The 43,523-nt window shown below is 72.2% G+C and carries 42 protein-coding genes; 17 read left to right on the plus strand and 25 right to left on the minus strand.

The genetic code is table 11. The features are described from left to right. On the minus strand, positions 1-2,999 hold a 2,999-nt coding region (locus tag ABZ215_RS29465), incomplete at its 3' end, for an Rne/Rng family ribonuclease (protein WP_354953226.1). A 524-nt stretch (positions 3,000-3,523) separates the two neighbouring features. Between ABZ215_RS29465 and ABZ215_RS29470 the strand changes: the two genes are divergently transcribed. After that, a complete protein-coding gene (locus tag ABZ215_RS29470) occupies positions 3,524-4,834 on the plus strand; it encodes a S8 family serine peptidase (protein WP_354953228.1) in 1,311 nt (436 codons plus the stop codon). Positions 4,835-5,542: 708 nt separating this feature from the next. Here ABZ215_RS29470 and ABZ215_RS29475 read toward each other — a convergent pair. From ABZ215_RS29475 to ABZ215_RS29515, 9 genes are all read right to left on the minus strand, one after another. Further along, positions 5,543-6,370 (minus strand): ABC transporter permease, encoded by an 828-nt coding sequence (locus ABZ215_RS29475; RefSeq protein WP_354953230.1) that lies wholly within the window; start codon positions 6,368-6,370, stop codon positions 5,543-5,545. 58 nt (positions 6,371-6,428) lie between these two features. Then, entirely contained in the window at positions 6,429-7,232 is an 804-nt protein-coding gene (locus tag ABZ215_RS29480; RefSeq protein ID WP_020420794.1) for an ABC transporter permease, read from the minus strand. Further along, entirely contained in the window at positions 7,232-8,143 is a 912-nt protein-coding gene (locus ABZ215_RS29485) for an ABC transporter ATP-binding protein (protein ID WP_051123608.1), read from the minus strand. Before ABZ215_RS29485 ends, ABZ215_RS29480 begins: the two co-directional genes overlap by 1 nt. 56 nt (positions 8,144-8,199) lie before the next feature. Then, on the minus strand, positions 8,200-8,955 hold the full coding sequence (locus tag ABZ215_RS29490; RefSeq protein ID WP_020420792.1) for an IclR family transcriptional regulator: 756 nt from the start codon (positions 8,953-8,955) through the stop codon (positions 8,200-8,202). Between the two features lie 69 nt (positions 8,956-9,024). Further along, entirely contained in the window at positions 9,025-9,435 is a 411-nt protein-coding gene (ndk, locus tag ABZ215_RS29495; RefSeq protein ID WP_017987723.1) for a nucleoside-diphosphate kinase, read from the minus strand. Positions 9,436-9,489: 54 nt separating this feature from the next. Further along, positions 9,490-11,031, minus strand: a complete 1,542-nt coding sequence (locus ABZ215_RS29500) for an alkaline phosphatase D family protein (RefSeq protein WP_020420791.1) — start codon at positions 11,029-11,031, stop codon at positions 9,490-9,492. 61 nt (positions 11,032-11,092) lie between these two features. Further along, a complete protein-coding gene (locus tag ABZ215_RS29505; protein ID WP_237337359.1) occupies positions 11,093-11,458 on the minus strand; it encodes a DUF4260 family protein in 366 nt (121 codons plus the stop codon). A gap of 113 nt (positions 11,459-11,571) precedes the next feature. Continuing rightward, the gene (locus tag ABZ215_RS29510; RefSeq protein ID WP_017987720.1) at positions 11,572-11,964 is read right to left on the minus strand and encodes a DUF4233 domain-containing protein; all 393 of its coding nucleotides are present in this window, start codon (positions 11,962-11,964) and stop codon (positions 11,572-11,574) included. Next, entirely contained in the window at positions 11,961-13,430 is a 1,470-nt protein-coding gene (locus tag ABZ215_RS29515; RefSeq protein WP_354953233.1) for a folylpolyglutamate synthase/dihydrofolate synthase family protein, read from the minus strand. Before ABZ215_RS29515 ends, ABZ215_RS29510 begins: the two co-directional genes overlap by 4 nt. A gap of 73 nt (positions 13,431-13,503) precedes the next feature. Between ABZ215_RS29515 and ABZ215_RS29520 the strand changes: the two genes are divergently transcribed. After that, positions 13,504-14,097: a class I SAM-dependent methyltransferase gene (locus ABZ215_RS29520; RefSeq protein ID WP_354953235.1), complete on the plus strand. Its 594-nt coding sequence runs from the start codon at positions 13,504-13,506 to the stop codon at positions 14,095-14,097. Here ABZ215_RS29520 and ABZ215_RS29525 read toward each other — a convergent pair. Continuing rightward, on the minus strand, positions 14,085-14,360 hold the full coding sequence (locus tag ABZ215_RS29525; RefSeq protein WP_017987717.1) for a DUF2277 domain-containing protein: 276 nt from the start codon (positions 14,358-14,360) through the stop codon (positions 14,085-14,087). The two genes, ABZ215_RS29520 and ABZ215_RS29525, sit on opposite strands and share 13 nt — an antisense overlap. A gap of 71 nt (positions 14,361-14,431) precedes the next feature. On the opposite strand from ABZ215_RS29525, the gene ABZ215_RS29530 reads away from it, so the two are divergent. Together ABZ215_RS29530 and ABZ215_RS29535 are read left to right on the plus strand one after the other, a co-directional pair. After that, complete coding sequence (locus ABZ215_RS29530; protein ID WP_354953237.1) at positions 14,432-15,652, plus strand: amidase; 1,221 nt, start codon at positions 14,432-14,434, stop codon at positions 15,650-15,652. Next, positions 15,649-16,815, plus strand: coding sequence for an acyl-CoA dehydrogenase family protein (locus ABZ215_RS29535; protein WP_354953239.1), 1,167 nt, complete (start codon positions 15,649-15,651; stop codon positions 16,813-16,815). The genes ABZ215_RS29530 and ABZ215_RS29535 overlap by 4 nt, the downstream gene beginning before the upstream one ends. A 300-nt stretch (positions 16,816-17,115) precedes the next feature. On the opposite strand, the gene ABZ215_RS29540 is transcribed toward ABZ215_RS29535, so the two are convergent. From ABZ215_RS29540 to ABZ215_RS29555, 4 genes are read right to left on the minus strand one after another with little or no spacing between them, the layout of a single operon-like run. Next, entirely contained in the window at positions 17,116-18,006 is an 891-nt protein-coding gene (locus tag ABZ215_RS29540) for a PfkB family carbohydrate kinase (RefSeq protein WP_354953241.1), read from the minus strand. Continuing rightward, positions 18,003-19,445 (minus strand): cytosine permease, encoded by a 1,443-nt coding sequence (locus tag ABZ215_RS29545; protein ID WP_020420783.1) that lies wholly within the window; start codon positions 19,443-19,445, stop codon positions 18,003-18,005. Before ABZ215_RS29545 ends, ABZ215_RS29540 begins: the two co-directional genes overlap by 4 nt. 1 nt (position 19,446) lies before the next feature. After that, positions 19,447-20,442: an ADP-ribosylglycohydrolase family protein gene (locus ABZ215_RS29550; RefSeq protein WP_354953243.1), complete on the minus strand. Its 996-nt coding sequence runs from the start codon at positions 20,440-20,442 to the stop codon at positions 19,447-19,449. After that, positions 20,439-21,155, minus strand: coding sequence for a GntR family transcriptional regulator (locus ABZ215_RS29555; protein ID WP_354953245.1), 717 nt, complete (start codon positions 21,153-21,155; stop codon positions 20,439-20,441). The genes ABZ215_RS29550 and ABZ215_RS29555 overlap by 4 nt, the downstream gene beginning before the upstream one ends. 88 nt (positions 21,156-21,243) lie before the next feature. Here ABZ215_RS29555 and ABZ215_RS29560 point away from each other — a divergent pair, with 88 nt between their 5' ends. After that, on the plus strand, positions 21,244-22,110 hold the full coding sequence (locus ABZ215_RS29560) for an SGNH/GDSL hydrolase family protein (protein ID WP_354953247.1): 867 nt from the start codon (positions 21,244-21,246) through the stop codon (positions 22,108-22,110). Here ABZ215_RS29560 and ABZ215_RS29565 read toward each other — a convergent pair. After that, positions 22,099-22,545 (minus strand): ATP-binding protein, encoded by a 447-nt coding sequence (locus tag ABZ215_RS29565; protein WP_020420779.1) that lies wholly within the window; start codon positions 22,543-22,545, stop codon positions 22,099-22,101. The two genes, ABZ215_RS29560 and ABZ215_RS29565, sit on opposite strands and share 12 nt — an antisense overlap. 188 nt (positions 22,546-22,733) lie before the next feature. On the opposite strand from ABZ215_RS29565, the gene ABZ215_RS29570 reads away from it, so the two are divergent. Continuing rightward, positions 22,734-24,023 (plus strand): hypothetical protein, encoded by a 1,290-nt coding sequence (locus ABZ215_RS29570; RefSeq protein ID WP_354953249.1) that lies wholly within the window; start codon positions 22,734-22,736, stop codon positions 24,021-24,023. A gap of 9 nt (positions 24,024-24,032) precedes the next feature. Continuing rightward, positions 24,033-24,524 (plus strand): DinB family protein, encoded by a 492-nt coding sequence (locus ABZ215_RS29575; RefSeq protein WP_354953251.1) that lies wholly within the window; start codon positions 24,033-24,035, stop codon positions 24,522-24,524. Between the two features lie 541 nt (positions 24,525-25,065). On the opposite strand, the gene ABZ215_RS29580 is transcribed toward ABZ215_RS29575, so the two are convergent. Beyond that, a complete protein-coding gene (locus tag ABZ215_RS29580; protein ID WP_354953253.1) occupies positions 25,066-27,690 on the minus strand; it encodes a valine--tRNA ligase in 2,625 nt (874 codons plus the stop codon). Positions 27,691-27,782: 92 nt separating this feature from the next. On the opposite strand from ABZ215_RS29580, the gene ABZ215_RS29585 reads away from it, so the two are divergent. From ABZ215_RS29585 to ABZ215_RS29605, 5 genes are all read left to right on the plus strand, one after another. After that, on the plus strand, positions 27,783-28,613 hold the full coding sequence (locus tag ABZ215_RS29585; protein WP_354953255.1) for a hypothetical protein: 831 nt from the start codon (positions 27,783-27,785) through the stop codon (positions 28,611-28,613). A gap of 56 nt (positions 28,614-28,669) precedes the next feature. Further along, positions 28,670-29,647, plus strand: a complete 978-nt coding sequence (locus tag ABZ215_RS29590) for a hypothetical protein (protein WP_237337371.1) — start codon at positions 28,670-28,672, stop codon at positions 29,645-29,647. A gap of 40 nt (positions 29,648-29,687) precedes the next feature. Beyond that, entirely contained in the window at positions 29,688-30,125 is a 438-nt protein-coding gene (locus tag ABZ215_RS29595; protein WP_020420772.1) for a MarR family transcriptional regulator, read from the plus strand. 61 nt (positions 30,126-30,186) lie between these two features. Further along, entirely contained in the window at positions 30,187-31,524 is a 1,338-nt protein-coding gene (locus tag ABZ215_RS29600) for an MFS transporter (RefSeq protein WP_354953272.1), read from the plus strand. Between the two features lie 5 nt (positions 31,525-31,529). Beyond that, a complete protein-coding gene (locus ABZ215_RS29605) occupies positions 31,530-33,836 on the plus strand; it encodes an FdhF/YdeP family oxidoreductase (protein ID WP_354953257.1) in 2,307 nt (768 codons plus the stop codon). A gap of 333 nt (positions 33,837-34,169) precedes the next feature. On the opposite strand, the gene ABZ215_RS29610 is transcribed toward ABZ215_RS29605, so the two are convergent. Together ABZ215_RS29610 and ABZ215_RS29615 are read right to left on the minus strand one after the other, a co-directional pair. Then, positions 34,170-34,667, minus strand: a complete 498-nt coding sequence (locus tag ABZ215_RS29610) for a VOC family protein (RefSeq protein ID WP_354953259.1) — start codon at positions 34,665-34,667, stop codon at positions 34,170-34,172. A gap of 70 nt (positions 34,668-34,737) precedes the next feature. Next, positions 34,738-35,295 (minus strand): YceI family protein, encoded by a 558-nt coding sequence (locus ABZ215_RS29615; RefSeq protein ID WP_020420768.1) that lies wholly within the window; start codon positions 35,293-35,295, stop codon positions 34,738-34,740. A 94-nt stretch (positions 35,296-35,389) separates the two neighbouring features. On the opposite strand from ABZ215_RS29615, the gene ABZ215_RS29620 reads away from it, so the two are divergent. After that, positions 35,390-35,863: a MarR family transcriptional regulator gene (locus tag ABZ215_RS29620; protein ID WP_020420767.1), complete on the plus strand. Its 474-nt coding sequence runs from the start codon at positions 35,390-35,392 to the stop codon at positions 35,861-35,863. Here ABZ215_RS29620 and ABZ215_RS29625 read toward each other — a convergent pair. Then, positions 35,848-36,603 (minus strand): SDR family oxidoreductase, encoded by a 756-nt coding sequence (locus tag ABZ215_RS29625; protein WP_354953262.1) that lies wholly within the window; start codon positions 36,601-36,603, stop codon positions 35,848-35,850. The genes ABZ215_RS29620 and ABZ215_RS29625 overlap by 16 nt on opposite strands. Further along, positions 36,600-37,019 carry a VOC family protein gene (locus ABZ215_RS29630; RefSeq protein WP_020420765.1) on the minus strand — a complete coding sequence of 140 codons (420 nt, stop codon included), beginning with the start codon at positions 37,017-37,019 and terminating at the stop codon, positions 36,600-36,602. Before ABZ215_RS29630 ends, ABZ215_RS29625 begins: the two co-directional genes overlap by 4 nt. 66 nt (positions 37,020-37,085) lie before the next feature. On the opposite strand from ABZ215_RS29630, the gene ABZ215_RS29635 reads away from it, so the two are divergent. Next, the gene (locus tag ABZ215_RS29635) at positions 37,086-37,754 is read left to right on the plus strand and encodes a GntR family transcriptional regulator (protein ID WP_354953264.1); all 669 of its coding nucleotides are present in this window, start codon (positions 37,086-37,088) and stop codon (positions 37,752-37,754) included. Between the two features lie 71 nt (positions 37,755-37,825). Here ABZ215_RS29635 and ABZ215_RS29640 read toward each other — a convergent pair whose 3' ends face one another. Beyond that, positions 37,826-38,242: a MarR family transcriptional regulator gene (locus ABZ215_RS29640; RefSeq protein WP_354953266.1), complete on the minus strand. Its 417-nt coding sequence runs from the start codon at positions 38,240-38,242 to the stop codon at positions 37,826-37,828. Positions 38,243-38,311: 69 nt separating this feature from the next. Between ABZ215_RS29640 and ABZ215_RS29645 the strand changes: the two genes are divergently transcribed. After that, the gene (locus ABZ215_RS29645; protein ID WP_354953268.1) at positions 38,312-39,046 is read left to right on the plus strand and encodes a glucose 1-dehydrogenase; all 735 of its coding nucleotides are present in this window, start codon (positions 38,312-38,314) and stop codon (positions 39,044-39,046) included. Here the strand turns inward: ABZ215_RS29645 and ABZ215_RS29650 are convergent. Beyond that, on the minus strand, positions 39,043-39,177 hold the full coding sequence (locus tag ABZ215_RS29650) for a hypothetical protein (protein ID WP_272884099.1): 135 nt from the start codon (positions 39,175-39,177) through the stop codon (positions 39,043-39,045). The genes ABZ215_RS29645 and ABZ215_RS29650 overlap by 4 nt on opposite strands. Next, complete coding sequence (locus ABZ215_RS29655; RefSeq protein WP_237340241.1) at positions 39,174-40,532, minus strand: OFA family MFS transporter; 1,359 nt, start codon at positions 40,530-40,532, stop codon at positions 39,174-39,176. Before ABZ215_RS29655 ends, ABZ215_RS29650 begins: the two co-directional genes overlap by 4 nt. Positions 40,533-40,631: 99 nt before the next feature. Between ABZ215_RS29655 and fdhD the strand changes: the two genes are divergently transcribed. Beyond that, positions 40,632-41,468 carry a formate dehydrogenase accessory sulfurtransferase FdhD gene (fdhD, locus tag ABZ215_RS29660; protein WP_237340242.1) on the plus strand — a complete coding sequence of 279 codons (837 nt, stop codon included), beginning with the start codon at positions 40,632-40,634 and terminating at the stop codon, positions 41,466-41,468. A gap of 3 nt (positions 41,469-41,471) precedes the next feature. Here the strand turns inward: fdhD and ABZ215_RS29665 are convergent, their stop codons facing one another. Next, a complete protein-coding gene (locus ABZ215_RS29665) occupies positions 41,472-42,374 on the minus strand; it encodes an LLM class flavin-dependent oxidoreductase (RefSeq protein WP_020420758.1) in 903 nt (300 codons plus the stop codon). Between the two features lie 73 nt (positions 42,375-42,447). On the opposite strand from ABZ215_RS29665, the gene ABZ215_RS29670 reads away from it, so the two are divergent. Then, the gene (locus ABZ215_RS29670) at positions 42,448-43,380 is read left to right on the plus strand and encodes an alpha/beta hydrolase-fold protein (RefSeq protein ID WP_237340244.1); all 933 of its coding nucleotides are present in this window, start codon (positions 42,448-42,450) and stop codon (positions 43,378-43,380) included. Positions 43,381-43,523 lie beyond the last annotated feature (143 nt).

Raw genomic sequence — 43,523 nt, forward strand, 5'->3', positions numbered from 1 at the left:
GCCTCGCCCCGGGCGAACCGCACTACTACCGGCTCACCGGACCGCGGCTGCTCGTCGAGTACGACAACACGCAGCGGCACGCCAACCACGGCACCGGACTGACCCACGGCACCGGACTGAGCCGTGGCACCGGACTGAGCCGTGGCAGCGGTCTGGGTCGCACCCGACTGGGCGGCACCCGACTTGTCAGCCGCGCTGGGCTGGGCCGCTACGTCAGCCTGGTTGGTCGCGCTGGGCTCGGCCTGCGCCTCGGCCGGAGCCGGGGGCTGGGGCGCCGCCTCGGGCTGGACCGTCGCGTTCGGCTGGGTCTGGGCTTCGGGCTGGGCCGTCTCGGCGCGGGCCTTCCCGCGGGAGCGGGACCGCCGGTCAGGGCGGTCGCTGCCGGCCTTCTCCGCGCCGGTGTGCGCCTCGGCGGGGGTCGCCTCGGCCGGGGCCGCGCCGTTCTCCGCCTTCTCGCCGCCCTCGGTCTTCGTCGAGGCGATCTTCGCGGCCTTGGCCATCGCCTCGACGGCCGAGATCGTGCTCTCCCGCTGCACCGGCGACGGCTCGGGCGTCTTCTCCGCCTGCGGCTCCTCGACCTTGGCGCGGCCGCGCGACCGGCGCGAACCGCCGCCGCCACCGCCGTGCTGGTGCCCGCCGCCGTTGCCGCCGTTGCCCGACTTCACCGGCTCGGTCGAGACGATGACCCCGCGGCCCTTGCAGTGCTCGCACGTCGTGGAGAACGCCTCGAGCAGGCCGGTGCCGATCTTCTTGCGGGTCATCTGCACCAGGCCCAGCGAGGTGACCTCGGCGACCTGGTGACGCGTGCGGTCCCGGCCGAGGCACTCGGTCAGCCGCTTGAGCACCAGCTCCCGGTTGGACTCCAGCACCATGTCGATGAAGTCGATCACGATGATGCCGCCGATGTCGCGCAGCCGCAGCTGGCGCACGATCTCCTCGGCCGACTCCAGGTTGTTGCGGGTGACCGTCTCCTCGAGGTTGCCGCCCGAACCGGTGAACTTGCCGGTGTTGACGTCGATCACCGTCATCGCCTCGGTGCGGTCGATGACCAGGTAACCGCCGGAGGGCAGCCACACCTTGCGGTCCAGCGCCTTGGTGAGCTGCTCGTCGATGCGGTGCTCGGCCAGCACGTCACCGGTGCCGACGTAGCGCTTGAGCCTGGGGGTGAGGTCCGGCGCGACGTGCTCGACGTAGGCGCGGATGGTCTCCCACGCCGTGTCGCCCTGGACCTCGAGCGAGACGAAGTCCTCGGTGAACAGGTCGCGGACCACCTTGACCAGCAGGTCCGGCTCCTCGTAGAGCATCACCGGGGCGGAGGACTTCTTGCCGGAGGTGGCCGCGTCGGCCTTCTCCTTGACGACCTCCCACTGCGCCTTCAGCCGCCGGACGTCGCGCTCCAGCTCCTCCTCGCTGATGCCCTCTGACGCGGTGCGGATGATCACACCGGCGTCCTCGGGGACGATCCGCTTGAGGATGTCCTTCAGCCGCCGCCGCTCGTTCTCCGGCAGCTTGCGCGAGATGCCGGTGGCGCCGCCCGAGGGCATGTAGACCAGGAAGCGGCCCGGCAGCGAGATCTGGGTGGTCAGCCGGGCGCCCTTGTGCCCGACCGGGTCCTTGGTGACCTGCACCAGCACGTTGTCGCCGGTGGACAGGGCCTGCTCGATCTTGCGGGACTTGCCCTCCAGGCCGGCGGCGTCCCAGTCGACCTCGCCGGCGTAGAGCACGGCGTTGCGGCCGCGGCCGATGTCGACGAACGCGGCCTCCATCGAGGGCAGCACGTTCTGCACGCGGCCCAGATAGACGTTGCCGACGATCGAGCCGCTGCCCTGCGAGGTCACGAAGTGCTCGACCAGGACACCGTCCTCGAGCACGCCGATCTGGGTGTGCTCGCCGCGCTCGGCGACCACCATCGTGCGCTCGACCGACTCGCGCCGGGCCAGGAACTCGGCCTCGGACAGGATCGGCGCGCGGCGGCGGCCCGCCTCGCGGCCGTCCCGGCGGCGCTGGCGCTTGGCCTCCAGCCGGGTGGAGCCGCGGACGCTGCGCACCCCGTCCGAGCTGCTGCCGCTCTTCTCCTCGGCCTTCGCCTCGCGGACGTGGACGACAGTGTTCGGCGGGTCGTCGGTGGTGGCGTCGGCGCTGTCGCCGTCCGAGCCCTTGCGGCGGCGACGGCGACGGCGGCGACGGCTCGAGCCTTCGGTCTCGTCGGTGTCCTCGGACGGCTCGCCCTCGTCGGCGGTGTCCTCGTCCTCGGCCTTGGCGGTCTCCTCGGCAGGCGCGGTCTCGTCGGCCTCGGTGGTCTCGGTGGCGTTCTCGTCGCCGCCCTTGCCCCGGCCACGGCCGCGACGGCCCCGGCGGCGGCGACGGCGGCCTGCGCCGTCCTCACCCTCGTCGGAGTCCTCGTCCACCGGCTTGACCTCGGCGGGCTGCTCCGCCTTGGGGGCGGGCTCCTCCTCGACGGCACCGGCCTCCGGCGGCAGGAACACCGGCGACGGGGCCGCGAAGACCGGCATGTGCGGCGGGCGCTGCGGCTGCCGCACCGGCTCGGGCTCGGGCTCGGCCACGGGTTCGGGCGCCGCGGCCGCCGGCGCGGTCTCGGGCTCCGGCGTCGCCTGGGTGGCGGGCTCGGGGGTGGTCTGGGCGGCCGGTGTCTCGACGACCGGCTCGGGCGTGCTCTCCGGGACGGCGTCCGGCGCGGGCGCCGCGTCCTCGGCCGGGGCGACCGCCTCGGGAGCGGCGGCCTCCTCGACGGCCTGCTCGTCGGCCGGGGCGAGCGCCTCGGCGACCTTCACCGCGACCTCCCGCGGCACGCTCGACTGGGCGCTGCGCGCCGTCTCACCCAGTTCGGTGAGCTTCGCCAGCACGACCCGGCTGTTGGAGCCGAGCAGCTTCGCCAGGGCGTGCACCCGGACGCGGGGCGGCAACTCGCCCAGCGGGCCGGTTGCGGGTAGGGCGGTGTTCCCGCCGGTGTTCTCGGCGGGTGTGTCCGCGTTCGACATACATCTCCTCCGCCCCCGGGCGCGTCCCAGCCGCTTGGGCTGGCGGACGCGGCCGCACAGGGGCCCTTCCTGTCTGTTCCGCCGGGGTGGTCACCGCCGGCGGGAATCCTGTGCCTCGTCTCGCCCCGACGGTGCCGGGGTCCGGCACCCGCCGATGGCAGGTCCGCTCGGTGACGGGCCGTCCGAGCCGGCGGTTCCCGCCCGCCTGCCGCTCGTCGAGCCACCCAGGTGGTTCCTGGCGGCGACGACCTGGCGCTCTTCCGGCCTGTCTCCGGACCGCAACCCCCGGACGGACCGCAGGTCGCGGACGTGTCGGCGGAAGCAGCCAAGCCGAGTATCCCACACGGTGCGTCCGGTGCGGCGTACTCGGTGCCAACAGGCACGTGACCACGGCCGGGCGAACTTGCCGCGTGCGCTTGTCGCCGCCGCGCGGGGTGGCTTAGCGTGCGGCAGGACGCCGACGGCCCCCCGGCCGCTGTTCGCCCTGTTGGAGGTCCCCGTTGCCCGGCTTCGGACGATCACTGGTGGCGGTGGCGTGCGCCGTCCTGGTGGTGGCGCCGGCCCACGTCGCGGCGGCGGAGCCGGAGCAGGCGTGCTCGGACAGCGGGCGCGACGTGCGGTACCTGGTCGTCTTCGACCGCGACACGCCCGAACCGGCGGCCCGCGACCAGGTGGGAGCCGCGTGCGGGCAGCTGACCGGGTATCACCCGCAGATCGGTGTGGGCGTCGCCACCTCCGGCGACCCGGACTTCGCGCCGCGGATGGGCCCCGGCCGCACGTACAGCGCGCAGAACGAGCGGCGGGCGGGGCAGCGGTCGGCGCGGCCCAGCCTGCGGGCGACCACGCCGTCGGAGGTGCCGTCCGCGGACCGCGCCGGCGAGCAGTGGAACCTCGCCGCGGTGGGCGGGCCCGGCACGGGCAGCCCGGACGTCGTGGTCGGTGTCCTGGACTCGGGCATCGACCCGGACCACCCCGACCTCGCGGACGCCCTCGACCGGGGCGACTCGGCCGGCTGTCTGAGCGGTGTGCCCGACCCGGCTGAGCGCGCGTGGCGGGCGACGACGTCGGCGCACGGCACGCACGTCGCGGGGATCATCGCGGCGGCCGACGACGGCCGCGGCACGACCGGGGTCGCGCCGGGCACGCGGGTGGCGTCGGTCAAGGTCATCGACGACCGTGGTCTGGTCACCCCGGAGGCCGTGGTGTGCGGGCTGATGTGGGCGGCCGAGCGCGGGATGGCGGTCACCAACAGCAGCTTCGCGATCAACACGTGGGCCTCGTCGTGCGCCTGGACACCGGAACGCGAGGTCGTGCGCGAGGTGGTCGGCCGGGCGCTGACCTACTCGGCTTCGCGGGGCACGGTGAACGTGGCCGCGGCGACGAACGACGCCGTCGACCTGACCCCGGCGTCCCGGGCGGGCGGGTGCGACGCGCTGCCGGCCGCGCTGCGGGACGTGGTGGCGGTGTCGGCGGTCGGGCCGGACGAGGTGAAAGCCGGGTACAGCTCGTACGGGCTCGGCGTGGTGGACCTGACCGCGCCGGGCGGCGACCGCGGCACGTGCGTGCTGTCCACCACGCCCGGCGGGTACGGCGAACTGTGCGGCACGTCGATGGCGGCGCCGCACGTGGCCGGCGCAGCGGCGGTGCTCGCGGCCGAGCGGCCCGGTTCGACGGCCCGGCAGCTGCGGCGCGCGCTGGAGGAACGCGCGCGGCCGGTGCCCTGCCCCGCCGACTACGACCTCACCGGCGACGGACGGCAGGACGCGTTCTGCGCCGGGTACACCGGCTACAACGGCTTCTACGGGCATGGGCTGGTGCGCGTCGGCGCCGGCTGACGGTGGGCCGCGCTCCGGGTGGCCAGGACGGCGCCACTGTGAGCGATGTGGTCGGGCATGCCGGGGTGCGAGGTGGTCCGGCGCTTCCACGCGACTGCGGGCGCGGGAGCAGCCCGCTGTGGCGTTGGGCCGTGCTCCAGATGCCCGGACGGCGCCATCGGGTAGACGATGTGGCCTCCCTGCCCGGGTGCAAAGGTGACCCCGCGCCTCCGCGAGACAGCGGGCACGAGCTGGCGCGGTCGGCGCCCCGCGCGCCCCGAACGGCCAGGACCCGGCCACGCATGAGGCGATGTGGCCCACCATGCCGGGCGACCCGAGGCGGTGGCAACGGGCGCGGCCGGTGCCCGGCGGGCCACCACCTCACCCGGCGCGGGTCAGCGCAGGAGCAGGCCGCTGAGGCGGCGGGCCGCGCCCGACGGGCACCGCGCCCCTATGAGGCGATGTGACCGACCATGCGGGGGTGCAGGGTGCCCCGAGGCGGTGGCAACGGGCGCGGCCGGGTGCCGCGCCGGCGGGCTGCCCCTCGCCCGGCACTGGCCAGCGCGGAAGCAGCCCGCTGACGCGGTAGGCCGCACTCCAGATGCCCAGGACGGCGCCACCGAGTAGGCGACGTGACCGACCATGCCGGCGCGCAGGGCGACCCGAGGCGGTGGCAACAGGTGCGGCCGGGTGCCGCGCCCGGCGGGCCACCACCTCACCGAGCACGGGTCAGCGCAGGAGCAGTCCGCTGAGGCGGCGGGCCGCGCCCCAGATGCCGAGCACCGCCAGCGCCACCAGGTACGCGACGTGGCCGATCATGCCCGGGTGCAGGGCGCCGACGGCGAACTCGCGCATCAGCTGGATCCCGTGGTAGAGCGGTGAGCACTGCACCAGCACCTGCAGCGGCCCCGGGTAGACCGACAGCGGGTAGAACGTCGTGGCGAACAGGAACATCGGGACGACGGCCAGCTGGATGTAGTCGAACTGGGACGTCGAGCGGAGGAAGGTCGCGCAGGCCATGCCAATCGCGGCGAAGGCCAGCGCGATCAGCAGCGCGACCGGGATCAGCAGCAGCGCCCACGGCGAGGTGACCAGGCCCATCGCGGCCATCACGGCGAAGAACGCGACCGAGTAGAGCCCGCCGCGCAGGACAGCCCACGAGATCTCGCCGATCGCGATGTCCAGCGGGCCGATCGGGGTGGCCAGCATCGCGTCGTAGGTCTTGGCGTAACGGAACTTGAAGAACACGTTGAACGTGCTGTCGAAGACGGCGCCGTTCATGGCGGACGAGGCGAGCAGGGCGGGCGCGACGAACGCGACGTAGCTCATCGGCTGCCCGTCCGCTCCGATGGCGTCACCGACGAGCCTGCCGAAGCCGATCTGGAACGCGACCAGGTAGAACAGCGGCTCCAGCACGCCGGACGCGAAGACCAGCCACATGCGTGAGTAGGCCAGGATCGAGCGCTCGACGAGCTTGCTGGCGCGGCCGGCGTACAGGCCGGGCGGCAGGACGCGGAGGAGGACGCCGCGGCGCGGGGTTTCGCTGAGTGTGGTCATCGGTGCCCTCGCGTGGTCGGCCGGAGTCGGGTGGTCCGCAGGGAGCAGGCGGGCATGGTCACACCACCAGACGGCGGTAGAAGTAGTGGCGCGCCAGCAGCGCCCCCACGGTGAACAGGGCCGCCAGGAACGCCAGGTGGCCGAGCGCGGGCAGCAGCTCCAGGCCGCCGAGGGTGACGCCCCGCGCGAGTTCGTTGCCGTGCCACAGCGGGGAGATCCAGGCGAGCCAGCGCAGCGCCACCGGGATCTGCTCGATCGGGAAGAACGTCCCCGCGAACAACGTCATCGGCATCACCACGAACCGGAACACGGCGTTGAACCGGACGCCCTCGTCGTACGTCGTCGCGGCGAGGGCCGTCACCGGCGCGGCGCACGCCAGGCCGGTCACGGCGCCGACCAGCACGACCAGCACCGCCCCGGCGTTCAGCCACGCCCCGAACGGCACCGCGATCAGGGCGTACACCGCGCCGGACAGCAACAGCCGCAACGTCACCCAGATCAGGTGCCCGCCGAGCACCTGCCCCGGCGTGACCGGCGTCGCCGTGACGGCCAGGTAGTCCTTCTGCCACTTGAACCCGGACAGCACCGGGTACGTCGACTCCCCCACCGCGTTCTGCATCGCTGCCGACACCAGCAGCGCGGGCGCGATGTAGTGCACATAGGACAGTCCGCCGGTGGCCGGCCCGGCCTGCACCTGCGAGCCGAAGCCGAGCCCCATCGCCAGCAGGAACAACAGCGGCTGCAGGCCGGTCGAGTACACATTGGACTTCCAGTACCGGCGGTACCACGCCCAGTACCCCTCGACGCGCAACCACGCGCCCTGCCACGCCGGGACGACCCGGCCCGTCGACGAAACGCTCATCAGTCCACCAGCGTCCGACCGGTCAGGCGCAGGAACACGTCCTCCAGCGTGCTCCGCCGCACCAGCGACGACAGCGGCCGCACCCCGCGCTGGTGCACCTGCTCCAGCGCCGACTCGCCCGCCGCGGTGTAGAGCAGCAGGCGGTCGGGCAGCACCTCGACCCGGTCGGCCAGGTCGGCCACCCGGTCCGCCGGTGCCTCCTCCCCCGGAGCGAACCGCAGCTCCACCACCTCGCGGGTGGAGTACCGCAGGATCAGCTCGGCGGGCGAGCCCTCGGCCACGATCCGCCCGCCGTCCATGACCACGAGCCGGTCGCACAGCTGCTCGGCCTCGTCCATGTAGTGCGTAGTGATGATCAGCGTGACGCCCTGCGCCTTCAGGCGGAACAGCCTGTCCCACAACAGGTGCCGCGCCTGCGGGTCCAGCCCGGTGGTCGGCTCGTCGAGCAGCAGCAGCTCGGGATCGTTGACCAGGGCACGGGCGATGGTCAGCCGCCGTTTCATGCCGCCGGACAACGGCTCCACCTCGTCCTCGGCCCGGTCGGACAGCTGCGCGAACTCCATCAGCTCGACCGCCTTGCGGCGCACGTGCGCCCTCGACAGTCCGAAGTAGCGGCCGTACACGTGCAGGTTCTGCCGCACCGTCAGCTCGTTGTCGAGGTTGTCCTGCTGCGGCACGACACCGAGCCGGGCGCGGATGCGGGGGCCCTCGACGTTCGGGTCCATGCCGAGGACCTTCAGGTCCCCGTCGGACCGCGGCGACACCGACGCGATCATCCGCATCGTCGACGACTTGCCGGCGCCGTTGGGCCCGAGGAAGCCGAACGCCTCCCCGCGCCGGACCTCGACGTCGATCCCCCGCACCGCTTCGAAGTCGCCGAAGCGCTTCACCAGCGCCTTGGCCTGCACCATGCTCGGTTCGTCCACACCCAGCACAGTACGACCGGGCACCGACAGTTTCGATCGGTTTACGGCGCGGCCAGCTCCCGCGTCAGCGCGGACGCCGCGGTCCGCACCGCGGGCGCCAGCCGTTCCACGTCGAGGCGCTCGGCGCTGCCGGTGATCGACACGGCCGCGATCAGCCTGCGCCGCCGGTCGTACACCGGCGCGGCCACCGCGGCGACCCCGACCTCGGCCTCCTCGTGGTTGACCCCGTACCCGCGCTCCACTGCCCGGTCGAGATCGCGGCGCAGCAACCCGGGCGCGACGATCGTGCGGGGCGTCTTGCGGGCCAGCCCGGCCTCGGTGACGCGCCGGAAGTACTCCGGCGGCCCGAGCGCGAGGAAGACCTTGCCGGTCGCGGTGCAGTGCACCGGCATCCGGCCGCCGACGCGCGAGCGGATCGGGGTCGAGCGGTGACCGGTGACCTTCTCCAGGAACAACGTGTGACCGCCGTCGGGCACCGCGAGGTGGATGTTCTCGTGCGTGGCCTCGTACAAGTCCTGCAGGTACGGCAACGCCGCTTCGCGCAGCTCACGCCGCCGCGGCACGCGCTGGCCGAGTTCGAAGAGCTTCATCCCGAGCCGGTAGGAGGCGCCGTGACGTTCCAGCCCGCCCCAGCGGACGAGTTCGGCGATCATCCGGTGGGCGGTGGCCTTCGGCAGGCCCGTGCGGGCGGACAGTTCGGCCAGGGAGAGTTCGACGTCGGCGGGTTCGAACGCGTCCAGCAACACCAGGCCGCGCGCCAGCACCGACTTCGGGACATCGCCTTCGTTGGCGGTCATGCCCCAGATGGTAATTCCCGGGAGGGGCTCCCGGTAAGGATCAATCCCACCGGGAGCCCCCGCGGTTGCTCAGAGGTCCGGGAACCAGAGCTTCAGCTCGCGCTCGGCCGACTCGGGCGAGTCCGAGCCGTGCACCAGGTTGAACTGGGTCTCCAGGCCGTAGTCCCCGCGCAGCGTGCCCGGGGTGGCCTTCTCCACCGGGTCGGTGCCGCCGGCCAGCTGGCGGAAGGCCGCGATGGCCCGCACGCCCTCCACCGCGATCGCGACGACCGGACCGGAGGTGATGAACTCCAGCAGGTCGCCGAAGAACGGCTTGTCCTTGTGCTCGGCGTAGTGCTCCTCGGCGACCGAACGCTCGACGGTGCGCAGCTCCAGCGCGGCCAGCTTCAGCCCCTTGCGCTCGATGCGCGAGATGACCTCGCCGACGAGGCCGCGCTGTACGCCGTCGGGCTTGACCAGAACCAGCGTGCGTTCACTCACGACTGTGTTTCTCCTTAATCACGTGCACGGATTGCCCGAAGCCTACTGGCCTGGTCAGCGCTGCGGTTCCAGGGTGGTCGACCACAGCGAGGCGCCCGTGCCGTCACGGAGATCGACTCGCAGCTCACCCGAGCGGCCGTCGATGTTGATTTCGCCGAAGTGCTGGAAACCGGCCATCGGCGAAGTGTTCGCGGCGGGCGGGGCGTGCACGAAAACGGCCTGCGGGCCGAAGGTCGGGTCGAGCGTGTTCGGGCCGAACGCGCCGGCGTGCAGCGGGCCGGAAACGAATTCCCAGAACGGGTCGAAATCCTGGACCGCGGCGCGGTCCGGCGAATAGTGGTGTGCCGCGGTGTAGTGCACGTCCGCGGTCAGCCACACGGTGTTGCGCACCTTTCGCTTCGCCAGTTCCCGGAGCACCCACGCGATTTCGCTCTCACGGCCGGCGGGCGCGCCGGGGAGGTTGTTGGCCACGCCCTCGATGCCGGTGGAGCCGTCCGGCACGGCGAGCCCGATCGGCAGGTCGGCCTGGACGATCTTCCACGTCGCGCGGCTGCGGGACAGCCCGTCGACGAGCCACTTCGCCTGTTTCTCGCCGAGGATCTGCCCGGGCTTCGTGGGGTCCGCGGTGTTGGCGTCCTTGTAGGTCCGCATGTCCAGCACGAACACCTCCAGCCGCGAGCCGTAGGTGAAGCTGCGGTACACGCGGCCGTCGACCGCCCGGCGAGGGTCGATCGGCTGCCACTCGTGGAACGCCTGGAACGCCCGCGCGGCCAGCACGTCGACGCGCTTTTCGGTGTACTGCGGCAGGTCCAGGATCTCGCCCGGGTACCAGTTGTTGGTCACCTCGTGGTCGTCCCACTGGACGTAGCTGGGCACGGCGGCGGTGAACGCGCGCACGTTCGCGTCGAGCATGTTGTAGGCGAACTGGCCGCGGTACTCGTCGAGCGTCTCGGCGACCTTCGTCTTCTCCGGGGTCACGATGTTGCGCCAGACGCGGCCGTCGGGCAGCGTGACCGTCTCGGTGAGCGGGCCGTCGGCGTAGACCGTGTCGCCACTGTGCAGGAACAGGTCCGGCTTGCGGGCGAGCATCGCGGCGTAGGCGGTCATGCCGCCGATGTCCGGGTTGATGCCCCAGCCCTGGCCCGCCACGTCGCCGGACCAGGTCAGGCGCACGTCGCTGCGGCCGACCGGCGCCGTCTTGAAGGTGCCGGTCAGCGGTTCGCTGGTGGCCCGTCCGTCGAGCGATTCCGCGGTGACCCGGTAGTGCAGTTCGGTGCCCGGCGCGAGCGCGGAGATCCGCAGCTTGCCGGTGCCACCGGTGTCCGGGGTCAGCAGCGGGCCGCGGACGGTCCGCGCGTGCCGGAACGACGGGTCACGCGAGACCTCGACGATCATGCGGGAAGGCCGGTCGGCACGGGTCCAGACCAGTGCCGAGTTCGGGGTCACGTCGCCGGACTGGATGCCGTGCGTCAGGACGGGGCGGTCCTTGCGGACGAGGGCGGCGTTCGCGAAGGGGCTGCCGAGGACGCCTGCGGCGAGGACACCGGCGCCGACGAGGCCGGTTCTGAGGGCGGAGCGGCGGGTCTGTTCGGTCATGCCGGAGTTCTATGCGGGCTCGGGGGCCGACGGGCCAACTCCGGCTGTCCGGACGGTGAACTCACGCGGTGGCGCGCTGCCTGCCGTCGGCCGTGCGCAGACCGTAACCGAAGGCGCGGTCCACGACGATGTGCGCGAGCCAGGCCAGTCCGAGCGTGAAGGCGGCGGGGCTCGCGACGAAGCTGAAGACCACGAGCAGGACCACCGGACCCGCCCAGTGGTGGGCAGCGTTGTAGAACGGCACCACGCGGCGCGGTAGCACGCCCCGCTCGGCCTGCGGCGCGCCGATCCCGGCCAGGAACGTCAGGTCCGGCCCGATCAGGCCGAGCAGCAGGGCGCCGACGGTCCAGCCGCCGTGCTTGACAGCCTCGAACACGGCGAACGCGAGCAGGAAGACGCCGGCGACGGCCCAGGCGGTGCGCTTCATGGGAACACTCCTCCGAGATCGGTTGTCCATTTCGAGAGCAGTGCTCTCACAAAGACAAGCATGACCTGGCCGAGTGCCCTTGTCAAGAGCACTGCTCTCTGTTCGGATCGCCGCTACTGCTGCTGGCTGGGCAGACGGCCCTCGGCCATGCGCCGGGCCACGTCGTTGCGCAGCCACAGCGCCCACAGCCAGAACGCGAGGAACAGCAGGCCGATGACGCCGATGGCCACCGTGTCGACGAAGTACGCCACCAGCGCGACCTGCAGCACCAGGATCGCCGGCACCGCCCAGCGCCGCTTCAGCACGCCGCACAGCAGCACGTGCAGCACGGCGATCACGATGATCCCCCAGCCCGCGAGGGTGCCGATGCCGCCGCCGAGGTTCGCGATCACCGGCAGCGCCAGTCCGACCGTGATGGCCTCGCAGATCAGCGTCCCGGCCATCACGCCGCGGAAGGACTTCATGGGGTCCTTCGCCGGGGGCCGGACCGTCTTCTCCTCGCTCACGCGGGCTCCTTCCCGAACAACGTCCGCGCGTCCCCGACCGTGACGACGGAGCCCGTGATCAGCACACCGCCGCCGGCCAGCGGTTCGCCGCCGTCGCTCTCCTCGACCAGCGCCACCGCGGTCTCCACCGCCGCGTCCAGGCTGGGCTCGGCCACCACCCGGTCCTCCCCGAACACCGCCAGCGCCAGCTCGTTCAGCTCGTCCAGCGGCATCGCGCGGGGCGAGCTGTTCTTGGTGACCACGACGTCGGAGACCACCGGCTCGAGCGCCTCCAGCACGCCGCGCACGTCCTTGTCCTCGAGCACCCCGATGACCGCGGCCAGCCTGCGGAACGCGAACTCCTCCTCGATCGCGGTGGCCAGCGCCCGCGCGCCGTGCGGGTTGTGGGCCGCGTCCAGCAGCACCGTCGGCGCGGCGCGCACGGGCTCCAGGCGGCCCGGGATCTCCACCGCCGCGAACGCCTCGCGCACGGCCTCGATGTCGAGCCGCCTGTCCTTGCCCGCGCCGAAGAACGCCTCGACCGCGGCCAGCGCCAGCAGCGCGTTGTTCGCCTGGTGCACGCCGTGCAGGGGCAGGAAGATCTCGTCGTAGACGCCGCCGAGGCCCTGCAGGCTCAGCATCTGCCCGCCGACCGCGATCTCGCGCCGCAGCACACCGAACTCGCTGCCCGCGCGCGCGACCGTGGCGTCCACCTCGACGGTGCGCTCCAGCAGCACGCGCTGCGCGTCGGGCTCCTGCTCGGCGAGGATCGCGACGCTGCCCGCCTTGATGATCCCGGCCTTCTCGCCGGCGATCCCGCCGAGGTCGCTGCCCAGGTAGTCGGTGTGGTCGAGGCCGATCGGCGTGATGACCGCGACCTGCCCGTCGGCGACGTTGGTAGCGTCCCAGGTGCCGCCCATGCCGGTCTCGATCACCGCGGCGTCGACCGGGGCGTCGGCGAACGCGGCGAACGCCATGCCGGTGAGCACCTCGAACTTGCTCATCTTCGGGCCGCCCGCGTTGTCCACCATGCCGATGTAGGGCGCGATGTCACGGTAGATGTCGACGTACTTGGACGCCGCGATCGGGGCGCCGTCGACGGCGATCCGCTCGGTGACCAGCTGCAGGTGCGGGCTGGTGTAGCGGCCGACGCGCAGCCCGAGGCGGGACAGCAGCGCGTCGATCATGCGGGTGACCGAGCCCTTGCCGTTGGTGCCGGCGACGTGGATGACGGGGTAGGTCTTCTGCGGGTCGCCCAGCACGGTCATCAGCGCGGCGATGCGGTCGAGCGACGGCTCGATCTTCGTCTCCGGCCAGCGCTGGTTCAGCTCGGCCTCGACGCGCAGCAGCTCACGGCGGGCCTGGCGCTCGATCTCCTCCAGGTCGACCGGGTCGATCTCGGCCGGGTCGTCGGGCAGGGGCCCGGCTACGAAGTTGCCCCCGCTGGACAGCTCCGCCGGGTACTCCTCGTCCTCGCCCGATGTCACGCGTTCTCCCTCTTCGGCCGGGGTTGACTACCCGGCCGAGTCTACTTTCGCGGGTACTGGCAGGTTGGGCTGCATGCCGTTCGACCACAACCACGCCTACCACCGGTTGCTGCTGCGGCACGTGCCCGCCGGGGCGCGCACCGCGCTGGACGTGGGGTGCGGCGCGGGACGGTTCACCCGGAAGCTGGCCGCGGCAGGTATGTCGGTCGAGGGGATCGACCCGTCCGCGGAGGTCATCGCCGCGGCGCGGGCGCTCGGCCCCGGCATCACGTACCGGAACGAGGACGTCACGACGGCGGAGCTGGGCCGCTACGACTTCATCTCGTGCCTGGCCTCGCTGCACCACGTGCCGTTCGAGACGGTGACGAAGCTGCGGGCGGCCCTCAACCCCGGCGGGGTGCTGGCGGTGCTCGGGCTGGCCAAGCCGCGCTCGCTCGCGGACTGGGCGATGTGGGGCCTGCTCGCGCCGCCGGTCAACCTGGCGGCGCGCCTGGTCGTGGCGGCGGGCGAGCACCTCAACGGCGGCCCGGACCCGGTCGCGAAGGCGCCGGTGCGCGACTGGGACACGACGATGACGCAGGTGCGACGCGACTCGGCGCGGCTGCTGCCCGGATCGAGCGTGCGGCCGCTGCTGTTCTTCCGCTACCTGCTGCTCTACCGCGCCTGACGCGCGGCGATTCGCGCGCGCACCTCGGGCCGCCGCAGCGGGGGGACCGTCGTCGGTGGCTGTCGGCGCGCGGGCAGCTCGCCGAGCAGCCGCGTGGTGATCTCGGCGATCTCCGCGACCGCCCGTTCGAACGGCTCGCGCGTGGCGTCGGACAGGGTCTGCACCCCGGTCACCTTGCGCACGTACTGGCGCGCGGCGGCCTCGATCTCCTCCGCCGTCGCCGACGGCTCCAGCCCGCGGAGCACCGTGATGTTTCGGCACATGTGGCCGAGACTACGCGCGCCGCGCCCTCGACGGGGTCACACTGATCGGGCAAGCTCTCGGGAAAGTCCCCGTGCACGAGGAGGTGTGCGCGCTGTCGACCGACTTCGGCGCCTACGTCGAGCGCTTTCCCCACCCGGAAACCGGAATCCCCTTCGCGGTCAAGGACTTCCTCGACGTGGCGGGCCAGACGACGCGCAACGGCACGCCCGGGCTGGGGCACCACCTCGCGGCCGAGGACGCCGAAGTGGTCGCCCGGCTGCGCGCCGCCGGTTACGTCCCTGTCGCTCGCACCACGGTGCCGGAACTGGCGTGGTCGGTTCGCACGCCCGGCTGCCGCAACCCGTGGGCGCCGGACCGGGACGCGGGCGGGTCGAGCGGCGGCTCGGCGGTCGCGGTCGCCACCGGGGACGTGCCGGTCGCACTGGGCACCGACACCGGAGGCTCGATCCGCATCCCGGCCGCGCTGTGCGGGGTCGCCGGGCTGCGGCCGACGCACGGCACCGTGCCGGTGCGCGGGGTGACTCCGCTCGTGCCGTCGATGGACACCGTCGGGCCGATCGCGCGGACCGCGGCGGACTGCCTCACCGTGCACCGGATCCTGGCCGGCGACGGTGAACCCGCGCCGGACACGGTCGAGGGTCTGCGCCTGGGCTGGCCGGAGCACCTGTGGCGCGGCAAGATCGACCCCGCGGTGCTGGAGGTGGTCGAGTCGGCCGCAGGCACCCTCCGCGCGGCCGGCGTGGAGATCGTGCCGGTCGAGCTGCCGCTGGGCGCCCGGCACGCGCGCTCGGCCGGGTTCACGACCATGCTGTACGAGTCCGCCCAGCAGTGGTGGCAGGCCTACTCCGACGACCCGTCCGGCCTGCGTGGCCGGGCCATCGGGCAGCTCAAGGCGGGCATCGAGGTGAGCCGGGACGACTACGACGTCGCCCGCGCCCGCGCCGTCGAGATCGCCGGCGAGGTGGACGCGGTGTTCACCGAGGTCGACGCCCTGTTGATGCCCACCCTGCCGGTCACCGCCGCGCCCGCCGACACCGACACGGTCGAGCTCGGCGGGCGAGCGGAGTCACTCGAGAACGCCTACTACCGGCTGACCGCACTAGCCTCCGTCAGCGGGCATCCCGCGCTGACGGTCCCGGCCGGGCTGACCGGCGCCGGTCTCCCGGCCGGCGCCCAGCTCGTCGGGCGACGGCGGCAGGAAGCCCTGCTCTGCCTGCTCGGCGGAGTGATCGAAGCCGGTCCACCCGCCCGCGCCCTGGCGCGGGCCCGCACAGGAAGAACGCCGTCATGACGAAGCCCGACCCCCGTGACCTGCTCGGCATCCGCGACCTGCTGAACGAGGAGGAGCGCGAGATCGCGGACACGGTGCGGACCTTCGTCCGCAAGGAGGTCGCCGACCACGCCGGCCAGTGGTTCGAGGACGCGACCTTCCCGAGGCACCTGGTCGGGCAGCTCGGCGAGATGGGCCTGCTCGGCATGCACCTCACCGGGTACGGCTGCGCGGGCACCAGCGCCACCGCGTACGGCCTGGCGTGCCTGGAGCTGGAGGCGGGCGACAGCGGGCTGCGCAGCTTCGTGTCCGTGCAGGGCTCGCTGGCGATGTTCCCGATCTGGAAGTACGGCTCGGACGAGCAGAAGGACCGCTGGCTGCCGGCCATGGCGCGCGGCGAGGCGATCGGCTGCTTCGGCCTCACCGAGCCCGACCGCGGGTCCGACCCCGGCGACATGCGCACGTTCGCCAAGCGCGACGGCGGCGACTGGATCCTCAACGGGTCCAAGATGTGGATCACCAACGGCACCCTCGCCGACGTCGCCGTGGTGTGGGCGCGCACCGACGAGGGCGTGCGCGGGTTCGTGGTGCCGACGGACACGCCGGGGTTCACCGCGCGGGAGATCAAGCACAAGCTGTCGCTGCGGATGTCCGCGACGGCCGAGCTGTCGTTCGACGACCTGCGCCTGCCCGGCGACGCGGTGCTGCCCGGCGTGACCGGGCTGAAGGGGCCGCTGTCCTGCCTGTCCGAGGCGCGGTTCGGCATCCTGTTCGGCGCGCTCGGCGCGGCCCGCACCTGCTACGAAGCCGCACTCGACTACGCGACGACGCGTGAGCAGTTCGGCCGCCCGATCGGCGGGTTCCAGCTGACGCAGCAGAAGCTCGTCGGGATGGCGCTGGAGCTGAACAAGGGCATGCTGCTCGCGGTGCACCTCGGGCGCCGCAAGGACGCCGGCGAGTTGCCGCCCGAGCTGGTCAGCTTCGGCAAGCTGAACAACGTGCGCACCGCGATCGACATCGCCCGCACGGCGCGCACGATCCTGGCCGCGAACGGGATCAGCCTGGAGTACCCGGTGCTGCGGCACGCGAACAACCTGGAGAGCGTGCTGACGTACGAGGGCACGGAGGAGATCCACACGCTCGTGCTCGGGCAGCTGCTGACCGGGCAGAGCGCCTACCGCTGAGCCGGCGCGGCCCGGCCGGCGAGCGCGTCGGGCTCGCGCAGAGCGCCTTATCGTGCCGCCGGCCCGACACGAGAAGGCGCGTGGTCCCCGGTGGACGCCAAGGAACTCTCCTCGGGCCGAGCGCCGTTCCCCGGCGCGGCAGCCACCCGCAAGCCCGGGCACCGCGTCCGGCGGGGCGCGGTACTCGGCCTGGCGCGAGAATGCCCACGGTCCCCGCCGGGCAGAGCGCCTACCGCTGAGCCGACGCCGCACGGCCGGAGCGCGCGTCGGGCTTGCCGGCCGGGCCTGAGTGGCGCAGCCCTACCGCTGAGCCGCCAGGAACTCGTCGATCTCCTGGCGGCCGGGGGCGGTGGCGGGGCCGGGGCGGAGCACGGCCATCGCGGCGGCTGCGTTCGCCCGACGAGCCGCCACAACAAGGTCCGCCCCTGCGAGCAGCTCCGCAGCGAGCACGCCGCAATGCGCGTCCCCAGCGCCGTTGGTGTCCACGGGCTCCACCGGGAAACCCGGGATCGTCCGCACGTCGCCGTCCACGGACAGCAGGCAACCGGCTGGGCCGTCGCGGACGACGACCGTTCCGCCGAGCGACGACGCGGCCTCCGTCAGCGAGTCCTTTCCGGACAGTGCGCGGGCCTCCGCGGCGTTGCAGCTCAGGATGTCCACGTGCGGCAGCACGAGGTCCAGCGGCAGGTCGGCGGCGAGCGGGCCGGGGTCGAGCAGCACCCGCGCCGGCACGGTCGGCAGCCACGCCACCAGCGCCGCGCGGTTCGGCGCGTGCGCCAGCGAGTACCCGCTGACGTACACCAGGTCGTCCGCCGCCACCGGCACGTCGTCCAGCCGGCCCGGCGCCAGCAACCCCTCGGCGCCGGTCCCGGTCACGAACGTCCGCTCACCACCGGCATCGACCAGCACCACGCACACCCCGGTGTCCACATCGGACAGCGGAGCCTGCGCCACCGCGATTCCCTCCGCCGCCAGCGCCGCCCGGACCGCGTCCCCGAACCGGCCCGCGCCGTGCGCGCCGGCGTAGACCACCTCGGCGCCGGAGCGGGCCGCCGCGGCCATCACGTTGAACCCGCCACCGGGAGTCAGATCCATCCCGTCCGCGAGCACGTCACCGCCGCGCCGCGGCAGGTCCGGCACCCGCAGCACCAGGTCGACGATCACCTGGCCGGTGTGGACGAGCCTGCTCACTTCGACGCCGTCCGCGCGCCGCCGAGCAGCCCGTACAGGCCGCCGGCCACGACGAGCGTGATCAGCCAGCCCAGCCCGTTCTGCCCCGGCCAGGTGTTCGCGAACGGCCCGGTGAACCACACGTCCTCGCCGGTGCCCGCGGTGGTGAACAGGTACCCGGTGACGATGCCCGCGGCCCAGGCCAGCAGCGCGCGCGGCTCGATCCCGGCCCGGTACCAGTACACGCTGGTGCGGCGCAGGTCCATCAGCCCGGCCGGGTCGTAGTGCCTGCGGCGCAGCATGTCCACGCCGAACACGCCGACCCACGCGGTGATCGGCACCGCGAGCAGGCTGATGAACGCGATGAACGGCCCGTAGAAGTTGTCCGCGACGAGCATGAAGTACGCGGCACCGGCGAAGGTGACGATCACGTCGACCACCACCGCGTACACCCGCTTGATCCGGATGCCCAGCGTCAAGGTGGTCAGCCCCGCGGAGTACACCGACAGGTGGTTGGACAGCAGAAGCCCGCCGAACGCGGCCAGCAGGTACGGGACCGCCATCCACGCGGGCAGCATCGACCGGATCGCGGCGACCGGGTCGTCCGCCTGTGCCAGCGTGGGGTCGCCCGCGGAGAGCAGGCTGCCCAGGCCGATGAGGAGCACCAGCGGGATCCCCGCGCCCGCGGCGGCGGACAGCACGAGCGACCCGTTCCGCACCGCGGGCGACTGGTAGCGGGACATGTCGGCGGAGGCGTTCGCCCAGCCGATGCCGGTGCCCGCCGCGATCGTCCCGACCCCGGCGATCATCGCGCCGACCGACGCCGGCTCGGCGGCGCCGACCGCGCTCCAGTCGATGGTCGCGACCAGGTTCACGGCGACGACGATGTTGAGCGCGCCGAAGATCCACGTCGCCCAGCGCTGCACGGCGACCAGCACCGCGTGCCCGAGCCCGGACACCACCACGGTGCAGACGACGAACACCGCGATGCACACGATGGTCAGCACCGGCGCGGCTTTCGCGTCCGAGGCGGTGCCGAACACGATGGCGCACAAGGACAACAGGGCGAACGCGGCGGTCGTGGTGTTGACCGTCTCCCAGCCCAGCCGCGACAGCAGCGACACCACGGTCGGCCCGGCGTTGCCGTGCACGCCGAACACCGCGCGGGACAACGTCAGGCCGGGCGCTCCCCCGCGCCGCCCGGCGATCGACACCGCGCCGACGATCGCGAACGAGCCGACCGACCCGATCACCGCGACGATCGCGGCCTGCCAGAACGTCAGCCCCTGGATCGCGACCAGCGTCGCGCCGAGCGGCAGACCGAGGATGGAGATGTTCGCGGCGAACCACACCCAGAACAGCTGCCCCGGCCTGCCGGTGCGTTCGGCCTCGGGGACCGGTTCGATGCCGCGGGTCTCCAGTGCACCCGCGCGGGACTCGACAGCGGTGTCAGTCGCCATGTCACTTCCTTCCACGAATTTCCAGCAGCCCGTCGACGACGGGGCCGAGGTCCAGCCGGTTGACCGCGAGGACGGTGCCGACCGGTCCGGCGGGCAGTCCGGCGAAGCCGTGCTGCGCGCCGAGGATCGCGCCGCACATCGCGGCGACGGTGTCGGTGTCGCCGCCCAGTCCGGCGGCGAGGGTGAGTGCGTCGGCGGGCCGGTCGCCCAGCGCCTGCGCCAGCGCGATCGCCGCGACCACCGATTCCTGCGCCGCGACCGAGGTGCCGATCACCTGGTAGACGGCGTCGGCGAGGGTCGCCGAGTCCATTCCGGACACCCAGCCGCGGGCCCAGCGGATGCGGGCCGCGATGTCGCCGCCCGCGCTCCAGGCGCCGCGGCCGGCACCGGCGGCGGCCGCCGCTTCGGCGTGGTCGAGCGCTTCGGGCAGCGACGCGCCGTCCACTCCCGCGGACACGGCTGCCGCGACGGCCGCGGCCGCGGCGATGCCGAGGCTGGAGTTGTGCGTGACGAGGCTGGCTTCGGTGACGGCGTCGAGCAGGCAGTCCAGCTCCGGCGGAGTCGCGATCGCCACCGGCGTGATGCGCATGGCGGCGCCGTTCGTGCTGCCACCGCGCCCGGCCTCGGCCGGGTCCGCGCCCGACTGGAGCAGGTCCAGCGCACGCTTCGTGGACGGGCCGAGCAGGTCGGCCGAGCCGCGCCGGATCATGTCGGCTTCCCAGTCGAGCAGGGCGCGGGCGAACACCAGCGGGTCGATCCGGCCATCGCCGTCGATGAGCAGCCGCGCCAGCAACAGGGCCTGTTCGGTGTCGTCGGTGATGGACCCGGCCGGCATGCCGGGCGCGATCGGCTGGTCGGCGACTGCGTCCACGAGCGTGTCGATCCGCCCGTAGCGGCGGGTGATCTCGGTTCGCGACATCGACTGCGTCGGCATGCCCAGCGCGTCGCCGACGGCGAGCCCGGCGAACGCGCCGAGCGCCCGGTCCCGCGCGCTCACCGGCGGCCGAACGTGAGGTGGAACTGGAACCGCGCCGGGTCCAGGAGGCTGACGACGTGCTCGACGAGACCGCCCGCCGCGTCGGTGCTCGTGCGGACCGCGCGGAGGAACAGCGTGCCTGCCGGACGCTCCAGCAGCGCCGCGGTCTCCGGAGTCAGCGCCTCGGTGCCGATCCACTGATCACCGCCTTCCGCGCGCAGGCCGGCGTCGGCGAGCGTCGCGGTCAGCGAACCGCGCACCAGGCCCCGCTCCGGCAGCCCGGCGAGCGCGCCGGTGCCCGGGACGAGCGCGACCTCCAGCGACACCGGACCGGCGGCCTGGTCGCGGCGCAACCGGCGGATCGAGACGAACGACTCGACCCCGAAGCGCTCGGCGAGTGCGTCGTCGCGCACCTGCTCGATCGCCAGCAGGTCGGTGGTGATCTCGAACCCGGACCGGGCGAGCGCGGTGGCCCAGCCGACGGTCTGGTCCAGCTCGACGCCGTCGAAGGTGACGAACGAACCGACGCCGCTCTCCGTCGCGATCAGTTCGCGCCGCTGCAGTTCGGACAGGGCGCTGCGGACCGTGCCCCGGCTCACCTGGTACCGCTGCGCCAGCTGGTGCTCCCCGGGCAGCCGCTCGCCGCGCGCCAGCCGGCCCGACCGGATCTGCTCGGCGAGATCGGAGACCAGGCGGTGCCGCTTGGAAAAGCCGACCTGTTCAGTCCTGTCCATACCTGTACATTACCCCGGACAGGTGACGGAACGCGAGCCCACCCGAATGGCGGCGGCAGGCTGACCCGCGCGGAGCTATGAACTACCCATGCGCCGCAGCATGTTCGTCCTCCTGGTCGCCGCCTGCACGTTGCTCGCCTCGACGCTCACCGCGTCCGCCCAACCCCGCTACCGGCACTACGTCGCGCTCGGCGACTCCTACACGGCGGGCCCGCTGATCCCGCTGCAGCGCCTGGACCCCGTCGGCTGCCTCCGCTCGACCGGGAACTACCCGTCGCTGCTGGCGATCACCTTGCGGGTCGGCTCGTTCACCGACGTCTCGTGCAGCGGCGCGGACACCCACGACATGGTCGCCCCGCAGGATGTGATCCTCGGCCCGAACCCGCCGCAGCTGGACGCCCTGCGCCCGGACACCGACCTGGTCACGCTCGGCATCGGCGGCAACGACTACGGCGTCTTCGGCACGATCATCGGCACCTGCCCGGGCCTGCGCGCCTCCGATCCCACCGGCAACCCTTGCGAGCGCCACTTCACGGTCGACGGCGTCGACACGATCAAGGCGCGGCTGCCACAGACGCAGGCGAACGTCACCGCGGTGCTGGGCGAGATCCACGACCGCGCGCCGCAGGCCGAGGTGCTGGTGATCGGCTACCCGCGCATCGCGCCGCCGTCGGGCACCTGCCCGGACGTGCTGCCCTTCGCCGACGGCGACTACCCCTGGCTCAACAGCGTGGAGGAAGAACTCAACGCGGCGCTGGCGAAGGCGGTCGCCGACGACGGTGATTCGTCCTATGTGGACACCTTCGGACCGTCACTGGGCCACGACGCGTGCGCCCCGCCGGGGCAGGCGTGGATCAACGGCAAGGACCTCAAGCCGTGGGCCGCGAACTACCACCCGTTCTTCATCGGCATGCAGGGCGTCGCCGCGGTGACGTACGCGCACCTACGCGATTGACCGCGCGAACCCGAGGTGGTTCGGCAGCTGCCAGGTCATCGACACCGTGGTGCCCTCGTCGGTCGCCATGACCTCGACGTGCCCGGCCAGCCCGCGGATGAGCCGGAGCCCGCGGCCGTCGGACATCGAGCGGCCCGGCGGCGGTGTCTTCCAGCGGCCGCGATCGATGACGGTGACGGCGATCAGGTCGTGGTCCCGGCTCGCGTGCAGTTCGACCGGACCGTCCGTGCCCTCCGGGTAGGCGTGGGTCACCGAGTTCGTCAGCGCCTCGTAGCCGGCGAGACCGATCGCGTGCGCGAGGTGACCCGGGAGGTCGAGGTCCTGCGCCCAGCGCACGAGCTCGTACCGCAGCGCCGTGATGTCACGGGGCGAAGCGGGCCAGCGGCAGTGCAGGCTGGTCTCGGTGCACCCCGACGGCCTGGGAGTCCTGTCCATCGGTCTTCCCCACTCGAGCACCTACAGGTTCGTCCATCTTCACACCTCCGAGTGAACCGCTGAAGGGTCCTTGTGCCCTTCCCTGGCAATTGCACTGATTTGCCGTTTCCAACGCCGACCGGTGGCGGAACCATTCGCGCCGCACCCCCGTCACAGCTCCGGCTCGATGATCAACTGGGAGTGGTGACGTGTCGTACAGGGTGACGGGTGTTCTGGCGGCGGCTTGCGCGGTCGTGGTGCTCGCCGGCTGTGGTTCCGACGGCGGGCACCCAGCCGCGCCGCCCGTGTCCAGCAGCGCCGCGCCGTCCGCGCCGCGGGAACCGCTTCCCGCCGAGTTCGACGCCGCCCGCGGCTGGTCGATCAGCGCCGAGCAGGACGTCGAGTTCGCGCGCCCGACCGGCGCGCCGGAAGCCCGCCTGTTCCTGGTGCGGGCGAGCGGTCCGGACGGGGTGCACGTGGTCGCGCACGACGCCGTCACCGGGGCGGTCCGGTGGCGCAGCCTGCCGGTGCCGGAGCCCGAGGGCGACCTCGACTCCACCGTGTTCGTGACCAGTGACGGCGGCCGCGAGTACGCGGTGCTGGCCACCACCAGCACGGGCGCGGACAACGGCGTCGACAAGCCCGCGCGGAGCACGCACCTCTACGTGTACGGCACGGACTCGTCGGGCACGGCGGTCACGCCGGAGCGGGAGGTCAGCCTGCCCGTCACGTCCGGCGACTACTGGGCGCAGACCGACGGCCGGGTGTTCCTGGAGCACGGGGACACGGTGACCGTGGTGCGCGTCGCGGACGGCAGCATGACCAGCTACCCGGAGGACGACGCCGGGCTGCGCCCGCCGAAGGAGTGCCCGCACGCCATCGGGTCGTGCACCGACAGGATGGCCGTGGTGGCGGCGACCGCGAGCGGGCCGCTGGTGCAGGGCTTCCAGTCGTTCTGGGTGCCGGGTGCGTGGATCAGCGACGACGTCAAGCCGGCCGGCGCGAGCTCGAACGAGGGCTTCCGCAACGTCGAGGTGGTCGGTTCCCCCGACGGGCAGTCGGTCCTCGCCGGCTGGCCGACCGAGGACCCCACGGAGTGGTTGTGGGCACTGCACGACGGCGCGACCGGACAGGTCCGCGGCTCGGTGAAGTGCGACCTCGACGGCGGCACCGCCCACGGTCCGTCCGGTCTCGAACCGGTGGTGTCCGGCGATCACCTGCTCGCCGGCTACGTCGCGTTCGACCTGTCGACCGGGCAGGGCCAGTGCTTCGCGGAGACCCCGGACCGGCGTGCGATCGACCTGACGGCGGTCGGCGGGGACACCGCCTACGGCACGGCGGGCAGCGACGACACGCCGGTCAGCGTGTCCCTGAGCACCGGCACGGCGACTCCGCTGCCCGACGGCACCAAGGTCCCGGACGGCGTCGCGGCCGGCTCGGCGTACCTGGGCACGGCCACCGACGGCGGCGAGAGCATCCTCGTCTACCCGCCCGCCTAGAGTGAGCCGATGACTCGGGGTGATCTACGACCGCCCAGCCTGAACGCGGACGAGAAGACAACGCTCGTGGCCTTCCTCGATTACCTGCGGGAAGCGATCATCGGGAAGGCGCACGGCGTGCCGGACGAGGCCGCGCGCACCGCGGGCGTCCCGTCCGGCACGAGCCTGCTGCGGCTCGTGAAGCACCTGATAGCGGTCGAGCACAACTGGTTCGTGTGGGCGTACGCGGGCGAAGAGGTCGAGCTGTGGGACGACGAGGCGTTCCCCGGCCCGGCGGACACCGCCGAAACGCTGTTCGCCGAGTACCGCGCCATGGTCGAGCGCTGCAACGCGATCATCGCCGCCTGCCCGGATCTGGACCGCCCTGGCGCGCGATCGCTGCGGGAGACCGACCCGCCCTCGATGCGCTGGGTGCTCGTGCACATGATCGAGGAGACCGCGCGGCACGCCGGGCACGCCGACATTCTGCGTGAACAGATCGACGGCTCGGTGGGCCGCTGACCACTCCGCGCGGCGCGGGAACCAGCGCCTCGGTGAGTGTCCTGCCATGCCGGGATTTCGTCTTCCCGCACGGCGCCAACCAGTCCCCGGCGGGCTGGGACAGGCTGACCACGATCCTCACCGCTGGCGGTCACCGCTGCGCCACGCCGGATCTCCCGACCGGCCACCCCGAGTGGGGCGCGGCCGATTACGTGCGGGCCATCCGGCGACAGGTTCCCGCGGAGTTCGACGCCGGGTTGGCGGTTCGCCACCTCGCCTGGATCGGGGCTGCGGTGCCGGACTCCACCTTCATCCTGCCCACGCTGGACCGCACCCTCCGGTCGCCGGAATCCTCGACAGCATCACCTGAACCCACGACCGGACGCCACCCCAGCCCCAGGAACCCGCCACCGCTGGACACGCCCTGCCACCACCGAACCCGCGACCGGGCGTCGTCACGGCTCGCGATCCGACGGCCCGTTCGCGGAAGTGGCCCCGAGCTCGGCACCGTGGGCCGGCAGCGGCGCCGGGACGGGCGCGAAGCCCGTCCCGGACCGCGTGATCAGGCCGTGGGCAGCGAGGCCAGCCGCGCGGTGAGCCGCTCGATGTCGGCTGCCGCCGCGTCCCGGCGCACCTTGATCTTCTCGACCACGTCGGCGGGCGCCTTGTCCAGGAACGCCTGGTTGCCGAGCTTGCCCTCGGTCTGCTTGAGCTCCTTCTGCGCCGCGGCCAGGTCCTTCTCCAGCCGCTTGCGCTCGGCCGCCACGTCGACCGCACCGGACAGGTCCAGCTCGACGTGCACGTTCCCGCTCGACAGGCTCACCTCGACCGAGGCGGACGCCGTGAAACCGTCCTCCGGGGCGGTCAGCCTCGCCAGTGCGCGCACCGCTTCCTCGTGCGCCGACACGTCCGCGAAGCCCGCGCCGTTGACGCGCGCCGCGACGCGCTGGCCGGGCTTGAGGCCCTGGTCCGACCGGAACCGGCGGATCTCGGTGATCAGCTTCTGCACGTCGGCGATGCGGGCGTCGGCCGCCGCGTCGGCGTAGGAGGCGTCCGCCTTCGGCCAGTCGGCGATGACGATCGACTCGCCGCCGGTGAGCGCCTGCCACAGCTTCTCGGTGATGAACGGGATCACCGGGTGCAGCAGCCGCAGCACGGTGTCGAACACGTGCCCCAGCACCGCGCGAGTGCTGTCGGCCCGCTCACCGGCGATCTGGACCTTCGCCAGCTCCAGGTACCAGTCGCACAGCTCGTCCCAGGTGAAGTGGTAGAGCCGGTCGACGGCCTTGGCGAACTGGAAGTCCTCCAGCAGTTCGTCCACTTCGGACACCGTGGCGGCGAGGCGGCCGAGGATCCAGCGGTCGGCCTCGGTCAGCTCCGCGGCCGGCGGCAGCGGCGTCGCCACGGTCGCGCCGTTCATCAACGCGAACTTGGTGGCGTTCCACAGCTTCGTGCAGAAGTTGCGCGACCCCGCGGCCCACTCCTCGGCCAGCGCCATGTCCGAACCGGGGTTCGCGCCGCGGGCCAGGGTGAACCGGGTGGCGTCCGCGCCGTAGCTGTCCATCCAGTCGAGCGGGTCGATGACGTTGCCGCGTGACTTCGACATCTTCTTGCCGTACTGGTCGCGGATCAGGCCGTGCAGGTAGACGTGGTCGAACGGCTGGACACCGTCAGCGCCGTGCAGGCCGAACATCATCATCCGGGCGACCCAGAAGAACAGGATGTCGTAGCCGGTGGACAGGACGCTGGTCGGGTAGAACTTCGCCAGGTCCGGCGTCTTCTCCGGCCAGCCGAGCGTGGACAGCGGCCACAGGCCCGAGGAGAACCAGGTGTCCAGGACGTCCGGGTCCTGCGTCCACCCCTCACCGGACGGCGGCTGCTCGTCCGGCCCGACGCACACCGTCTCGCCGTTCGGCCCGTACCAGACCGGAATGCGGTGGCCCCACCACAACTGGCGCGAAATCGTCCAGTCGTGCATGTTGTCGACCCAGTCGAAGTAGCGCTTCTCCAGCTCCGGCGGGTGGATCTTGGTGCGGCCGTCGCGGACCGCGTCGCCTGCCGCACGGGCCAGCGGCTCGACCTTGACCCACCACTGCAGCGACAGCCGCGGCTCGACGACCGTGTCGCACCGCGAGCAGTGCCCGACGGCGTGCAGGTACGGGCGCTTCTCCGCGACGATCCGGCCCTGCTCGCGCAGCGCCGCGACGATCGCCGGGCGCGCCTCGAACCGGTCGAGACCCTGGAACGGGCCGGGCACGGTGATCGTGGCGCGCTCGTCCATGATCGTCGGCATCGGCAGGTCGTGGCGGCGGCCGATCTCGAAGTCGTTCGGGTCGTGCGCCGGGGTGACCTTGACGGCGCCGGTGCCGAACTCGGGATCGACGTGCTCGTCGGCGATGATCGGGATGCGGCGGCCGGTCAGCGGCAGCTCGACCTCGGTGCCGACCAGGTGCTTGTACCGCTCGTCGTCCGGGTGGACGGCGACCGCGGTGTCACCCAGCATCGTCTCGGCGCGCGTGGTGGCCACGACGATCGAGTTCTCGCCGTCGCCGTAACGAATCGAGACGAGCTCGCCCTCGTCCTCGGAGTGTTCGACCTCGATGTCCGACAGAGCGGTGAGGCAGCGCGGGCACCAGTTGATGATGCGCTCGGCGCGGTAGATGAGGCCGTCGTCGTAGAGGCGCTTGAACATGGTCTGGACGGCGCGGGACAGGCCCTCGTCCATGGTGAAGCGCTCGCGCGACCAGTCGACGCCGTCGCCGAGGCGGCGCATCTGGCCGAGGATCTTGCCGCCGTACTCGGCCTTCCACTCCCAGACGCGCTCGACGAACTTCTCGCGACCGAGGTCGTGGCGCGACTTGCCGGACTTGGCCAGCTCGCGTTCGACGACGTTCTGGGTCGCGATGCCGGCGTGGTCCATGCCCGGCAGCCAGAGGACCTCGTAGCCCTGCATCCGGCGGCGGCGCGTCATCACGTCCATCAGGGTGTGGTTGAGCGCGTGCCCCATGTGCAGGCTGCCGGTCACGTTCGGCGGCGGCAGCACGATGGTGAACGGAGGCTTGTCCGACCCGGCCTCGGCCGTGAAGTAGCCCGCGTCTACCCACCGCTGGTAGAGGGCGGCTTCTTCGTCGGCCGGGTTCCACGCGGCCGGGAGGGCGGGCTGCTGGTCAGGGGCGTTCTCCGTCACAACCGGTAAGTGTACGAACCTGCTAATCAGCGCCGCATCCGCGTCTCCTCCGGGGCCGGTAACGATCTCCGGCGAGGCGCGATGGGTCCGAAGTGGACGGCTACGAGCACATCCCCGGCCCCGCGGAGCGGGCACCCTGGCGGCTGATGTCGGCCCTGGTGACGGCGGCCACACTGGCCCTCGCCGGCGTGGCGGCGCTGGTGGTGGCGCCGGCGACCCGGCCGATGGCGGTGCTGTCCGCGGCCAGGGCCGCCGGCCTGCCTGCCGCGTTGCCGGTCGCGGTGCCGGTCGACCTCGCCGCACCCTTCGCCCCCACGCCCGCGGCGGCGTGGCCGGACGGCATCGACGGGCTGCGCCTGCCCGCCGCGAGCCCGGTCGGCGACTTCTCCGCCGCCGAGGTCGCCGCGGCCGCCGAGCAGGTCAGGCAGCTGACCGCGGCGCTCAACGTCGATCGCGAGGTGATCGAGCAGCGCCGGTTCGAGCGGTTCCTCGGCCTCCTGTCCCCCAGGGCGCGCGAGACCGCGGAGCCGGCCGTGCTGGCGCGCACCGAGAACTTCCCGGTGTACCTGGCCGTCATCGCCGACGGCTACCGGCTGCTGCCCGCGGGCCCGAAGACGGACGGGACCATGTCGGTGGGCCCGGGCGCCAGCCGGGCGGAGCTGACCGTGCGGGTGGACCTGCGCGTCGCGTACGCCTTCGACCCGGCGGGCGCGCCGGTGTTCGACCCCGCCGAGCTGGTCGTGCTGCGCACGTTCCAGCTCGATTTCGTGGTGCGCAGGTCGCCGCCGTTCAAGGCCGCCACCGCGGGGATCGATTTCCTGGGCGGCCAGACCTACCTCGAAGGCGGCGCCTGCCGGTACGCCCGAGTGAGCCTCGTCGCACCGTTGTTTGCGGATCGGTCTCAGGACGCCTGCACCCCGTAACGCTCGCCCCCCGGTGTCGATCAGAAGGCGAGATCGAACCGGAAGGCAGGTCCGAAGTGGACGACTACGACATCGCGGAGCACCCGGATCTGCGGGACCCCGACTGGCAGCGGCGCGCGGCGAAGCAGGCGCGGGCCGGCCTGCGCCGCGAGCGCCGGACGGGCAAGCGGCTCGCCTGGACCGGCGTGTCGCTGGTCGTCGTGGCCGGGGCGGTGTTCGGGCTCGTCCAGTGGGGCCGCTCGACGTCCGCCCACTACGACGGCAGCGCTCCCCCACCGGCCGAGATGCGCCCGACCGCGCCGAGCGTGCTGCCGGACATCGCGCGCGTGAACCTGGAGCGCCCGTTCGACGGCACCCCAGCCGAAACCTGGGGCGAGTCGGTGGACGGGCTGCTGGCGCCCCCGCCCGGCCCGGTCGGCGGGTTCTCCGCCGGCGAGGTCGCGGCGGCGGTCGGCCAGGTGCGGGAGGTCATCCGGGTCGGCAGGCTCGACCGGCGCACCATCGAGGGCCACGACGGATCGCTGCTGCTGAACCTGCTGGCCCCGAACGCCCGGCGGGAGTTCGCCAAGTCGATCAACGACCGGACGGACGACTTCCGGTCCGTGGTCAGCTTCGCCGAGGACGGCTACCGGCTGCTCCCGGCGGGCCCGCGGATCACGGGCACCATCACCGCCACTCCGGGAGACGACGCGAACAGGCTCGCCCTGCACGCGGACTACTCGGTCGCCTACGCGTTCGACCCCGGCACCTACGCGCCGATCCTGAGCCCCGCCGACATCGACGTGTTCCTCCGCTACGAGGTGGACTTCGAACTGACCCGGGGCGCCTCGTTCCAGAAGAACGACCGCGGCCTGTGGGTGACGATGACCCAGGGGGTCATCTACTCGATGGCCTGCGAGCCGTCGAAGCGGGGCTACCTCGCACCGGCCTACAGCGAGCCCCGTCCCGTCACGCAGGACACCTCGGGCTTCGACGAGGCGGCGATGTACGACGTGACCAAGCCGATGCCGGAGTTCACCGGCGGCTGCGAGTAGCCACTTCGACAGCCCAGACTCAACAGTCTAGACTGTCTATATGACCCGGGTGCCGAACGACGCGGCGCGCCTCGCCGGTGCGGTGCGCGCCGTCGTCGGGCAGTTGCACCGCCGGCTGCGCCAGGTGGACAACGCGGGCGTCCTGACGCCCTCGCAGTCGGCCGTGCTCGCGCGGCTGCACCGGGACGGCCCGGCCACCCAGGCGCAGCTCGCGGCGGCCGAGCACGTCCGGCAGCAGTCCATGGCGGCCACGCTGGGCGCGCTGGACGAGCTGGGCTACCTCAGCCGCACCCGCGACCCGCGTGACGGGCGCCGCGTGCTCGTCGCCCTGTCGGACCTGGGCGAGAAGACCGTGCGGGGCGTGCACCAGCACCGCGAGGAGTGGCTGGCGCGCGCCCTGACCGACGACCTCACCGCCGAGGAGCGCCGCAAGATCGACGAAGCGCTGCCCCTGCTCGCGAAGCTGGCGCAGCGATGAGGAAGTGGTGACCACGTCCCAGCGGACGACACAGCTCACGCGAACCGCCTACCCGCCGCGCATGGTCCTGCCCCTGGTGGCCAGCGCGGTGCTCAACCCGATCAACTCCACCCTGATCGCCGTGGCGCTGGTGCCCATCGGTCAGGCGTTCGGCGCCGGGCCGGGGGAAACGGCCTGGCTGATCACCTCGCTGTACCTGGCCACGGCCGTCGGGCAACCCGTCGTCGGGCTGTTCGTCGACCGGTTCGGCGCGCGGCGTGTGCTGCTGGCCGGTTCGGTGACCGTGTTCGCCGCAGGCGTCGGCGGCCTGCTCGCGTTCTCGCTGGGCTGGCTGGTCGCGGTCCGGGTCGTGCTCGGCATCGGCACCTGCGCCGGCTTCCCCGCCGCGATGGCGGTGCTGCGCAAACGCGCCGACGCCACCGGCGGCGGCGTGCCGAGCCGCATCCTGTCGGTCCTCGCGATGTCGTCGCAGACCGTCATGGTCATCGGCCCGACGCTGGGCGGCGCGCTGATCGGACTGGCCGGCTGGCCGGCGATCTTCGCGGTCAACATCCCGCTCGCCGCGGTCGCGTTCGTGCTCGCGCTCGTCTGGGTGCCCAAGGACCCGCCGCGCACCGGCCGGCGCGAGCCGATCGACGTCGCCGGCATCGCCCTGTTCTCCGCGACCCTGCTCGCGGTGCTGCTCTACGTGATGGCGCCCGCGGTGTCCGACCTGTACCTGCTCGGCGTCGCGCTGGTGCTGGGCGCCCTGTTCGTCCGGGTCGAGCTGCACGCCGAGCGCCCGTTCGTCGACCTGCGGATGCTGGCGGGCAACCGCCCGCTCCTGCGCACCTACCTGCGCCAGGCGCTGGCGTTCCTCATCGTCTACTCGATCATGTTCGGCTACGTCCAGTGGCTCGAATCCGCGCGCGGGCTCACCGAATCGACGGCGGGCGCGCTGCTGACCCCGATGTCGGTGGCCGCCGTGCTGGCCGCGGCGTCGGCCGGCAAGCCGACACGGCTCAAGGGGCGGCTGGTCGTCAACTCGCTGGCGCTGCTCGCCGGGTCGGTGCTGCTGCTGTTCGTGCACGACAGCACGTGGATCGGCGCGCTGGTGGTACTCGCCGCGGTGTTCGGACTGGGCCAGGGCCTGACGAGCGTGACCAACCAGACCGTCCTCTACGGCCAGGTGCCGCCGGAGGTGATGGGCACCGCGAGCGGCCTGTTCCGCACGGCGCAGTACCTCGGCGCGATCGGGTCGTCGACGCTGATCGCGCTGTGCTTCGGCGACCGGGCCACCTCGCACGGCCTGCACGAACTGGCCGCGGCGCTCATCGTGATCGGCGCCGTGCTGTTCACGGTCACGGTGACCGACCGGAAACTCGGTACTCGCGCGAAGGCGGGCGCTGACGCAAGATAGGGGACGTGACACGCAACGCTCCCCGCGCCGACATCGACGAAGCCGCCCTCGAAGTGCACAAGCCCAAGGAGTGGGCGGCGGGCATCCCGGGAGTGGCGGTGTCACTCCTGCGCGGTGTCGAGCAGATGGGCGCCGGCCGCACGGTGAAGACCCTCCGCCTGCTCAACCAGCGCGACGGCTTCGACTGCCCCGGCTGCGCCTGGCCCGAACCGCGCGCGGAGGACGGTGAGCACCGCAAGCTCGCCGAGTTCTGCGAGAACGGCGCGAAGGCGGTCGCCGAGGAGGCCACGAAACGGCGCGTCGGGCGGGAGTTCTTCGCCCAGCACCCGGTCGAGGAGCTGCACGGCCGCACCGACTACTGGCTCGGGCAGCAGGGCAGGCTCACCGAGCCGGTGGTGCTGCGCGAGGGCGGCACGCACTACGAGCCGATCGCCTGGGACGAGGCGTTCCGGCTGATCGCGGGCAAGCTCAAGGAGCTGGACAGCCCGGACGAGGCGATCTTCTACACCTCCGGCCGCACCAGCAACGAGGCCGCGTTCCTGTACCAGCTGCTGGTGCGCTCGTTCGGCACGAACAACCTGCCGGATTGCAGCAACATGTGCCACGAGTCCTCCGGCGCGGCGCTGTCGGAGGCCTACGGCATCGGCAAGGGCTCGGTCAGCCTCGCCGACATCCACCACGCCGACCTGATCGTCGTCGTCGGCCAGAACCCGGGCACCAACCACCCGCGCATGCTGTCCGCGCTCGAAGAGGCCAAGGGCCGCGGCGCGAAGGTGATCGCGGTGAACCCGCTGCCCGAAGCCGGGCTGATGCGGTTCAAGAACCCGCAGAACCCGCGCGGCGTCGTCGGCAAGGGCACGCCGCTGGCCGACGAGTTCGCGCAGATCCGGCTGGGCGGCGACCTCGCGTTGTTCCAGGCGATCGGGCACCTGCTGCTGTCGTGGGAGGAGGCCGCGCCGGGCACGATCGTGGACCGCGAGTTCGTCGAGTCCTCGACGCACGGCTTCGACGACTGGGCCAAGAACCTGAGCGAGATCGACTGGGCGGCGATCGACGAGGCCACCGGCCTGGACCGCGCCCAGATCGAGCGGATGGCGCGGATGATCGCGGCGTCCGAGCGCACCGTGTACTGCTGGGCCATGGGTGTCACGCAGCACCGGCACGCGGTCGCGACGATCCAGGAGATCAGCAACCTGGCGTTCGCGCGCGGCATGATCGGCAAGCCGGGCGCGGGCCTGTGCCCTGTGCGCGGGCACTCCAACGTGCAGGGCGACCGCACGATGGGTGTCTGGGAGAAGATGCCCGAGTCGTTCCTGAGCCGGCTGGAGGACGAGTTCGGCATCCCGGTGCCGCGCAAGCACGGGCTCGACACCGTGGACTCGATCCGCGCGATGCGCGACGGGCGCGGCAAGGTGTTCATCGGCATGGGCGGCAACTTCGCCGCCGCCACCCCGGATTCCGGGCTGACCGAGCGCGCGCTCCGGTCGTGCGAGCTGACCGTGCACGTGTCGACGAAGCTGAACCGGTCGCACGTGGTGCCCGGCCGGACCGCGCTGATCCTGCCCACGCTGGGCCGCACCGAGCGGGACACGCAGGCCGCGGGCGAGCAGTTCGTCACGGTCGAGGACTCGATGTCGTGCGTGCACGTCTCGCGCGGGCGGCTGAAGCCGGCGAGCGAGCACCTGCTGTCCGAGGTGGCGATCATCTGCCGGCTCGCGACCGAGCTGTTCGGCGCCGACCACGCCGTGCCGTGGCGGGACTTCGAGGGGAACTACGACCTGATCCGCGACCGGATCGCGCAGGTCGTGCCGGGTTGCGAGGACTACAACGCGAAGGTGCGGCAGCCGGACGGGTTCGTCCTGCCGCACCCGCCGCGCGACTCGCGGTCGTTCCGCACCTCGACGGGCAAGGCGAACTTCACGACCAGCGAGCTGGAGTTCCCGCGCGTGCCCGCGGGCCGGCTGCTGCTGCAGACGCTGCGCAGCCACGACCAGTACAACACCACGATCTACGGCCTGTCCGACCGCTACCGCGGCATCGAGGACGCGCGCCGGGTGGTGCTGGTCAACGCGGACGACCTGGCGGAGCTGGGCTTCGCCGACGGCCGGCTGGTCGACCTGGTGTCCGAGTGGGAGGACGGCAGCGAGCGGCGGGCGGAGCACTTCCGGGTCGTGGCGTACCCGACGGCCCGCGGCTGCGCGGCGGCCTACTTCCCGGAGGCCAACGCGCTGGTCCCGCTGGACTCGGTGGCGAAGAAGTCCAACACACCGGTCTCGAAGGCGATCGTGATCCGCCTGGAGCCCGCGTCCTGACCCGGGTCGATCGACCAGGTCGAGTGCCGAACAGAGCGGTGGTCGAGGCCGCGTGGCCACTCGACACGCTCAGCCACATGCTCGGCCGGGAGACGAGCACCCACTGCCAGGTGGCGGCCTCCCGACAACCCGCGGGTGCGCGTCGGCCCACTTGGCGGATGCCAACGCGCTTGTCCCGCTGGACTCGGTGACGATCGCTCCGCTTCAATGAGGACGCGGAGTGGCGCACCCGGCGGGCGCTGCGACGGCCGTAGCCCACTTCCTGGCGCCACGACCTTGGACACCGCCCGCTGGCATCGCGCCGTCGTCGGGGGCGCCGCGTTGCCGGGTGTCCTAGAGGACGGTGTTGCCGTACATCTCGCCGAGCGGGTCGGCGATGAGCTCGATGCGGGCGCCGTCGGGGTCGCGGAAGTAGACCGAGACGTCGCTGTGCACCGCGTGCTCCACGCCGGCCTCGGCGAGCTTGCCGACCAGCCGCTGCCACCGCTCGGGGTCGACCGAGATGGCGATGTGGTGCAGCCCGCCGAGCACCTCGGCGTACGGGCCCACGTCCAGGCCAGGAAAGTCGAAGAACGCGAGCAGGTTGCCGTTGCCGATGTCGAAGAAGAAGTGCGACGACCCGGGGTAGTCGCGGTTCTCGATCAGCTCGGTCAGCGGGAACTCCAGGACGTCCTGGTAAAAGCGGACGGTCCGCTCGACGTCGCTGCTGATCAGCGCCGTGTGGTGGAGGCCGCGGGCGGACGAGGCGGGCCGCTCCCCCGCGGGCTTGAGGTGTGCGTCGCGGATTCGGTCGCGCTCCTGGCGGACCGCGTCGAGGTCGACGGAGGTCATGGCTGGCGTTCCTTTCCGGTGGCGGAGGTGGTGTGCCCGGCGTACCCGCCGGGCACCACCGGCATCCGCGTCAGGCGGCCTTGATCGCGGAGACCTCGAACTCGAGGGTGACCTTGTCGCTCACCAGGACGCCGCCGGTCTCCAGCGCCGCGTTCCAGGTGACCCCGAAGTCCTTGCGGTTGATGGTGGTCTTGCCCTCGAAGCCGACCCGGGTGTTGCCGAACGGGTCCTGGGCGGTGCCCTCGAACTCGAACGGGACGGTGACGGACTTCGTGATGCCCTTGATCGTCAGGTCGCCGGTGACGTCGAAGCTCGCGTCGCCGGTCTGCTGGATCGAGGTGGAGACGAAGGTGATCTCCGGGTGCTCGTCCATCGACAGGAAGTCGTTGCTGCGCAGGTGGGCGTCGCGGTCGGCGTTGCGGGTGTCGATGCTGTTCGCCTTGATGGCGACCGTCACCGACGACTTGGCCGGGTCGTCACCGTCGATGTGGGCGGTGCCGGTGAACTCGTTGAACGCGCCGCGCACCTTGGTGACCATCGCGTGGCGGGCGACGAAGCCGATCCGGGTGTGGGTCGGGTCCAGGGTGTACTCGCCGGTCAGGTTCGCGTAGCTGGTCTGGGTGGTCATTTCGGGTTCCTCCCGTGAAGGTCTGGTTGATGTGTCATCGACACAGTGGCACAACTTGGATGACGCGTCAACTATTCCCGCTATACTCGATGGCATGACCCGATGGCTCGATGACGGTGAACAGCAGGCGTGGCGCGCGTACGTGAAGATGCAGAGCCACCTCAACGCCGCGCTGGGCCGCCGGATGCAGGCGGACTCCCAGCTGTCGCTGCCCGATTTCGAGGTGCTCGTCCAGCTCACGGACACGCCGGAGGGCCGGGTGCGGGTGTTCGAGCTGGCCAGGGCGCTGGACTGGGAGAAGAGCCGGCTGTCGCACCACCTGCGGCGCATGCAGAAGCGCGGGCTGGTGGCCCGCGAGGAGTGCCCGGACGACGCGCGCGGCGCGTTCATCGTGCTGACGCGCGAGGGCCGGGAGGCGATCGAGCAGGCCGCGCCGCACCACGTCGACACGGTGCGCGAGCTGGTGTTCGACGTGCTCACGCGGGACCAGGTGGACGCCCTCCGGGCGATCTCCGAGCAGATCCTGCGCGTGGTCCGCCCGGAGGACTGTCCTCAGGACCGCAGGTAGGAGGCGCCGTTGAGGTCGAGGATGGCGCCGGAGGCCCACTCGGCCTCGGCGGAGGCGAGGTAGACCACCGCGGCGGCGATCTCCGGCGGCTCCGCGACCCGGCCGAACGGGGACTGGGCCCGCAGCGCGTCGCCCCTTTCGCCGCTCAGCCAGTCCGCGACCCGTTCGGTCGCGATGAACCCCGGCGCGACCGTGCTCACCGCGATGCCGTGCGGCGCGAGGTGCACCGCGAGCGACTGGCCCAGCGAGTGCAGCGCCGCCTTGGTCGCGCCGTACGCGGGGTGGTCCGGCTCGCCGCGGAAGGCGCCGCGCGAGCCGACGTTGACCACGCGCCCGCGCGCGCCGCGGTCGATCATGTGCCGGGCGACGCAGAACGTGACGTCGGCCGCGCCGAGGAGGTTCACCTCGACCGACTGCCGCCACACCTCCCGCCAGTGCTCGAAGGTCGTCTTGGCGAGCGGGTGCGCGGTCTCACTGGTGGTCACCACGGCGGCGTTGTTGACCAGGACGTCGACCCCGCCGAGGGCGGCTTCGGCAGCGTCGGCGATGCGCTGGGCCTCCCGGATGTCGCCCTGCACCAGGGCGTGGCCGTCGCCGGGCAGGGCCGCCAGGGTGGCTTCCGCCGCGGCCTGGTTGGAGTTGTAGTGCACCGCGACACGGTCGCCGCGCTCGGCGAAGGCCGTGGCGATCGCGCGGCCGAGGCCCGCCGACGCACCGGTGATGAGGACGCCGCGGCTCATTTCGCGAACAGCTGGGACTCGTCGCGGAAGGCCTTGAACTCCAGCGCGTTGCCGGCCGGGTCGTGCAGGAACATCGTCCACTGCTCCCCCGGCTCGCCCGCGAAGCGCTGGTAGGGCTCGATGACGAACTGTGTGCCGGCGTCCTTGAGACGGCCGGCGAGCTCGTGGAAGGCCTCGACGGTCAGGACCAGGCCGAAGTGCGGCACCGGGACGTCGTGGCCGTCGACCGGGTTGCGGCCCGCCTCGTTGCGCGCGCCCTCGACCACGTGGGTGACCACCTGGTGGCCGTGGAAGTTCCAGTCCACCCACTTGGTGTCGGAGCGGCCTTCGGACAGCCCGAGCACCCCGCCGTAGAACTCCCGGGCACGGCCGAGGTCGTCGACCGGGATCGCGAGGTGGAACGCGGGGCGGGTCATGGTGCCTCCTTCATCGTCGGTGGCTCTAGCTTGACCCGGCCGATGTCGTAATGTCAACATTAGGACATGCAGCCCGCCCGGCGGCGTGGTCTGGCCGAAGAGGCCGCCGACCGCATCCGCGACGAGATCCTGTCCGGCCGGTTCGCGCCCGGCAGCGCCCTGCGCGAGGTCGAGCTGGCCGGGTCGCTACAGGTCAGCCGCGGGTCGGTGCGCGAGGGGCTGGCGATCCTGGAGCGCGAGGGGCTGGTGCACAGCGAGTGGCACCGGGGCACGCGGATCATCGAGCTGAGCGAGACCGACATCACCGAGGTCTACGAGGTGCGCGCGGCGCTGGACCGGCTGGCGACGCTGACCGCGGCCAAGCGGGGCCGCGCCGGGCAGTTCGACGAGCTCGACCGGCTGGTGGCGGCGATGGACCGGGAGGCACGCGGCCCGGCGGACGGCGACCGGCTGGTGGCGCTGGACATCGAGTTCCACGACTGCGTGTACGCCATGGCGGGCAACGGCAGGCTGACCAGCGCGTGGGAAGCCGTGCGGTCGCAGGTGCACATGTTCCAGGCCCACCGGGTGCGGCTGTCGCACGAGCACTACCGCACGCGCGTGGTGGACGAGCACCGCGAGCTGGCGACGCTGCTGCGCGCGCGGCGGGTCGAGGGACTGGGCGACCTGGCGGAGGAACACGTGCGCTCGGCGAGCCGGGGATTGATCGAGAGCCTGCGCGAGCTGCACCACTGACGGGCGTTGGGCCAGACGCGCGCGGCGAGCCACTACATCACTGAGAAGTCCAGCTCAGGCTCGCCGGCGGCTCAGCGAGAGCTTGCCCGAACCGGCCCGCCGAGGACCTCGACCAGGCTCGCGTACCGGGCGCGTTCCTCGTCCGTCAGGGCACTGAACCGCTCCCCCACCAGTTCCGCGAACCGCTGCCGGATCCGTTCGCGCAGCTCCTTGCCCGCGGGGGTGAGCACGACGCGGCTGACGCGACGGTCCTTGGCGTCGGTCTCGCGCGCGAGCAGGCCGCGCTTCTCCAGCCGGTCGACGATCCCGGTCACGTTCGTCTTGTCGCAGCCCAGCAACGCCGCCAGCTCGCCGAACGACGGGCGCCGCGCCAGGCCGCACAGCACCTGGGTCTGCTGGCTGGTCAGGTCGAAGTCGCGGGCGATTCCCGCGTAGAGCACCGCCGCTTCGCGGTGCAGCGCGGCGACCGCCGCGGCCAAACCCTCCATGCCCCCAGCATAGTTGACATCCTCCACCAATTAGTCGAGTATCTCGATTATCGATCATCTGGAGGAACAGTGCTGACGGACAGGGTCGCCCTCGTGACGGGCGGATCGCGGGGCATCGGGCGGGGCATCGCCGAGCGGCTGGGCGCGGAGGGCGCCCGGGTGGTGGTCAACTACCGCACCGACGCGGACGCGGCGGCCAAGGTGGTCGGCACCATCGCAAACGCGGGCGGGCAGGCCGTGGCGGTCCAGGCCGACGTCGCGGACCCGGCGCAGGTCGTGGCGCTGTTCGACGCCGTCGAGTCGGCCTTCGGCGGTCTCGACATCCTGGTCGGCAACGCCGGGATCGCCCGGTTCGCCCCGCTCGCCGAGGCGAGCGACGAGGACTTCGAGCGGGTCTTCGCCACCAACACCCGCTCCACGTTCGTCGCCCTGCGCGAGGCCGCGAAGAGGCTGCGGGACGGCGGCCGGATCATCGTGATCTCCAGCGGCGCCACGGTCACCGCACGACCGGACAGCGGCGTGTACGCGGCCAGCAAGGCGGCTGCCGAGCAGCTCGTGCGCGCCGCGGCGAAGGAACTGGGGCCGCGCGGGATCACCGCCAACAGCGTGCTGCCCGGCGCCACCCGCAGCGACGCGCTCGAAGCGGGAATGAGCGCCGAACGCCTCGCGTCGACCACGGCCCAGACGCCGCTGGGGCGCCTCGGCGAGCCGTCGGACATCGCGTCGATCGTGGCGTTCCTCGCCTCCGCCGACGGCGGGTGGATCACCGGGCAGTCGATCCACGCCGGCGGCGGGCTGTTCTAGCCGCCGAACAGCTTGACGACCTTGAGGATCAGTTCGTAGAGGCCGTAGAGGAACGGCACGCCCACCCACAGCCAGGCCAGCGTCATCAACCAGACCCGGCGGCGCGCGGGGGCCTGCTCCGGCGTGCTCATTTCGCCTCCTCGCGCGCGGCGTCCGCGCTCTCCGGTTCGTGGTACTTCGCGCTCACCGGGCGCACCAGCTCGTTGGCGATGAACCCGATCACCAGCAGCGCGATCATGATGTAGAACGACGTGGTGTAGAGGTCCGGGCCCTGCTTGCCCGCGCGCTTCTGGCTGTCGGCGATCGCGTTGACGATCAGCGGGCCGAGCACACCGGCGGCCGACCACGCGGTCAGCAGACGGCCGTGGATCGCGCCGACCTGGTAGGTGCCGAACATGTCCTTCAGGTACGCCGGGATCGTGGCGAAACCCGCGCCGTAGAAGGACAGGATCACCATCGCCGCGAGGATGAAGACCACTTTGGACGAGTTGCCGACGAGCGCGATCACCAGGTACAGCAGCGCGCCGACCCCGAGGTACATGCGGTAGATGTTCTTCCGGCCGATGAAGTCCGAAGTGGACGACCAGACGAACCGGCCGAGCATGTTGGTCAGCGACAGCAGCGCCACGAACCCGGCCGCCGCGGTCGCGCCGACCGGGACCGAGGTGCCGCGGAAGAAGTCGGTGATCATCGGCGACGCCTTCTCCAGGATGCCGATGCCCGCGGTCACGTTGAAGCACAGCACGACCCACAGGCACCAGAACTGGGGCGTCTTGATGGCGTTGGCGGCCGACACGTTCGCCGTGGTGATCATCGACCGGGCCTTCGCGGCCGCCGGCTCCCAGCCCTTCGGCTTCCAGCCCTCGGCGGGCACCCGCACCAGGAACACCCCGAGCGACATGAACACCGCGTAGACGACGCCGTGGATCAGGAACGAGGTGCCGATGCCGCTGGGTGTCGACCCGAACGACTCGAGCATCTGGCTCGACCACGGCGAGGCGATCAGCGCCCCGCCGCCGAAGCCCATGATCGCGATGCCGGTCGCCATGCCCGGCCGGTCCGGGAACCACTTGATCAGCGTCGACACCGGCGAGATGTAGCCGATGCCGAGCCCGACGCCGCCGATGAGGCCGTAGCCGAGCACCACCAGCCAGTACTGGGAGGTGAACGCGCCGAGCGCGGACACTACAAACCCGGTGGAGAAGCAGGTCATCGACACGAACATCGCCCACCGCGGCCCGTTGCGCTCGACCAGGGTGCCGCCGAAGGCCGCGGACAGCCCGAGCATGACGATGCCGAGCTGGAACGGCAGCGCGCTCAGCGTGCCGGACAGGCCCAGCGCCTTCTCCAGCGGCGGTTTGAACACACTCCACGCGTACGCCTGGCCGATCGCGAGGTGCACCGACAGGGCCGCCGGCGGGATCAGCCACCGGCTCCAGTCCGGAGGCGCGATGCTGTGCGAACGGTCGAGGAATGTGACGGCCACGGCGGGCTCCCCTACGCTGGTGATTGAGCCTGCAATTTCTTACTAGATGTACGACGGCACGGCAAGGTCTTGTCGTCGATGAGCGGAATGGAGTGCCCGATGGGGCGCGTGACGGTGCGACGACCGGTGCGGAAGCTGACCGAGGGCGGGCAGACGCGGCGCGCCGACCTGCTGGCGGCCGAAGAGCCGCTGGAGCTGCGGGTCGGCGGCAAGTCCCTGGCCGTCACCATGCGCACGCCCGGGCACGACGTCGAGCTGGCGCACGGCTTCCTGCTGTCCGAGGGTGTCATCGCGTCGAAAGACGACGTGTTCACGGCCCGGTACTGCGACGGCGTCGACGACCAGGGGCGCAACACCTACAACGTCCTGGACCTCACCCTGGCCGAGGGCGTGGCGCCGCCGGAGACGGGTGTGGAGCGCAACTTCTACACGACGTCCTCGTGCGGCGTGTGCGGCAAGGCGGCGCTCGACGCGGTGAAGCTCAAGACCCGCTTCGCGCCCGGGGAGTCGACTTTCGCCGTGAGCACGGAGGTGCTCGCGGGGCTCCCGGACACGCTGCGCAAGCAGCAACGCGTGTTCGCCAGCACGGGCGGCCTGCACGCGGCCGGGTTGTTCCGGGCGGACGGGTCGCTGCTGGCCGTGCGGGAGGACGTGGGCAGGCACAACGCGGTCGACAAGGTGCTGGGCTGGGCGCTGCTGGAGGGCCGGGTGCCGCTGTCGGACTGCGGGCTGCTGGTGTCCGGGCGGGCGTCGTTCGAGCTGGTGCAGAAGGCCGCGATGGCCGGGGTCCCGTTCCTCGCGGCGGTGTCCGCGCCGTCGTCGCTGGCAGTGGAGCTGGCCGAGGAGAACGGCATGACGCTGGTCGGTTTCCTGCGCGGCACCAGCATGAACCTCTACACCGGCGACCAGCGCGTGCTGGAGCCGGCCGGGGTGTGAGCGTCAGATCCGGGGCATGACCTCGGCGGCGAGGCGTTCCATCTGCTCGGCCTGGTCGGCGAACGGGGTGAACAGGATCAGCTCGGCGCCCGCGGCGGCGACCTCCTGCACTCCGGCGACGCACTCGTCGGGCGTGCCGGCGACCGCGACCGCCTCCAGGCCGCGTTTGCCGTAGATCTCGGCGAGACCGTCGGCGGCGCGCCGGCGGGCGGCGTCCCCGTCGTCGTCGACGGCGATGTAGACGCGCTTGGCGACCTGGAAGTCGTCGCGCCCGGCTTCGGCCAGCACCTCGCGCAGTGTCTTGACCTGCTCGGCGAAGGCCGCGGTGGTCGAGGAGCCCGCGCCGAAGAACCCGTCTCCGTGCTTCACGGCCCGCTTGAGCGCGTTCGGGTGGCTGCCGCCGAACCACAGCGGCGGGCCGGGCTTCTGGAACGGCTTCGGCTGCATCGAGGCGCCATCGAGCTGCCAGAAGCGGCCGTCGAAGTCGACCACGTCCTCGGTCCACAGGGCCTTGACCAGGCGGATCCCCTCGGTGAACCGGGCGACGTGCGCCTCGCCGTCGAGGCCGAACGCGGCGAACGGCCGGTTGCGGCCGCCGCTGCCGACGCCGACCTCCAGGCGGCCGCGGCTGAGCTGGTCGAGCGTGGCGAGGCTCTTGGCCAGGTGCGCCGGGATGTGCAGCGGGGTGACGTACACCGCGCAGCCGAGGCGCAGGCGCTCGGTGCAGGCGAACGCGTACGCCATGGTCTCGTTCGCCGAGAGGTGCGGGGCGGTGCCGAGGACCTGCTCCTGGGTCCAGCCGCTTTCGAAGCCGAGCTCCTCGGCGCGCCGCACGTACGAGCGGAAGGCGGCGGGGTCGAACGTTCCGTCGGCCACGAACTGGGGAATGGAGATCGCGAACCGCATGGGCACGACATTAGTCCCGTCGGTGTATCGGTTGCGGAACTTCCCACGACATGGGTTACGGGACTGATGTTCAATGGCGCCGGGAGGCCAGGTGGACGAGGACGAAGCGACTGAACCGCGCAGGCGGCCCAGCCGCCGCTCGGTGCTGATCGCCGGCGCCTCGGGCCTGGGGATCGCCGCGGTCGCCGCGGGGACGGCGACCGGTGTGCTGCCGGTGAGCGAGGCGCTGCAGCGGGCGCTGGGTGTGGCGTCGTCGTCGCCCGCGTCGCAGATCGGGGTCGCGAAGGTCGAGCGGGTGTGGTCGCGGTACCGGAACCGGATGGTCGACCTGGTGATCCTGCTGCCGTCGAAGTCGCCGCCGCGGAACCTGCCGGTGTCGCTGCTGCTGCACGGCCTGCACGGGCGGGCGCGGACGGCGGCGCCGACCGGGACGCTCGCCGAGCTGGCCAGCCAGGTCGCCCGCAAGCGGGTCCAGCCGTACGGTTTCGTGGCGGTCGACGGCGGCGACAACTACTGGCACGAAAACGTGCCCGGCGACGATCCGATGGGCATGCTGCTGGAGGAGGTGCCGCAGTGGCTGCGGGAACGCGGCCTCGGCGGCGTGGACGGGGTGCCGTTCGCCTGCACCGGCATGTCGATGGGCGGTTTCGGGGCGCTGCTGTACGCCCGCCGCCGGGCGGAGCGCCGCCAGCCGGTGGGCGCGCTGGCCCTGCTGGCGCCGGCGCTCATGCTGTCGTGGACGGAGATGGCGAAGCGACGCGCCTTCCGCGACGAAGCCGACTGGGCCTCGATGGACCCGCTACGCCACCTGGAGGCGACGACGGGCATTCCGACCGCCCTGTGGTGCGGCACGGAAGACGCGTTCATCCACGGCGCCCGGCGCTTCATCGCGGCGGTGAAACCCGAAATCGGCTACACGGCACGAGGCAAGCACGGCGACTCGTTCAACCGCACCGTGGTGCCGAGCATGGTGAGCTTCCTAGGCCGCCACCACCCCGGCGCGTAGCGCAAAAGTCTTTGCACAAAACCCGAGCTGGGTGGTCATCCCGTCGCCTGGAACTGGACGATCACCTTGAGCCAGGGCCGCAGCCTCTGTGCTCACCGGCGGCCGAACATGCCAACCTTGCGGCCCTGGCTCAAGGTGATATG

This window comes from Amycolatopsis sp. NPDC006131, from assembly GCF_040614175.1.
In the GTDB taxonomy this organism is placed as follows: domain Bacteria; phylum Actinomycetota; class Actinomycetes; order Mycobacteriales; family Pseudonocardiaceae; genus Amycolatopsis_E; species Amycolatopsis_E tucumanensis.

Bases quoted from the DNA above. Each gene is read 5' to 3' on its own strand.
- ABZ215_RS29630 (WP_020420765.1), bottom strand. From the start codon at position 37,019: ATGACCCGCCCCGCGTTCCACCTCGCGATCCCGGTCGACGACCTCGGC.
- ABZ215_RS29595 (WP_020420772.1), top strand. From the start codon at position 29,688: ATGACCCGGGTGCCGAACGACGCGGCGCGCCTCGCCGGTGCGGTGCGC.
- ABZ215_RS29615 (WP_020420768.1), bottom strand. From the start codon at position 35,295: ATGACCACCCAGACCAGCTACGCGAACCTGACCGGCGAGTACACCCTG.
- ABZ215_RS29505 (WP_237337359.1), bottom strand. From the start codon at position 11,458: ATGAAGCGCACCGCCTGGGCCGTCGCCGGCGTCTTCCTGCTCGCGTTC.
- ABZ215_RS29640 (WP_354953266.1), bottom strand. From the start codon at position 38,242: ATGGAGGGTTTGGCCGCGGCGGTCGCCGCGCTGCACCGCGAAGCGGCG.
- ABZ215_RS29650 (WP_272884099.1), bottom strand. From the start codon at position 39,177: ATGAGCACGCCGGAGCAGGCCCCCGCGCGCCGCCGGGTCTGGTTGATG.
- ABZ215_RS29610 (WP_354953259.1), bottom strand. From the start codon at position 34,667: ATGACCTCCGTCGACCTCGACGCGGTCCGCCAGGAGCGCGACCGAATC.
- ABZ215_RS29545 (WP_020420783.1), bottom strand. From the start codon at position 19,445: ATGGCGACTGACACCGCTGTCGAGTCCCGCGCGGGTGCACTGGAGACC.
- ABZ215_RS29635 (WP_354953264.1), top strand. From the start codon at position 37,086: ATGCAGCCCGCCCGGCGGCGTGGTCTGGCCGAAGAGGCCGCCGACCGC.
- ABZ215_RS29670 (WP_237340244.1), top strand. From the start codon at position 42,448: ATGGCGCCGGGAGGCCAGGTGGACGAGGACGAAGCGACTGAACCGCGC.
- ABZ215_RS29475 (WP_354953230.1), bottom strand. From the start codon at position 6,370: ATGACCACACTCAGCGAAACCCCGCGCCGCGGCGTCCTCCTCCGCGTC.
- ABZ215_RS29490 (WP_020420792.1), bottom strand. From the start codon at position 8,955: ATGACCGCCAACGAAGGCGATGTCCCGAAGTCGGTGCTGGCGCGCGGC.
- ABZ215_RS29575 (WP_354953251.1), top strand. From the start codon at position 24,033: ATGACTCGGGGTGATCTACGACCGCCCAGCCTGAACGCGGACGAGAAG.
- ABZ215_RS29665 (WP_020420758.1), bottom strand. From the start codon at position 42,374: ATGCGGTTCGCGATCTCCATTCCCCAGTTCGTGGCCGACGGAACGTTC.
- ABZ215_RS29520 (WP_354953235.1), top strand. From the start codon at position 13,504: ATGCCGTTCGACCACAACCACGCCTACCACCGGTTGCTGCTGCGGCAC.
- fdhD (WP_237340242.1), top strand. From the start codon at position 40,632: ATGGGGCGCGTGACGGTGCGACGACCGGTGCGGAAGCTGACCGAGGGC.
- ABZ215_RS29560 (WP_354953247.1), top strand. From the start codon at position 21,244: ATGCGCCGCAGCATGTTCGTCCTCCTGGTCGCCGCCTGCACGTTGCTC.
- ABZ215_RS29555 (WP_354953245.1), bottom strand. From the start codon at position 21,155: ATGGACAGGACTGAACAGGTCGGCTTTTCCAAGCGGCACCGCCTGGTC.
- ABZ215_RS29600 (WP_354953272.1), top strand. From the start codon at position 30,187: ATGGTCCTGCCCCTGGTGGCCAGCGCGGTGCTCAACCCGATCAACTCC.
- ABZ215_RS29525 (WP_017987717.1), bottom strand. From the start codon at position 14,360: ATGTGCCGAAACATCACGGTGCTCCGCGGGCTGGAGCCGTCGGCGACG.
- ABZ215_RS29565 (WP_020420779.1), bottom strand. From the start codon at position 22,545: ATGGACAGGACTCCCAGGCCGTCGGGGTGCACCGAGACCAGCCTGCAC.
- ABZ215_RS29620 (WP_020420767.1), top strand. From the start codon at position 35,390: ATGACCCGATGGCTCGATGACGGTGAACAGCAGGCGTGGCGCGCGTAC.
- ABZ215_RS29535 (WP_354953239.1), top strand. From the start codon at position 15,649: ATGACGAAGCCCGACCCCCGTGACCTGCTCGGCATCCGCGACCTGCTG.
- ABZ215_RS29500 (WP_020420791.1), bottom strand. From the start codon at position 11,031: ATGACCGAACAGACCCGCCGCTCCGCCCTCAGAACCGGCCTCGTCGGC.
- ABZ215_RS29485 (WP_051123608.1), bottom strand. From the start codon at position 8,143: ATGGTGCAGGCCAAGGCGCTGGTGAAGCGCTTCGGCGACTTCGAAGCG.
- ABZ215_RS29480 (WP_020420794.1), bottom strand. From the start codon at position 7,232: ATGAGCGTTTCGTCGACGGGCCGGGTCGTCCCGGCGTGGCAGGGCGCG.
- ABZ215_RS29625 (WP_354953262.1), bottom strand. From the start codon at position 36,603: ATGAGCCGCGGCGTCCTCATCACCGGTGCGTCGGCGGGCCTCGGCCGC.